Origin of the sequence: Collinsella aerofaciens (genome assembly GCF_039758815.1) — a bacterium.
Lineage (GTDB): Bacteria > Actinomycetota > Coriobacteriia > Coriobacteriales > Coriobacteriaceae > Collinsella > Collinsella aerofaciens_BP.
Genome location: NZ_JBDMSK010000014.1, coordinates 1 through 54,599 on the forward strand (window position 1 = coordinate 1; position 54,599 = coordinate 54,599).

The window sequence follows — 54,599 nt, forward strand, 5'->3', positions numbered from 1 at the left end:
CCATCGCGCCGAGAGTACTGCGGGGTCAGCCCGTGGGAGGCCAGGGCGCCGCTGACCGGTGGACGGCACCGAGCCGTCGCAACGGACTGAAGAAGGGGGAGGCCTCGCGGCCTCCCCCTTTTTTACGCTAACACTTCACAATGTAGTTGCATTTCACCTGTAACCCGATTGGGCTTATGGGTAATGAGCTTTTATTTAAAGACAATAAATCGAATAACAAGGGCAACTGCTATGGCCACAATGATCAAAAGCAGGATTGTCAGTCGATGCTGCTTGCGTCGTTTGCTTGACGAAACGAAGATTGATTTTCCCTGTTTTGGCGTTTCGAGATAACGAGTCGAATGCGTTAAGGTTTGCTTAGGTCGGGGGCCTCTTTGCTGCCGAGTTATGGGCGTTTTCGCCGGGTCGTCATTGATTGCGCTGTTTTTTGATAACGGTGCATCTTTCAGATATACGGGATCGCTCGATGCGACGCCCATATGCTTACGCCCCGTTTGGGCATCCTCGAGCGTTTGATATCGATTTCTCGTCACATACTCGGGCTCTGGATCATTAATGGGCTCTTGCGAGATGTGGGGGCGATGGAACCGTGGCGGCTGCGTGGAAGTATTTTCCCCCTGCGTCGGCATAAACATATTGTTCTGGTTTTGGTCGTCCATGATGCCCTTTAGCTCGTTACCAACAACGTGTATGCGCTCATTGTAAGCCCCTTGTTATTTGTAGCTGGGGACATACTCGTTATTTAAGCTCTGGTTCAAAGAACCTTAACCTTCCAAAAACCTGAGTCTTACGCACTTAGATATGCTTATAGTACTGGACTCAAAAAACTTTATAGTCGATGTATATATGAGCACCGGGTGGGCATATATAAGAGCGTCAAAAGAAGTCCCAGTCACCTAGAAGATGGCTCGGCAGTCCTATAAAGGAGTGGTAAACATGGCAAGCATGGTTCCTTATCGTTCGGTTTTTGGCGTTCGTCCCTCTGCAAGCTCGCTGTTCGATCTGTTTGATGATATGAGCGACCTAGCGAACAACTCGATTGCCTCTAAGGCGTTCCCCGTTGACGTTGAGGATAAGGGCGATGGCTATGAGGTCAAGGCTTATCTGACCGGCGTCGCCAAGGACGATATCGATGTCGAGCTTAACGAGGGCCGTCTGTCCATTAGCGTGAATGTCGAGGAAGACGAGGAGAACGAGGGCAAGAACTTCCTGCAGAAGGAGTTCAGCTCGTACAGCGCGACGCGTGGCGTGTATCTTAAGGACGCTTCGAGCGAGGGCCTCTCGGCTAAGTACGCTGACGGCATCCTGACCGTTACGGTTCCCAAGATCGTCGAGAAGAAGAACGTTACGAAGATCTCCATCGACTAACTTCGTTGGTGTTCTGCACTATTAAAAGACAACAAAAGGGGCTGGGAAGCGATTCCCGGCCCCTTTTGTTTTATTGAGCGGTCTATACAATGGTTGTCGGTTGATACTGGCTTGCGGGGCGTATCGAGAGATTTCGCGATCCTTGGAGAAGGGTGGCGGAGCTGCCGACCTCGTCATCCAGGGTTGCGGCTAGAGCTTTGGCATAGCTTTTGACGGTAAGACTCGGGCGATTGTTATCTTGGCTGATATGCATGGCAATGAGCTGTTCGGTGCGATCGGTAGCAAGCTCGCGTGCGGCTTCGGCGGCCTGATCGTTGGACAGATGCCCTTTTGTAGATAGGATGCGCTCCTGAAGAAAGCGGGGATATTCTCCCTCGCGCAGCATGGTCACATCGTGGTTGCTTTCGAGCGCGAGGACTCGACAATCTTTGAGGGTGTTCATGGCCTGGCTCGATAGCTCTCCGGTGTCGGTGGCAAAGCCGATGGAATCATCGAGGGCGTCGAATCGATAGCCGACTGGATTTATGACATCGTGTGATGTTGAGTAGGTTTGCACCTGGATGCCGGCAATGGATAGGGTGTCACCGGGATCGAATTCCTCGACAGGCAGATGCGAAAGATTTTCTTTGCTCGAAAGTGTGCCCCTGCTGGCAAAGAGGGGGCCGTGCCAGTGCTTGCACCAGACATCGAGGCCCTTGATGTGATCGGTATGCTCATGAGTAATGAGAAGAGCCGAGACGTTGTCTGCCGAGAGTCCCAGTTCTGTCATGCGCTTTAATGTCTCGCGGCGAGAAAGACCGTCGTCAATCATGATGAGCCCCCGGGGGCCTTCGATGAGCGCGCAGTTGCCTTTTGAGCCGCTGCCAAGGATATGAAGGTGCAGACGAGACATAAGATTCCAAAGGATACAATGGGTGCGAACGAATAGAGGAGGAAGCAAATGCCAACGGTATCTCAGCATTATGGACACCATGCTGCATCGTGGGCTGATGATAAAGCTCTGGCAACGCGGCAGACGGCTGCCCCCGTGGTGCTCATGGTATCAGGTGGTGCGGACTCGACGGCTTTGCTCCTTATGGCGTGCACATCAAAGTTGGATATTCAGGATGGGCGTGGTGTAGCTCCCATCGCGCGCGAGCGACTGCACGTGCTGCATGTGAACCATCATTTGCGCGGTGAGGCATCCGATGGCGACGAGGCCTTTGTGCGCGGCCTATGCGCACAATATGGCTTGCCGCTGTGTGTTGAGCATGCCTATTTTGATGATGAATCGGGCAATATCGAGGCGGCTGCCCGCGAGGTGCGCTATGCCGCGGCGCGGAGGTATGTCCGCGAGCTCTGCGCCCAGACGGGGGCACCGCGAACGGCGGCTCGTATCTGCACCGCGCACACGTCTTCGGATCGCGCGGAAACGTTTTTGATGAACGCGATTAAGGGTTCGGGGCCCGCTGGTCTATCGAGCATTCCTCGCCGGAGGAATATCGTGGTGCGTCCCTTGCTCGACCTGACTCATGATGAGCTCGTGGGCTATCTGCAGGTGCATGGTCAGCCGTGGCGAGAGGACGAGAGCAACGAGGACGTGTCGTACTTGCGTAACTACGTGCGCCATCGAGTGATACCGGTGGTGGCGCAGCGCAACGCGAACGTCTGTAAGACGATTGGCGCCGCTTGTGAAATTCTGGGCGACGAAGACGCCTTTCTTTCCCAGCTTTCCGCACAGGCGTTTCGAAGCTGCCTGCGCAAGGAGGCGGCGGGAGCACTGGTCCTTGACGCTCGCCGACTGGCCGCGGCCGAGGTGGTGATTGCCCGGCGCATGGTGCGACTGGCAATTAAGCGTATCGACCCAGACGCTCGCCCGGAGATGCGGCATGTGGAGCGCGTGCTTGCCTGTGTTGCCGAAGGCTCGGGTTCGGTCACGCTGCCGGCGGGAATCGATGCGCGCGTGGAGTTTGGCATGCTGTCATTCAAGGCCCCGGCGGCGCGCGAGGGGTTAGTTGCCGATTGGGTCACCATTCCCGGTCGATTGCCGCTGGGGGCGGGCCGCATCCTGGTGGCAGAGCCGATAGCCGTCGAGCCGGGGTGTGATATTGTGCGCCGTGCCCGCGAACTTGCGGGTGCCGGAGGGGTGGTCGCTATGGTGGATGCAGCGACGCTGGGCTTTGCCGATCGCGATAGCAAACGGATGCTCGCCGGCTCGCGCGGGGAGATTCCCGCCGAGGCGCGTTTGGCGCGTCTGTGGGTAGACGGTCCCGCGCCGGGGGATGTGATGTGTCCGTTGGGCATGAGTGGGCGAAGTAAGAAGGTGTCCGACCTGCTCAACGAGGCTCGTATTCCCGTCTCTGAGCGCGCAGGCGTTCCCGTGGTGAGAACGGCTCCGGGAGGTGCCGTGGTATGGGTCGCAGGCGTTCGCACGGACGAGCGTTTTAAATGCACGGCCGCAACGCGCGTGGCGTATCTGCTTCGTGTGGTCGATGCGGAATAGCGTCCCACGCCAGCTATTCTGTGCGACGTTGACGGTATTCCCGCGCTGATGGCGTACGGGCTGGAAAATATACCCCGTGCGCTGCTAGAATGTGAAGTTCGCGTCCATACGGCGGTGTGTGGGCGATAAGCACAAGAAAGGGTTGTCATGGCTTCTCAACATCCGGATATCGAGAAGGTTCTGTTTACGCAGGAGGATATCGACGGTATCGTCTCTCGCCTAGGCGAGCAGATTACTCGCGACTACGCGGGTAAGGATCTGGTGCTGATTGCGGTCCTGCGCGGCGCCGTGGTCTTTATGGGCGACCTGATGCGCAAGATCGAGCTGCCGACCAACATCGATTTCATGGCTGTTTCGAGCTATGGCGACGGTGTGAAGTCCTCGGGTATCGTGCGTATCATTAAGGACCTGGATATCGACATCCGCGGTCGCGACGTGCTGATCGTCGAGGACATTCTGGACTCGGGCCTGACGCTCAAGTATCTGATGAAGAACCTCGAGAGCCGCAAGCCCGCTTCTCTGGAGGTCGCCGCCTTCCTGTGGAAGGACGTTGAGGACCGTACCTCGGCCATCACGCCCAAGTATGTTGGAACCCATTGCCCCGATGCCTTTGTGGTGGGCTACGGCCTCGATTATGCCGAGCGCTATCGTAACCTTCCGTATCTGGGCATTTTGAAACCGGAGGTTTATTCGTAAGATGCCCGACGACCGTAACGATAACAATTCCCAGACTCCCCGGGAGCCTAAGATCCCGGGGGTGCCCGGAGGCAAGAAGCCCACGCGTACGGGCTGGCTGTATTTTATTTTGGCTTGCGCGCTTCTGGGCTACGCCTTCTTTAACATGGGCTCCGGCTTTGCCAATTCCAGCAATACCGTAAAGCTCGCAACGAGCGAGATGGTCAACGCCATTAAGCAGGATCGCGTCGAAGATTTGACCTATACGGTTCAAGACGGAAGCGTGACGGGTCATTACTGGAAGACGAAGAAGGACAAGGGCGATACGAGCGAGCTCAAGGGCTTCTCCTCGACCTATGTCGGCTCCGATTCGCTTGCCGAGCTTATGGCGGAGCACCCCGATACCAAGTACATCGTCAACACCAATGACCCCGATTTTTGGGGCGACTTGGCGATGAGCGTGCTTCCGACGATCGCCCTGATCGCTATCATGTTCTACTTTATGCGCCAGATGATGGGCGCCAACAACAGGAACATGCAGTTTGGCAAGACCAACGCCAAGACCAACGAGGCCACGCGCCCCAAGGTCAAGTTTGAAGATGTTGCCGGCGTGGACGAGGCAGTCGAGGAGCTCGAGGAGATCCGTGACTTTTTGAGCGATCCGGATCGCTATCGCAAACTGGGCGCCAAGATCCCGCGTGGCGTGTTGCTGGTGGGCCCTCCGGGCACCGGTAAAACGCTGCTGGCCAAGGCCGTTGCCGGCGAGGCGGGCGTGCCGTTCTTTAGCATCTCGGGTTCCGACTTTGTCGAGATGTTCGTGGGTGTCGGCGCCAGCCGCGTGCGTGACCTCTTTAAGGAGGCCAAGTCCCAGGCCCCGTCGATTATCTTCATCGATGAGATCGATGCTGTGGGACGCCAGCGCGGAGCTGGCTTGGGCGGAGGTCACGACGAGCGCGAGCAGACGCTCAACCAGCTGCTGGTCGAGATGGACGGTTTTGAGGAGAGCGAGTCGGTCATCCTGATCGCTGCAACCAACCGTCCTGACATCCTGGATCCGGCGTTGCTGCGCCCCGGTCGTTTTGACCGTCAGGTTACGGTTGACCGTCCGGATGTGAAGGGCCGCGAGCAGATCTTGCGCGTGCATGCCGAGAACAAGCCGATGGACGAGGACGTGAAGTTTGAGAAGCTCGCCCAGATGACCGTTGGCTTCACCGGCGCCGATCTGGCAAATCTGCTCAACGAGTCTGCGCTGCTGGCTGCCCGCCGCCATCGTTCCGTGATCTCGATGGACGAGGTCGAGGAATCGATGGAACGCGTGATTGCCGGTCCGCAGCGCAAGGGTCGCGTGATGACCGAGGCCGAGCGCACCACGATTGCCTACCACGAGAGCGGTCACGCCCTGGTGGGTCACATCCTGGAGCATTCCGATCCGGTTCACAAGATCTCGATCGTCAGCCGCGGCCAGGCGCTGGGCTACACGCTGCAGCTTCCGCAGGAGGACCACTTCCTCAAGACCAAGAACGAGATGCTCGACGAGCTTGCCGTGTTCTTGGGCGGTCGTGTTGCTGAGGAACTCATGTGCGACGACATCACGTCGGGCGCGAGCAATGATCTGGAGCGCGCGACCAAGATGGCGCGCGAGATGGTCACGCGCCTGGGCATGAGCGAGGAGCTTGGAACGCAGGTGTTTGGCGAAGCGCAGCATCAGGTATTCCTGGGCCGCGACTACGCCGATCATCAGGATTACTCCGAGGAGACGGCGCGCCGCATCGACATCGAGGTTCAGCGCATCATGCGTGAGGCCCATCGTCGTGCGGTCGAGATCCTAGATGCCCGTCGCGACCAGCTTGACCTGATGGCCAAGGTGCTGCTTGAGCGCGAGACCGTCGAGGGCGACGCCGTGAACGCCCTGCTCGACAACGAGTGGGATGCCTACCTTGAGCGCGAGGGCGATATCCTGGCGGCCAAGGAGGAGCGCAATGCCAAGGCGGCCGGCATGCCGACCAAGAAGCGCGCGCCTCGTATGAGCGAGGAGGAGCTGGCGGCTGATGCCGCAGCCTTTGCGCAGGCGGCCATGCAGGAGGATGCCGAAGCCGCATCCGATGATGCCGGCGATGACTGTGCCGTCGATGCCGGTGCCGACACCGACGCCGACAAATAGTCTTTGTGGTGAAAGCCTCTGCGGGGAAACCTGTGGAGGCTTTTTTGTTGATTGGGGACAGACTAAAATGAGTGTTTTCACGCATTTAAGTCTGTCCCCAATCAACATTGCTGCGGCACTTTGCCCGACTAAAGCGTACAATACCGCCTATGCGAAAGGGGAACAGATGATCAACGAAACCATGTATGCTCGCGGTGCGGAAAGCTCCATCATCCGCGAAATTTTTAGCTATGGCCTTGAGCGCAAGGCGCAAATCGGCGCGGAAAACGTGTTCGATTTCTCGCTGGGCAACCCGAGCGTTCCGGCGCCCGCTGCCGTGGCGGAGTCCATCAAAAAGGCCCTTGAATTGCCGAGCGAGCAGTTGCACGGATACACGCCCGCGCCGGGCCTGCCGCAGTGCCGTACCGCCGTGGCTGAGTCGCTCAACCGCCGCTTTGGTACGAGTTATGAGGGCAAGGATGTCTTTATGACCGTGGGCGCGGCGGCTTCGCTCACCTGCACGCTCAATGCCGTTACGAACCCGGGTGACGAGGTCATTGTTATCGCCCCGTACTTCCCGGAGTATCGCGTGTGGATTGAGAAGGCCGGCTGTACGTGTGTCGAGGCGCTCGCCGATGAAGATACGTTGCAGCTGAGCGTGGATAACGTGCTCAAGGCGATTACCGATAAGACGGCTGCCGTTATTATCGACTCACCCAACAACCCGACCGGTGCCGTGTATACGCGCGATACCTTGACGCGACTGGCCAATGTTCTGCGCGAGGCCAACGCTCGGCGCGATCCCGAGAATCCGATTATGCTCATCTCGGATGAGCCGTATCGCGAGATTGTCTATGGCGCCGAGGTGCCTTGGGTGCCTTCGATCTACGAGCACACCATCGTGTGCTACTCGTATTCCAAGTCGCTTTCGCTGCCGGGCGAGCGCGTGGGGTGGATCCTGGTTCCCAATACGAACCCTCAGGCAGCTCGTCTAATGCCCGCCGTTGCCGGTGCCGCCCGTACGCTGGGCTTCGTGTGCGCGCCGGCGCTCTTCCAGCGCGTAATTATCGACTGCATCGATGAGCCGAGTGACGTTGAGGCCTATGCACGCAACCGCACCGCGCTTACCGATGCACTAGCGGAGTACGGCTACACCTATGTTGAGCCGGATGGTGCATTCTACCTGTGGGTGAAGGCGCTGGAGCCCGATGCGAACGCTTTCTGCGAGCGCGCGAAGAAGTATGAGCTGCTCGCGGTGCCCTCGGACAGTTTTGGCATGCCGGGCTGGTTCCGCTTGGGCTACTGTGTGAGCTACGAGACTATCGTTAACTCACTGCCCGCCTGGAAGCAGCTGGCCGACGAGTATCGTCAAAAGTAAAGCGCTCTGCTTACAATGTTTTACGTGAAACGGGGTTTGGTTTTAAGCCAGACCCCGTTGTCTATGCCGTTGTGTGATTGGGATGAAGCAGTTTTACGACTGCCGAAAGCTATGCGTACAATGAATATACGCGACGGCCATACTGGACAAGGAGACCTGATGCCCTACCTTCTTTCTTGTGATATTCATACTCATACGTTGTTCTCCGCGCATGCGTACTCAACCATTGAGGAGAATGTGTACTGGGCGGCGGAACGTGGCCTGCAGGTGCTCGGATCTGCCGACCATCTGAGCTCGATGGTTACGGCTTGCCCCAACGACCTGCGCAGTTTCCAGTTCTTTATTAACCAGGATATCTGGCCGCGCATTTGGAGCGGCGTGCTGGTGCTTCGCGGCGCCGAGGTCGATATCGTTTCGCTGGACGGAAGCTTGTTTGGCGAGGACATTCCCGTTTCGTTCGATATTGCCGGCGATTCGTACAGTCACCAGCATTCGCTGTTCGATTTGGTGACGCGTAATTTGGATTATTTGGTGGCAAGCGTGCATAATCCGCAGTTTGCCGAGGGCGCGACGCTGGCTCAAACGACTCAGATGTACATCAATGCCCTGGAGCACCCCAAGGTGTTCATGCTTGGGCATACGGGTCGTTCGGGCGTGCCGTTCGATATCGATGAGGTGCTGCTGGCGGCCAAAGCCAAGCACAAGATCATTGAGATCAACAACCATAGTCTTGAGCACGGTGCCGACACTGAGCATTGGGCCGTATGCCGCAAGATTGCCGAGCGCTGCGCCGAGCTGGGCGTGGGTATTGGTGTGTCGACCGATGCCCACATTGGTATGGCCATTGGCAAGCTCGAGCACGCCCGCAAGTTGCTCGACGAGATTCACTTCCCGCTGGACCTGATCGTGACGCGCGACCGCGAGACGCTGCTGCGCGAGATGGCGGCAGCCGGCGTTTGCGACCTGCGCAAGGGGATGTAACGAGACTCATATGTCCAACGAAAGGGGGCGGTCCAGACGGGCCGTCCCCTTTCCTGTCCCTAAAATCTACCGGGGTGGATTAGCGGCGCTCGAGGACCGCGACGGTCTCGGTGTGGTCGGTATGAGGGAACATGTCGACCGGCGTGATCTTGAGCAGGCGATAGCCACCGTCGAGGAGCTGGTGCAGGTCGCGCTCTTGGGTGGCGGGATTGCAGCTGATATAGGTGATGCGGCGCGGCTTAAGTACGCAGGCCGCCTCAAGAAACTCGGGCGTGGAGCCGGCGCGCGGCGGGTCGATGGAAAGGACGTCGACGCGCTCGTTGTTATCGACGGCATCTAGGATGTAGTCGGTGGCGTCGTCGGCCATAAACCAAGCGCTGCGGGTGAGGCCGTTGAGCTCGGCATTGCGACGTGCGTCGGCAATGCCCGCTGGGTTGCGCTCCACGCCGAGCAGCATAATGCCGACGCCTCTGTCCTGGGCATCCTTCGCGGCGCATAGACCGATGGTGCCGCTGCCGCAGTAAGCGTCCATAAGAATGTCACCCTGCTGCAGGTCCATGCCGTCAATCGCGAGCTGATAGAGCAGCTCGGTCTGCTGCGGATTGGTCTGATAGAACGCGGTAGGGGAGATATCGAATTCGCAACCGAGCAGTTGGTCGCGCATACACTCGGCGCCACAGACGATACGAGTCTCCTCACCCAAGATGGCGTTACCGGGACGGCCGTTGATATTTTGGGCAACGGTGACGATATGCGGATCGAGCGCCGCGACGGCTTCAAAGAACTCCCGTGCATGCGGTAAGTCACGTTGGGCAGTCACGAGCGTAACCATAACCTGGTCGGTACGCCAACCGCAGCGGACGATGGCATAGCGAAGCAAACCAAGATGCTTGTCCTCATTAAAGGCGGGAATATGCAGCCGCTCAGCTTCGCGTGCGATGCCGTTGAGAATCTGACGGGCACCCGGCGCCTCGACAGGACATTCGGGCACGGCAACGATTCTGTGCGTGCCGCGCTCAAAGAAACCGCAACGGACAGTGCCCTCCCTACCGGGAGCAAAGGGAGTGGCAGCCTTATGGCGAAAGCCACGCGGCGCAGGATATTTACCCGGGTCGCCCAGGGTGACGCCCATACCGCGAATAGGATCAACGGCAATACCCTCGCGCTCACAGAGCTCAGCAAACAGCTCCTCCATAGCAGCCTGCTTGGCCGCCAACTGCTTCTTATAAGGACGATTGAGAGCCGTGCACCCACCGCAAGATTTCATGATCGAACAGGGAGACTTGGGGTCCACAGCCTTACGTGCAGACGAAACCGGATCATTATGCGGGCGCTTGGAGTGAGCCTGGGACGCCTTATCCCCGCTCCGACGAGAGCCGGGACGCTTGGCCTTAGCCTTGCCCTTGACCGACTTACCCTTCGAATCCTGAGACGACTTTGAATTCTTGGAAGATTTCTCCTCCTTCAACCCCTCAGCCGCCTCCACCAAAGCACGACGAGCCCTACGCTCCGCACGAGATTCTGCCATGAATTAACCCCACTAATTTATAAATTGAAATCTGAAAGCATTGTACCGTGCCAAGCTAGCAGACGATATACAAGCGTCCACTTCACGTCAGTGATAAGTCCAATGACGTTTGCCCGGCGTGGGCGGGGAGCGGCGCGTAATTAAGTTTATCGCGAGTTCCGCACGCAAAGGAAAGCACTTAATGTGCTTTCCGTCTTGCGCAGGACTGTAGAGCAGGAAACTTAATTACGCGCCGCTCCCCGCCCACGCCGGGCAAGCTCTCCCTTGTACTCCATCTCACTAAAGTGTATGATTCTGAACGTTATATGACTCACTTTAGCTAACTAAAGTGCCATCAAGGGGGATACCATGAATGCCGATATGTCTCGTCGTCAGTTTGTTGGTCTAGCCGGTTCGCTTGCCACGGTGCTTGGCCTCGTCCTGGTAGGCTGCGGCGGTGGTGCCGATAAGGGCTCTGCTGCCGGATCTACCGCAGCCAAGGACGTGAAGGGCGCTGCGGAGTCCAAGAAGCTCATCGTGGGCTTTGACAAGTCCTATCCTCCGTATGGCTTTGTAGGCGACGATGGCGAGTACACCGGCTTTGACCTCGACCTTGCCAAGGCCGTTGCCGACAAGCAGGGCTGGGACGTTGAGTATGAGGCTATCGACTGGGATGCCAAGGACACGCTGCTCAACTCGGGTGCCATCAACTGCATCTGGAACGGCTTTACCATGGAGGGCCGCGAGGACGACTACACGTTCTCCGAGCCTTATATGCTTAACGAGCAGGTGCTCGTGGTCAAGAAGGACGCGGGTATCAAGAGCTGGGACGATCTTGCCGGCAAGACCGTGATTACGCAGACTGATTCCGCTGCACAGGATGTGCTCGAGGGCGACCAGAAGGATCTGGCCGCGACGTTTGCCACGCTCGATACCATCGGTGAGTACAACACGGCATTTATGCAGCTCGAGAGTGGTGCAGTCGATGCCGTTGCCTGTGACCTCTCGATCGCTCAGTATCAGCTTGCCGCCAAGCCCGATGCCTACACGCAGCTCGACAAGCCGCTGTCCAGCGAGCACTACGCCGTTGGCTTTAAGAAGGGCGACACCAAGTCCGCCGATGCCGTGACTGAGTCGCTCAAGGCGCTCTACGAGGACGGCACGGTTAAGGACCTGTGCGACAAGTATTCAAGCTATGGTCTATCTTTCGATAATTGGGTTTTGAAATAGCCACAGCACCCAACCTTGCGGCTCCAACCCTCCTCGCGTACCAAAGTACGCTTCGTCGGGCTTGTCGCTCGCAATCTTGGGCACTGTGCCTATTTCAATTAACGCCCGCTGTTCTGTTGCTGTGAAAGAGAGGGTAGGTTGTCTATCCAAGTCATGATGCAGATGCTTGGCCAGGGATTCTTGGTCAGCTTGCAGCTGTTTGTGCTGACGCTGCTGGGGTCGATTCCGCTGGGAATTCCCGTGGCGTTTATGCGCATGAGCAAAATTGCGCCGCTCCGCTGGATTGCGCGCATCTACATTTCGGTCATGCGCGGTACGCCGCTCATGCTGCAGATGTTTGCCATCTACTTTGCCCCGTACTACGTGTTCGGCATTTCGCTCACGCCCGATTCCAAATGGACGGCGTGCGTCGTGGCGTTCATCATCAACTACGCCGGTTATTTTGCTGAGATCTATCGCTCGGGCTTGCAGTCCATTCCGCGCGGTCAATACGAGGCTGCCGAGGTACTTGGCTACTCGCGCATGCAGACGTTTCTGTATATCGTGATGCTGCAGGTCGCCAAGCGTATCTTGCCGGCGATGGGCAACGAGATCATCACGCTGGTCAAGGACACGTCGCTGGCGTTCGCCATCGGCGTGGGCGAGATGTTCTCGACGGCCAAGGCGCTGGTCGCCTCGCAGGTGAGCATGGTGCCGTTTGCAATCGCGGCGCTGATTTACTGGGTCTTTAGCTTTGTGGTCGAGATGCTGCTGGGCGCTGCCGAAAAGAAGCTGGACTATTACCATGACTAACTCAGTGATGAAAATCGAAAGCGCACGCAAGGCGTTTGGCGGCAATGAGGTGCTCAAGGATATCTCGCTCGAGGTCAAGCGTGGCGAGGTCGTGGCGATTATCGGGCCTTCGGGCGGCGGTAAGTCCACGCTGCTGCGCTGCGCCACGCTGCTCGAGACGCTCGACGGTGGATCGCTCTCGTTTGGCGACCTTGCCGTCGCGAAGGATGCGGGTTCGGGCGCGGTGTACACAAAGGGCGATGTGCCTAAACAGGCGCGCTCGCGGTTTGGTCTGGTGTTTCAGAACTACAATCTGTTCCCGCACTATACCGTGATGAAAAACATCACCGATGCGCCGATCCGCGTGCTTAAGCGTCCGCGCGAGCAGGCGGAGGCCCGCGCTCACGAGCTGATTGCGCAAATGGGGCTGACGGGCAACGAGAACAAGGTGCCCTGCGAGCTTTCGGGCGGTCAGCAGCAGCGCGTGAGTATTGCCCGCGCCCTGGCGCTCGACCCGGAAATCTTGTTCTTTGATGAGCCGACCTCGGCACTCGATCCCGAGCTGACGGCCGAGGTGCTGCGCGTCATCAAGGATCTGGCCGCACAGAATATGACGATGGTGATCGTGACCCATGCGATGCAGTTTGCACGCGACGTTGCCGACCGCGTGGTCTTTATGGATGGCGGGCGCATTGTCGAGGAGGGTCCGGCCGAGCAGGTTATCGACCATCCGCGCGAGCAGCGTACCCGTGAGTTCTTGAGCCGTATCGAGGGATAGGCTCAGCTATTTACTCAACTGCTTATTAAGGTGAAACCGCCGCAGGTCTTATGGTCTGCGGCGGTTTTTTGCATCCGTGGGGTTCAATAATCGCCTCGCAAGCTCGCCCTCTCCTCTCGCCGCCCGTATTCATACGTGTGCCGAAAGGTGTGCATGGACGGTCGCCCGTGAGGGTAGGGTGGTGGCATAGGACATTTGGAGGGTGAGTCGGCTCGGCTGCCGACCGTGCTGCTCCCGGGACGGCATCGACCGCGAACTCTCCCCGTTGGCGTCGCGCATCGCGCGCGACCCTGCAAGGAGGTCATCATGGGTGCTCCCAAGACCGGCAACGTAAGGAACGTGGTGCTCGTAGGCCAAGGCGGGGTGGGCAAGACTTCACTCGCCGAGGCCATGCTCCACCTTTCCGGTAAGACCGCCCGCCTGGGCGGCCACGACGGCACCAAGCCCACGCTCGACTATGACCCCGAAGAGGTCAAGCGTGCATTTTCCATCTCGACGACCATCGCGCCGATCGATTGGAAGGGCGCCCGCATCAACGTGCTCGATGCCCCGTGCTACCCCGATTTTATCGGCGACGCCTTTGCCGCGATGAGCGTCTGCGAGACGGCTCTGTTTGTGGTCGACGCCGAGGCCGGCCCGCAGCCGACGACGGTTAAGCTTTGGTACGCCGCCGAGGACCTGCGCCTGGCGCGCGCGGTGTTCGTAAACCGCCTGTCGCGTCCGGAGGCCAGCTTTACGACCACGATGGGCCTGCTGCAGGAGCGTTTTGGTACGCGTTTGGGTGCCGTGACCCTCCCCTGGGGCGAGGGCGAGGACTTTGACGGCATTATCGACCTGGTGCGTATGAAGGCGCGCCACTGCAACGGCGCCGAGGCAGTTGAGTCGGAGATTCCCGAGGAGTATCGTGCCCAGGCCGAGGAAGCCCACGACCATCTGTGCGAGCTGGTGGCCGAGGCCGACGATGAGCTGATGATGAAGTATTTGGAAGGCGAAGAGACGCTGACGCAGGAGGAGCTTGAGGGCTTGTTGTCCAAGGCGATCGCCGAGCGCATCTTTGTGCCGGTCTTTGCGGGCGATTGCATTAAGGAGCAGGGCGTCAACTCGCTGATGGACGACATCGCCACGTACTTCCCGGCGCCGACGGACTACGGCGAGATGCCGCTCATCGACGGTGATTCGCTCAAGATCTCGAGCGACGATGACCGTCCGGTGGCATTTGTGTTTAAGACGCTGGCCGATCCGCAGCAGGGTCGCATCAGCTTTATCAAGGTGCTGACGGGCACGCTTGAGCCGGGCCTTGAGCTGATCAATGCGCGCACGCGTAAGGGCGAGCGTCTGGCTCACCTGTATGTGATATGCGGCCGTGACATGACCGAGGTCGGCCACGCTTATGCCGGCGATATCATCGTGGCTCCCAAGCTGGCGGCCGAGACGGGCGATACGCTCTCTATTACCGGCAAGGTCGAGGCTGCGGCGTTTAAGTTCCCCAACTCGCAGTACCGCATCGCCATCGAGGCCGAGAACCGCGGCGATGAAGAGAAACTCTACACGTTTATCGAGAAGGCCTGCAAGGCCGATCCGACTATGAGCATCGACCGCGACGAGGAGACCGGCCAGACCATCATTTCGGCGGTGGGCGAGGCACAGGTTTCGGTGCTGCTCAATCGCCTTGAGGACCGCACCAAGGTTGTGGCAAAGAGCGTTCCGATCCGTATTCCGTATCGCGAGACCATCCGCCGCACGGCAAGCGCTCAGGGTCGCCACAAGAAGCAGACCGGCGGCGCCGGTCAGTACGGCGACTGCTGGCTGCGCGTGGAGCCGCTCATTGGGCCCGACGGCACGAGCGACGGCTATGAGTTTGTGGACGAGGTCGTGGGTGGCCGCATCCCGCGCTCGCTCATCCCCGCCGTGGACAAGGGCGTCCAGGAAACCATGAAGGACGGCATTATCGCCGGCTATCCGCTCACGGGCATTCGCGTCGCGGTGTATGACGGCTCGTATCATAGCGTCGACTCCAACGAGATGGCGTTTCGCGCGGCGGCTCGCATCGGCCTGCGAAAGGCATGCGCCGATGCCGACCCGGTGGTGCTGGAGCCCATCGAGGAAATCACGGTGACTATCCCCGAGAGTTACGCCGGCGCCGTGATGGGCGACATCTCGGCATCGCGCGGTCGCGTGACGGGCATGGAGACCGATGAGCGCGGCGACACCGTGGTCATTGCCCAGGCGCCGCTGGCAGAGCTGACGGATTATTCGACGCGCCTGCGCTCTATCACGCGCGGCACGGGTGACTTTACCATGAAGCCTGCTGGCTACGAGCAGGTTCCCTATGACGTTCAGGCCAAACTGGTCGAGCGCTATGAGGAGGGCCGCGCCAAGTAACGTGTGGTTTTGCCTGCAATGTAGGTGCTGACGAAAAGGCCGCCCTGGGTAACCGGGGCGGCCTTATTTGATCCGTATGCGACGGAAGGATTGCGGATCATTTTTTGGGTTACGGGCAGCGCAGTCGGCACTAGTCTCCGGATGCCTGGTTGCGGCCGGTGGCGTAGTCGATTTGCACGTGCGGCTGCAGGTTGTAGCAGTACACGTGGAAGCACAGGGTCTTGCCGTGGTCCTCGATCGATTGCGCCTCAAGGCGTACGCCACGACAGACGAGTTCCTCTTCGTTGTACATGGGCGTGACGCGGTAGAGCACATGGTTGCCCGTGTCGCGGATGTAGTTAAGAACCTGCTCTTCAAACGGCAGCATGCCCGTTTCGTTGAGATAACGCGTGCCGGTGAGGAGATTCTTGCGATTGGCGTTTTCGCCGCAGAGCGACCAGGCGATGAGGTGGCAGCGGTTGTAGAGGCTTTGGCCTGGAATAAAGTCGTAGCGCTGCTGCTGCCAACCGGCAGGATGGATACGCGAGATATCGCCGCGCTTTCCCTGTCCGAGCGACTCGGGGCCTACGCAAGCGAGCGCCTTGCGAGTGCGGCCCAGGCTGTCGAGCTTGGAGAATTTCTTAAAGCAGCCCTCTTCGGTGGCACGCTCATACTCGTCAAGCGTGAACGACGGCGTGCCGAGCGGGTGCGTGCTGTCGGCGCGAAGGGCAACGTAGGGATTGCTGGCGTAGTCGGGAATGCTGCTGAGATAAACACCGCGGGCGCGGTTGAGGTCGGGGTTTTCTACCTCGTCGATGGGGACGGTGGAGCTGTCCTCGGCAACGTTGTCGTTGGTGTTGGTCGCGGTGGATTCGGGGCCATCGCCGGAGTCTTGGCTATTTTGAGAGTCCGAGGAGCTCGCTGTTCCCGATTCGAGCCGGGCAACCAGGTTTGCCTCGTCGTCGGTGCGGCTGGGACTCTCGTTTTGTTTTTCGGCCAGAGCCGCCGCTTGCTCATCGCTTTGCGGCGACAGCAGCTTGGGAGCTCCGTCGAGCGATCCCGTAAACAACGCAAACCCCAGCACCACGGCGGTGCCGATGGAAAGTGCTTGCTTGTAGGCGGACTTGCGCGACATTGCGGCTCCTGGCTAGATGGTTGGGAATCTACCAGTCTAGCAGGAGCCGGCAGGGGCCGTTCTATCGAACAAATACTCAAGATTTGGGATAGACGTTACTGATTCATTTATCCCGCGGTCTAGATCGAGGTGGAGTCGAGCCAGTTGAGCTTGCACTCGAGAATGCGCTGCTCGCCGGGTTCGCTGCTACCGTCAAGTAGGGCGAGCAGCATTTCGGCTGCTTCGCGACCTTCCTGGTCGACGGGCTCGATGATGGTAGAAACGGTCGGCGTGGTGAGGTTGGTCCAGTCTTCGCAGTTGAGTCCCAAAAGGCCGATTTGCTGTGGGAGCAGATGGACCATGGGCTGAAGCGCCTTGTAGACGCGCGGAAGTGCCCATTGGTTTTGCACGAAGATGAGCGTGCGCTTGGCGGGGTTGAACTTGTATTTAAAGTATTCGGTGAGCTCGTTGATTGACGGCTTGTTGTGATCGATGGGGATGGCTTTGTAGAGCTGTCCATTCGCGGCTAGCGCCTCGGCATATCCCTGGAAACGCTCCATGCGGGTGCGCATTTCGGTCATGTTGGCGGCGATGGAAAAGAAATCTTCGTAGCCGGCATCGAGAAGCGCCTGCGTGGCGTTGTACACGCCGTCGTAGAGGTTGGTTTTAATCCAGCTGGTGCCCGGGCTATAGATGGCAGCGTCGAAGAAGACGACCGGCTTGCCGGCGCGCCTAATGCGGTCGTGGACGGCTTTGAAATTTGCCGTGGGTTGGATGATAAAGCCATCGACGCCCAGCGAGAGCATCTTGTCGACGTACATGAGCTCGGTCTCGGGGTTAAAGTTGCTCGTGCAAACGACCGTCTGGTAGCCCGCGGGGAGCATGACCTGCTCCATGCCATTGAGAACGAGCCCCGCCCATTTGTTGGTGTTATCCAAAATGATGATGGCGATGACGTGGGTTTGTTTGCCGGTGAGCGTTTGCGCCTGGGCATTGGGAACGTATCCGAGTTCCTTAATGACGCGCGCGATTTTGTTCTGCGTCTTTTCGCTAAGTTTTTCTCGTTTGTCGTTGAGGTAATACGAGACGCTTGCCGTCGAGGTTCCCGCCTCTCGAGCGACGTCTGCGATCGTAACGCGCTGTTTTGCCACAGCGACTCCTTCCGACAGATGAGCATTTTCCAACATGATGACTTTGAGTCTTGGTGAGGGATACGCTTTGGTGAGCGACCCTTTCCTTTCATATGAGTATGCAACAAATGCGGTATACGGGTGGGGTCGAAATTTGTGACCGGCATGCGCATCTGCCGTCTACCGAGAAAATCAAATACTTCTTGACTTTTGAAATCGAAGGCAAAATCGCAGGATTCATTTTTGGTTAAACGCGTAACTAAATCGCATAACCAACGCTCTGACCTGCGCGTTTACCGAAATAAGCTGGCATTAAGAAAAACGAGCACCTATATTGGTCTTGTCGAAAAGACAGCAAGTCCAAACGGCAGGGGATGCTCCGGAGGCCTCCGCAAACGGTGTCTTGCGCACGCAACTCTATGAAAAGAGGGAAGCAATGAAGATCGTAGGCGTTGCCGCCTGTACCGTGGGTATCGCCCACACGTATATGGCCCAGAAGGCGATTCAGGATGAATGCGCCGCCCGTGGCATCGAGTGCAAGGTCGAGGCTCAGGGTGGCCTGGGTATCGAGAACGAGCTGACGCAGGAAGACGTGGATTCTGCCGACCTGGTCCTGGAGTCCGTCGACGTGGGTGTTGAGAACGAGGACCGTTTTGAGCAGAAGATGGCCGAGGGCAAGTTCCTCAAGGTCGGTACTTCCGATGTGATCGCCGATCCGGTCAAGATCATCGACCAGGCTGTTGAGATTATCAAGGCGACGGGTGGCGCCGTTGACGCGCCCAAGGCCGAGGCCAAGGCAGAGAAGAAGGCCGTCTCCGCTGCCCCGCAGGCCCCGACACCGGCGTCCAAGCAGTCTATCTTTGCCGATCCTGGCAAGACGCTGCTCAATGCATTCAATACCGGCGTTTCCTATTTTATCCCCATTGTCGTTATCGGTGGCGTGTTCCTCGCCTTCTCGTTGGCATCCGGTACCGCCGGCGCCAACGGCATGGAGGTTACGAACCCGCTGATGGTGAGTCTTAACACCATCGGCATGGCCGGCATCTCCATGATGATCCCGGTGCTTGCGGCATACATCGCCTACTCGATGGCTGGCAAGCCCGCGCTCGCCCCCGGTTTTGTCCTGGGCTACCTGGTCAACAACGCCGTCGTTACCCCGAGTTGCAACAGCGTCTCGACCGGTTTCTTGGGCGCCATGATCATGGCGGTCATCTGCGGCTACTTTGTCCGCTGGATGAAAACCTGGAAGGTCAACAACACCATCCAGACCATCATGCCCATCCTGATCATCCCGATTCTGACCTCGCTCGTCCTGGGCATGGCCTACATCTACATCCTGGCCACGCCGCTTGGCTTTGTGATGGATTGGCTCACCAGCGTGCTCGGTAGCCTGCAGGGCGGCTCCGCGGTTGTCCTGGGCCTGGTCATTGGCGTTATGACCGCCTTCGATATGGGTGGCCCCATCAACAAGACCGCTTCGACCTTTACTATGGCCATCATGGCCTCCGGCATCTACGGCCCCAACGGTATGTTCCGCGTCGCCGTCGCCATTCCCCCGATTGCCTGCGGCCTTGCTGCGCTCATCGCCAAGAATAAGTTCGATGACGCCGATCGCCAGATGGGTATCTCCGCACTGTTCATGGGCTGCATCGGTATTACCGAGGGCGCTATCCCCTTCGCGGTCAAGGACCTCGGTCACACCCTTCCCAGCATTTGCATCGGCTCTGCCGTGGGTGCGGCGCTTGCCGCCTTCCAGGGCATCGACTGCTACGTCCCGCACGGTGGCTTTATCGTCGCCCTTGCCACCAACAACGTCGCGCTGTTCTGCCTGGACATCGTGATTGGCTCCGTGGTCGCTGCTGCAATCCTGATTGCCATGAAGCCCACGCTCGATAAGCAGGCCAAGTAAACCTTTAAGGACTCCGGTTGTGCGGAGGGATGGATTTGACTCCGCACAACCGCCCCTACACAACAAAATCCATCCGTACTGATAGGGCCCGCATCTGGGTCCCAGGGAACTTTTGTCAAAAATCCTCTGGAGAAGGAGAACAAAATGTCCAACCTCACCATCCGCCAGGCCGTTCAGGGCATGCTCAAGCTGCAGGATAGCGGCGATCACGCAACCATGGTCGGCATTGGCCCCATGAGCCCCAACCTGATTCAGGCCGTGTTCGAGCTTGCCAAGGACGAGGATTTCCCGCCCATGTTTATCGCCAGCCGCAACCAGGTCGATATGGACGAGATGGGCGCCGGCTACGTTAACGGTTGGGACCAGACGCGCTTTGCCGCCGACATCAAGAAGGTTGCCGACGAGGTGGGTTACACCGGTCCGTACTACCTGTGCCGCGATCACGGCGGTCCGTGGCAGCGCGACGAGGAGCGTAACGCCCACCTGCCCGAGGACGAGGCCATGGAGCTCGCCCGCAAGTCCTTCGTCGCCGACATGGAGGCAGGCTTTGACCTGCTGATGGTCGACCCCACCAAGGACCCCTATCAGATCGGCAAGGTTATTCCGCTCGACGTGGTGCTTCGCCGCACGATCGATCTTATCGACTACCTTGAGCAGTACCGTCGCGAGCATAACCTGCCCGAGGTCGCCTATGAGGTCGGTACCGAGGAGACCAATGGCGGCTTGACCTCTACCGATAAGTACGAGGAGTTCATTTCTCAGCTGCAGCCCGAGCTCGAGAAGCGCGGCTGCCCCATGCCCACCTTTATCGTCGGCCAGACCGGTACGCTTACCCGTTGGACCGAGCAGGTCGGCCATTACAACTTTAAGAACGCCCGCGAGCTCGCCGACATGGCAAAGCGCTACGGCGTGGGCCTGAAGGAGCACAACGCCGACTATCTGGATGACGCAACGCTGCTCGAGCACATCCCGGCTCACGTGACGGCCTCCAATGTCGCCCCTCAGTACGGCACCGAGGAGACCCGCGCCTACCTCAAGCTCTGCGCTACTGAGCAGATTCTGGTCGACAACGGCCTGTGCGACGATCCCTCCGACTTGTATCACACGCTGCTGGTCAAGGCTATCAAGACCGAGCGCTGGCGCAAGTGGATGACCGGCGACGACGTTAACCTGCAGGTTGATGACATCCTGGCTGACGACGAGCTCAGCCTGAAGATTCTGGATGTCTCCGGCCACTACGCCTTCAACGATCCCGAGGTCAAGGAGCAGGTCGAGAAGCTTTACCGCAACCTCGCCGCTCAGGACATCGACGGCAAGCGCTTTGTGATCGAGCACATCAAGCGCCCGATCAAGCAGTACGTCGTCGGTCTTAACCTCAAGGGCGTCACGAGCCGCATCGAGGCCGCTCTTGCCGAGTAAGTAGCTTTTCCTACGCGACGCCGGGCCTGGGGCATGTCCCAGCTGCAGGCCCGGCACATGGGACAAAGGGGCAGTCCCTTTGTCCCATACTTTTGAGTTTTAGCTTCCTTTGAAGGGGTTCACCATGAAGTTCTTTATCGATACCGCCAATCTGGACGAGATCGCCGAGGCCAAGAGCTGGGGCTGCCTGGCCGGTGTTACCACCAACCCGTCCCTGTACGCCAAAACCGGCGGCAAGCTTGCCGACTTTGAGCCGCATATGCTCAAGATTGCCGAGCTCTGCGAGGGCCTGCCCGTGTCCGCCGAGTCTACCGCCACCACGGCCGAGGGCATGATCGAGGAGGGCAAGCGTCTTGCCGCCCTCGCTCCCAACATCGTGGTTAAGCTTCCCGTGTGCGAGGCCGGCCTCGCCGCCTGCCGCGCCCTGGCCGACGCAGGAGTGCGCGTCAACATGACGCTTGTTTTCTCGCCGACCCAGGCCTTGATGGCCGCCAACGCCGGCGCTCGCTACATCAGCCCGTTTGTCGGCCGCTTTGACGACATCGCCGAGGACGGCATCTCGCAGCTCGACAATGTTGTGACTTGCATCAAGAACTATGACTGGACCGGCAAGAACGTCGACGACACTGTTGAGATCATCACCGCTTCGGTCCGCACGCCCAACCACGTGACCCAGGCGGCTCTTCTTGGCGCCGACATCGCGACCGTGCCCATGGCCGCTCTCAAGAAGTGCCTGCATCACCCGCTGACCGACCAGGGCCTTGCCTCGTTCGAGGCTGACTGGCAGAAGGTCGTCGCTCAGGCTTAACGAGTGGATTGCCCCGGCATCGCGTCATCCGGTGCCGGGGTTGTTCTCAAGAGAGGAATTCGTATGACCAACCAGGAGCTGGCGAAGGTCGCCAATGAGGTCAGGAAGGGTGTCGTGACTGCGGTTCACGCGGCCAAGTCGGGACATCCGGGTGGATCGCTCGGTGCTGCCGACATCATGACGTATCTGTACTTTGAGGAAATGAATATCGATCCTGCCGACCCTCACAAGGCCGATCGCGATCGCTTTGTGCTCTCCAAGGGTCACGCGGCGCCGGGCCTGTATTCGGTGTTGGCAAATCGCGGCTATTTTCCCGTCGAAGAGCTCGAGACGCTCCGCCATATTGGCAGCCGACTGCAGGGCCATCCCAACATGAACGACACCCCGGGCATCGATATGTCCACCGGCTCGCTCGGTCAGGGCATCTCTGCTGCAGTTGGAATGGCGCTTGCCGCTAAGCACTGGGGCGACAGCTACCGCGTCTACACGTTGCTGGGCGACGGTGAGTGCGAGGAAGGCCAGGTGTGGGAGGCGGCCATGTTTGCCGGCAACCATGCGCTCGACAATCTTGTTGCCGTCGTCGACCACAACGGCTTGCAGATTGACGGCACGATCGATGAAGTCAACTCGGCCATGCCGCTCGCCGACAAGTTCCGCGCCTTTAAGTGGCATGTGATCGAGCTAGCCGACGGTAACGACATGGCGCAGATTGCCGCCGCCTTTGCCGAGGCTCGCAAAGTGAGTGCCTCGCCTGTGGCCATTATCGCCGAGACGGTGAAGGGCAAGGGCGTTTCCTTTATGGAAAACCAGGTGGGCTGGCACGGCAAGGCACCCAACGATGAACAGTTTGAGCAGGCCATGGCCGAGCTCGCAGCAGCAGGGGAGGAGCTCTAATGGCAGACGTCAAAAAAGTCGCCACGCGCGTTAGCTATGGCGAGGCACTTGTCGAGCTGGGCAATGAGCGCGATGACTTTGTGGTCCTCGACGCCGACCTGGCCGCCGCCACGCAGACCGGCAAGTTTAAGGCTGCGCACCCTGAGCGCTTCTACGACGCCGGCATTGCCGAGAGCAACTTGATGGGGCTTGCCGCCGGCATTGCGACCACGGGCCACGTCGCCTTTGCGAGCACCTTTGCCATGTTCGCCGCCGGCCGCGCGTACGAGCAAGTGCGTAATTCCATCGGATATCCGCACCTCAACGTCAAAATCGGCGCCACACATGCGGGTATCTCGGTCGGTGAAGATGGCGCCACGCATCAGTGCTGCGAGGACATCGCGCTCATGCGCACGATCCCGGGTATGACGGTAATCGTTCCCGCCGATGACATCGAGGCTCGCGCTTGCGTGCGCGCTGCCTATGAGTTTGAGGGGCCAGTCTATATGCGCTTCGGCCGCCTGGCAACACCGGTCATCAACGACCACGAGGACTATGAGTTCAAGATTGGTCGCGGCGTAGTCGTGCGCGAGGGGTCCGATGTGACTATCGTCGCATGCGGCCTCATGGTCGCCGAGGCGCTTGAGGCTGCCGAGGCGCTCGCTGCCGATGGCATCGATGCCGAGGTCATCAACATGCACACGATCAAGCCGCTCGATGAGCGCCTGGTGGTTGCCAGCGCCAAGAAGACTGGTCGCGTGGTCACCGCCGAGGAGCATTCGATTATCGGTGGTCTTGGCGAGGCCGTGGCCTCGGTGCTCGCGGAGCAGCGTCCGGTGCCGATGCGACGCGTCGGCGTGCGCGATGTGTATGGTGAGTCCGGCCCTGCGGTCGATTTGCTGCACAAGTACGGTTTGGACGCCGACGGCATCGAAGCTGCGGTCAGGTCTGTGTTGTAAGGAAGGTTTCCATGGGATTTGTATCTGCCAACCAAGTGACGATCGGGTATACCGCCGCCTCGCGCGAGGACGCCCTGCATTATTTGTCCGAGCAGGCAATCGAGCTCGGCTTTGCCGATGACGCATCTGCCGTAGAAGCTGCCTTTATTGCTCGCGAGAACGAGGCCGAGACCGGCCTTGTCGCCGGTTTTGCCGTTCCGCATGCCAAAAGCGACGCGATCCATACGCCGGGCGTTGCCGTGCTTAAACTAGCCGAGCCCGTTGAATGGCCGAGCTTCGATGGGGTGCCCGTCGATGTTGCGCTCGCGCTGTACGTGCCCGCCGGCGAGGCTGGAACCACGCATCTGCGCCTGCTCTCCAAAGCTGCCGTGATGCTGATGGACGCAGGTTTCCGTGACAAAGTGCGTGCGAGCACCGATCCCGTTGAGATTGCGGAGCTCATCAATAGCGGACTCGAAGACTAGAACAGTCATCCCGTTCAATCAATTGATCCTTCTCCAAGGAAAAGGGCCGTGACGCCATATAGGTGTCGCGGCCCTGTTTGCGTTTCCCCAGATAAAACCTGCCAAAATAAACCTGTCCCCTTTTGGAAGGCAGTAATTTATGTGGTTCAGGTTGAGCCCGTGCAGCGCCGAGCAGTTACGCCGTTTGTAAAACGGCGTAACCTAAAGATTCATGTTGCCGTGGATGTAGGGGGTGACCTCGGGGGAGATGTGGCCGCAGCCCAGCTCGCGCAGTGCGGACTCGATGGCGGCGGGCAGCGGGGTCTTGCCCTCGGCATCGACGGCGCTGCCGCCGAGAGCGGAAATCTTGGCGACATCTGCGGGGGCGGCCTCGATATGCATGCAGCCACCGACCAAGCGCGCGCGAACCTGCGCCAAGTCAAGATCGTGCAGGTAATCCTCGCAGGCGCGGATTAAATCGACCTTCTCACGCGTAAGCTCCTCGCCCGTGGGGACACGTGTGGCAAGACAGGCTCCCGCCGGCAGGTTCCAAACGGGATAGCCCCATGCGCGCAGCAGCTCGCGCTCTTCGTCCTTGGTAAAGCCGGCCTCCATAAGAGGGGAGCGTACGCCGAGCTCTTCTGCCGCGCGCATGCCGGGGCGGTAGTCGCTGCGATCGCTTGCATTGCTGCCATCGATGACGGTGGGAAAGCCGAGCGACTTGGCGTGGTTGACGATAGCGGTAAAGCCGGCGTGCTTACAGTGGTAGCAGCGATTGGCATCGTTGCAGGTTACTTGGGGGAGCTGCAACTGATCGACCGAAAGATTGAGCACAGGGAGCTTAAAATGCGGCTCCTCATTGGTTTGCCCGTCAACGGACCGCTCAAACGAAGCCTGTTCAGGCGTGCCGATGAGCGGTGTGGTGAGGTGAACGAGAAGCGTGCTGGCAGGCATGATGCGGGCGCAGACCGCGGCTAAAAAGCTGCTGTCGACGCCGCCGGAAAAGCCGATGGCGACGCGTCCATATGCCAAAAGCAGCTGTTCGAGCGCTGCGAGTTTGTCCTGAAGCTCCTTTGCAGGTGCGGTGGTGTCTGAAAGCATGAAACGTTCCTTACCAATATGTGCTCGGTCGAAAACTATAATCCTATCGGGCTGCTTGTCATAAGACTTCTATCTATGTAACGAAGGCACAATATGCTATATACGTTATATACAAATTTGTAAAGTGCGGTAGAGTGTCAGTAACGCAATCCGGTGAGGGGATCGATATGATCAAGGCTGTAATTTTTGACATGGACGGAACGCTGGTCGATACCGAGCGTTTGGGCATTAAGGCATGGAAGGCGGGCGCCGCCGAGCTGGGGGTCGCGATTGATGAAGCGCTGATCCATCAGTTTATCGGTCGCACACTGCCCGATGTTATGGACATCCTCGATAAGCATTACGGCAGCCATGAAACCACCGAGGCGGTCTATGCCCGCCACAAGGAGATTCGCGACGAGATGGTCAAGACCGAACTGGAGCTTAAGGCCGGCGCCGCCGAGTGCATAGACGAGCTGCTGGCTGCGGGCTATCACGTGGGCCTTGCGACGTCGTCGCGCCTCGCTACGGCCGAACGCAACCTTAAGATGGTCGGCCTCTTTGACAAGTTTGAGACGGTGACCTGTGGCGAGGACGTCGTGCACGGCAAGCCCGACCCTGAGATGTATCTGCTCGCCTGCGAGCGCGCGGGCTTTGCCCCCGAGGAGTGCGCCGTGGTCGAGGATTCGCGCAACGGCTGCGTCTCGGGTATCACGGCCGGCTGCCATGTCTTTGCCGTCCCCGATATCGTGCCGCTGCCGCAGGATGTGGTGGATGGCTGCGAGGCCGTGCTCGACACGTTGTTCGATCTGGCGGCGGCGGTCAAGGCCGTACACTAGACAATTGCGGTGTTGAAGCGCGCGATTGGCCGTCTTTGCATTTAAGCAAAAGAGGTTCGGCAATGGTCGGGCCTCTTTTGCTTAGGCGGAGTTTTTGCATACTGGCCGACGTGCTATAGATACGCGCCGAGGTTGATGGCCGTGGCGTCGGTCTGGGTGCTTGCCTGGGTGCTGGCGCGCTCCAGTAGGAACGGACGTACCAGTTCTTGGCGGTTGATATCCTCGGCGGCGGTGACTGCGGTGACGGTGCGTGCTGCAGAGCCGACGTGGATATGCTTGGTCTTTGTCGGGACCTTGTTCTCGATTTGCTCCATGAGCAGTTGGACACCCTTGCGGCCAATCTCGTAGCCCGGGGGCGCTACCGTTGTGAGCGGGACCGATCCGCTCCAAGCGAGCGGGTTGCCGTCGCATCCGGCCACGCGAACCTGCTCGGGGACGGAGATGCCTTTGTCGACCAATGCCGAGATAACGCCCGAGGCCAACACGTCGGTCAGGCCGACGACAAAATCGGGGCGTTCGTCGGCAGGGCGCCCGGCAATCTGAGCACCAATACTGTAGCCGTCGGCTGCGGTATTCCACTCTCCGGCGTCAATGACTTCAATTTTGATATCGGGATGCAGGGCGAGGGCCTTGTGAATGCCAAGTACGCGCAGGGTGAGCTGCATGAATGCCGCTCTGCCCACAACGGTGATGTGGCGTGCGCCGCGGGCGATGGCGAGCTCGGCGATAATGCGCCCCTGCGCTTCGTTGTCGGCCGCTACGTAGTAGCCGGGCGCGGAGCAATGGATGTCCAGGTGGACAATCGGCACGGGCATCTTGGTCATAGCGGGGTGCCAGTCGGGGGATGCCATGGGCTGAACCATGACGCCGGACATCTGGGTGCCCATAAAGTAGCGCAGGTAATGGTCCTGGAGAATATCGTCGTTATCGGCATTGGCGATGAGCAGGTCGTAACCGTGCTTGCGGGCCTCGTTATGGGCGCCGCTGGCAATTTGGAGCGAAAAACCGTGGTCGAGACGGGGGAGCACCAAGCCAAAGGACTTGGTGGCGCCGCCCGCGAGCTGACGAGCGCTTTGGTTGGGCAGGTAGCCAAGGCGATTGATGGTCTCGTTAATGAGCTTGAGGGTCTCGGGGCGCAGCTTTTCGGGATGGTTGAGCGCGTTGGAAACCGTGCCCAACGAAACCCCGGCCTCGTGCGCGACGTCGCTGATTTTTACCTTTGCCATAGCGGCCCCTTTGATGCGTTTCAAGTACAAGCCAGATTGTAGCATCGCCCGCCCCCGGGGTGTCAAAGCCCACCATGTTGAAAACCACCACAAAGGTGCCTGTCCCCCTTTGTGGTGGTTTGGGGTGTGGCTGTTGCCGTAAAAACGGCAATCCTTCTGGTCAGCGGGCGTGATGCGTGAGGATACACTGGCCCCACTCAAATGACACTGCGAAAATGGGGAGGGCATATGGCCGCCGCAAAGGACTACCAGAGCTATCTTAAGAACAAGTGCATCGTCGGTTACGGCATCGTCAACGGCATCGTTAACGCGCTCATCTTTATGGGCATGCACGCGGGGGACGCCGATATTACCTTTGCCGCCGGTAAGGTTGTCGAGGAGATTGCGCTGACAGGCGCCCTGCTTGGTCTCATTTTGACCTGGTGCGTGGTGCCGCTGACCAAGATGGATTTCAACAAGGGCGTTTACCCGGGCAATTCCGAAGGCTATGGTTGGCTGGCCAAGCTGCCCAAAAAGTCGATTCCCCTGTCGATCGTCGTTGGCATCATTGCCCTTGTAGTTGCCACGCCCCTTGCATGGCTTTGCACTTTTGTGCTCCCGCTGCCGCTTTCGCGCACGGGCATGATGATCTTTAAGGGCGTTATGTGCGCTGTTGCCGGCTGTGTGAGCGGCTACGTCGTCATCGGTGCCACCACCGCGGGCGTCGACGCTGGGGAAGTCGCCGCGACTGCCTAGGATTTTCCAACAATCAAACTTTCTCTTCAAAACGGTCGGCCCGAGCAAAGGGGTCGGCCGTTTTGCTTTTCACGAGAAAAAGCAGATGCCCTTTAGGCCCGCCGTCAGAATTGCCGTATCTACGGCAATGGCTCTGATGCCGTCCGTATTGCGCTCCAGCCTATATTTGCCTCGACAAGACGCGCGGGCTCAAAGGGGTTCAATGCCCGCGTGAAACGGAAAAGAAAGGAACCAACGCATGGCTAAAGCTAAAGCTGTGGCAGAGGAGAAGGGTGCCGAGAAGTTCATGCTTCTCCCCGTTCTCGTTCTGATCCTGGCCCAGATGGGCACTTCGGGCGATAACGGCGCCCTTTCGCTCGCCGCAACCGCCCTGACGCAGGACCTCGGCGCCACCACCGCCGACATCCAGCTCGCCAACATGGTCTACTCCCTCATGGCCGGCGCCTTTATGATCGCCGGTGGCATGATGGGTACCATCATCGGCTGGAAGAAGAACTTCCGCATGGGCGCCCTGCTGTGCGCCGCCGGCGAGGTCGTCCTTGCCGTTTCCCCCAACATGACCGTCTTCATTTGGGGCGGCCGTACCCTCGTGGGCTTCGGCGCGTCGTTCATGATTCCCTCGGTTCTGGGCCTCGTTCCCAAGATCTATCACGGTAAGAACCGCGTGCTTGCCTTTGGCTGCATAGGCGCCGCCTCCGGCCTTTCCGCCCTGCTGCCGCTGCTGCTTTCGATCGTGCTCATGGCCGCCGGCATGCGCGTGACGTTCTTCGTCCTCGCCGCCTACTTTGTACTCGTGTTCCTGCTGTCCTTCAAGCTGCCCGAGATCGAGCAGTCCGATGAGAAGCTCAAGTTCGATGGCGTCGGCGTTGCCCTTGCCGCAACCGGCCTGTTCCTGTTCCTGGTCGGCGTGTCCCGCATCTCCGCTTGGGGCCTCGTCGAGCCCTTCCCGGCATGCCCCTTCACCATCGCCGGTATCTCCCCCTGCCTGCCCATGGCTGTCCTGGGCGTGATCATCCTCATCGTTATGATCAACGTCGAGAAGAAGGTCGAGGAGAAGAACGGCTTTGCCCTGCTGCCCCAGTCCTTCCTTAAGACCCCGCAGGTCCTCGCCGGTCTCGCCGCCTCCGCCATCACGTTCTTCTTCATGGGTGTTCAGTCCATTCTGATGGCCCCCTACCTGCAGCTCGTTGCTGGCTGGTCTCCGGCTATCGTTGGTGTGCTCTCCATCGTCGTTGGCGTTCCGACCTTCGTCTTCTCCATCGGTATCCCCAAGTTCATGCCGAAGGCTAACCCGCGTCGCGTCATCCAGGTCGGCTACCTCACCCTTGCCGCCGCCCTGATCATCATGGCGTTCTCCGTTACGCTCGACGCTGCTTCCATGCCGGGCATTCTCATTGGCTGCGTTGTTGCCGGCTCGGGCGCCGGTATCGTTTCCGCCCAGGCCAACAACGTTGTCGCCCTTGCCGTGAACGAGCGCGACGCTTCCCAGTCCGGCGGCATTCAGACCACCATGCGTAACGTTGGCCAGGCCATCGGCATTGCCCTGCTGGGTGCCGTGCTGCTCTTTGGTATCACCAACTCCGTGAAGGATGCAGCCGCTAACGATTCCCGCATTTCCGAGTCCACCGTCGCCGCTATTTCCGAGCGCAATATCGACCTCGTCTCCGATGAGAACTTCCGCGCTTCTATTGAGGACATCGATATGAGCGATGAGGAGCGCGACGCCCTGGTCGAGATCAATGCCCAGTCCCGCTTCAACTCCACGCGTTTCGCTTACTACGTGGGCGCTGCCATCATCGTGCTTGGCCTGGCCACCACCCCTGCTATCAAGAAGTTCTCCAAAGAGGAGGAGTAGGTCATGAAGAAGCTGTACTTTAACGGCGACTTTGTTCCCATGACCGGCGAGGGCGATACTTTTGAGGCCCTGCTGGTTGCAGACGACGGCACCATCGCGTTTACCGGCTCGCTCGAGGAGGCTCGCGCTCAGGCAGAGGATGCCGAGGAGATTGATCTCAACGGCGCCTGCCTTATGCCCGGTCTGATTGACCCCCACAGCCACATCTCTGGCTGCACGCAGTACATCGTGGCTGCCGACCTTAACGGCGCGGCGGATTTCGATGAGATCGTCGAGCGTCTGGCTGCCTTTGCCGAGCAGCGCGGCATTGGCGAGGACGGCGTGATCATGGGTGTTTCCTACGACCAGAATTCCCTGGCCGAGCATGAGCACCCTAACCGTCACGTGCTCGACCGCGTGAGCGAGACCATTCCGGTTATCGCCGTCCACGCTTCGAGCCACATGGTTGTTGCCAACACCAAGCTGCTGGAGCTTGCCGGCATTACCGCCGAGACTCCCGATCCCGAGGGCGCTCGCTACGGCCGCGAGGCCGACGGCACGCCGGACGGTTACTGCGAGGAGCCAGGCGCTATGTGGCCGGTCTTTGCCGTGATTCAGCCGCGTCAGAAGATGGACATGGACGTCATGATCGGCGAGATGCAGGACATCTACCTGGAAAACGGCATCACCACCTGCCAGGAGGGTGCTACCACCGCCGACTTCGCAGCGCTGTTCTGCGGCCTTGCGAACAAGGGCCTGCTCAAGATGGACGTCGTGAGCTATCCCATGTACGGCGAGGATGTCGACAAAATCTTGGCCGACCACGAGCCTTTTGTCTCGCAGGACTACACCGGTCACTTCCGTATCGGCGGCCTCAAGATGTTCTTTGACGGTTCTCCCCAGGGTCGTACGGCGTGGATGACCGAGCCCTACACTCCCGGCGATGAGGGCGAGGGTTACTGCGGTTATGGCACCATGACCGACAAGGCCGCGTATGACTTTATGCGCAAGGCCATCGACGGCAATCATCAGCTGCTCGCCCATACCAACGGCGATGCGGCTGCCGACCAGTACCTGCGCGTGTACAAGCGCGCGCTGGAGGATTCGCCTAATCCCGATAAAGCGAGCCTGCACCCGGTCATGATCCACTGCCAGACTGCCCGCCGCGATCAGTACGAGCAGATGGCCGAGATCAACATGATCCCGTCGATTTTCGCCAGCCATATCTGGTACTGGGCCGACGTGCATCTTAAGAACTTCGGTCCCGTGCGCGGCGGTCGCGTGTCTGCCTGCCATGACGCTCTGGAGTGCGGCCTGCCGTTTACCTTCCACACCGACACGCCGGTGCTGCGCCCCAATTTCTTTGAGGCTGTGTGGTGCGCCGCCAAGCGCGTCACCAAGGGCGGCGCTCAGCTGGACGAGAATCAGAAGATCAGCGTGTACGAGGGTCTGAAGGCCATCACGGTCAACGGCGCTTTCCAGTATGGCGAGCTCGACCGTAAGGGCACGCTCGAGGCCGGCAAGCTGGCCGACTTCTGCATTGTCGAGAAGAACCCGCTCAAGATCGAGCTCGACGAGGTGCGCAACCTGCGCGTTCTCGAGACGGTCAAAGAGGGCGAGACTGTCTGGACGCGCAAATAGCTTTGTCATGGCATAGGCCATAGACGCTAAAAAGAACCCGTGGCTGCAGGGGCGGCCACGGGTTCTTTGCGCTTAAGCGTATTTGAAGGCTTGCATGGGCACGCGCGATGGGCGCCCACGCCGTCTACCGTTTGAGACCGGCCTCGAATGCGAGCTTGCGGAAGCGCTGTGTGGCCGGAGTGAGGACGCGCTCATCGCTTGGGGCGACGCAGAGCACCAGGATGTGTTGCAGGCGGTCGCCGGTAAAGCCGACTCGTGTTTCCACGCGGTAATGCACGGCCCCGGTTTGAGCGACATCTTGGGAACATACGGTCAGCAAGAGCCAAGGTCCGTGCGTGAACGACAGCATCTCGAAGGTGTTCGAGAAGCCGGAGAGCGTGCCACGCCAGAGGCCGTCTTCGACAAGTGCAGCGTGAAGGGTGCGCGTGAGCATGCGCGCGTGCGAGATATCGAGCTCGCGCTCGGGAAGACCGCCGGCAAGCGGGGCGTCGTCGAGTGCGTGGGGGCATCCAAGCTTCATGAGCAGCAGCTCGATGCGGCTGCGATCGGCGTCATCGATGGCATTGCTCAGCACGCAGAGTGGAAGCGTCGTCTTGATGGGGTCGAATGAGACCAGGAAGTCGAGGCTGCTGTGCTTGGGGTCTGATTCAATCTCGGCGACTTCTGTTTCGGTCAGCACACGCGCGACCCGCATGCAGGGAATGAGCCGCTCAAGTCGATCGCGCGCATAGAAGACCTGCTCAATGCCGCAGTTGACCACGAGTCCGACACGCCATTGATCGTGCGAGGACAGGCCGTCCATATACGAGAGCAATAGCATCGCCAGGCGCGTCACGTCGGTCTGGTATAGATTCAGCCCAGATAGGCCGGGCGCGTCGCGCAGCACCTCGGACAGGCGCATAAACGAGGCCATGTTTTCGTATCGCACCGTCCAGGTGTTTTCCTGGGGCAGTGAGATGGCGCGTTCATAGCGCATGTGAGTTTGTCCGGCTTCGATGAGCGCGGCGCAGGGCTTTTCAAGATGAAGCGGCGGTCGCGTGCCAAAGCGTTCGCCGAGAGCGCAGAATAACTCCTCGGTGAGGCGCGCCGCCTCGGGTGTGGGCTGATATGTGCGCTGGAACTCGGGCGTCCAGCGGCGCGTGGAGACCGTAAAGAGGTCGCGGATGATGCCGCGCTCGTTGGCGGAGACCTCGATGCCAAAGTGCTGCTCAATGCGGTTGGCGACGTCGTCGTACACAACGGGAATCGCCGAGGTGTAACCACCGACCTCTTTGCCCTTAAGAATGCGCAGGACCATAATCTGCAGGTAGACGGCAAGCTGGTGGCGGGCGTTGTCGGTATAGAGCGTTCGGCTTTCGCGCTCGACGTATGCGATGAGGTCGTTGAAGAATTGCTCGTTGCCGCCAAAGAGCTGCGGCTCAATGCGGCGCTTCATGGCGGTCGACGCGAGCTCAAACAGATAATAGACGACGAAGAATCGGATGTACTCCTCGGGACCCTCGACCGTAATGCGGCGCCCGCGTACGATTTGGGCTCCAAACGGCGTCATGAGCTCGTTCCATGTGCGCAGGTCGTCTTGGGCCTGCTGTTTGTTGGTGAGGATGGCCCGCGCAAGCGATTCGGTGGTGTATTGGTGCCGGTAGTCGCAGGTGAGCAGCAACATGCCGCGATAGAAGCGGTCAAGACCGGCGTCCATGGAAAGCGAACGTTCCTTGATGATGTCCGATATCTGACCGCGCTGCGTGCTGTCGCCATCGATGCGGATGCCGTTGCCGCGCTTGGAGACAATTGCCGCTTGGATGCCCATTTCGTCGAGGAAGGCGTTAGCGGCCCGCATGTCGTTGCGGATGGTGCGCTCCGAGCAAGCAAGGGCATCGGAGATATCGACTGTCGGGGTGTAGCCCGCCTGGCCGAGCAGGATTTTAAGCAGCTTTGCTTGTCGCTGATTGATGCTCATGGGGCTCCCTAGGGTCGCGAGAAAGTTCGATTTGCCGTATATCTGGAAAAGAGCGTGGCACCTGTCATGATACGCATTTTTTATGATGAGTAGGGGAATGGTTGGTTTTAAATCCTTGCCGCATATACGGAATGAAAAAAGCGGATGGTGATGTGCATGAATCGCGCGGTTTCGAACTCGGGGATGGAGCCTGCGGCGACTTCTCGTTTGGCGCGACTGGCACCGCTGATCGTGCTGGCATGCGCTCAGGTGGGTACCTCGGCAGACAACGGTGCGTTTTCGGTTGCCATGGCCGAGATGATGCGCGTGTTTGGATGTCCGCTCTCGGACGTGCAGATGGCGAGCACGGTCTATTCGCTTATGGCGGGCACCTTTATGCTTGCGAGCGGTTTGCTCGGCATGGTTATCGGGTGGTGCCGCAACTTCCGTGCCGGATTGGTGCTTGCTGTGGTGGGAGAGCTGCTGTGCGCGTTTTCACCGAGCATTGAGCTGCTTATTTGGGGTGGCCGACTGATGGTCGGGCTGGGCGCAAGCCTCATTATCCCTTCGGTACTGGGCATGGTGTCCATGCTGTACGAAGGCGAGGAGCGCAAGCAGGCATATGGCGTGATTGCCGCATCGGCGGCGCTTGCGACGATTATTCCTATCGCGCTGGGCATTCTGGTCGATATCGCAGGTTTTCGCGTGACCTTCGGCGTGCTCGCCGCCTATTTTGTCGCACTGCTCGTTGCGAGCGCAAAGCTGCCGACGGGTGGCGGGCTGCACGCGGGCAAGTTTGACGCGCCGGGTGCGGTTATTGCCTCTCTGGGATTGTTCGCCGTTATGTGCGGTCTTTCGCGCATCTCGACCTGGGGCGTATTTGCTCCCTTACCGCAGGCTCCCTTCACGATCGCCGGTATTTCTCCCGCTTTGCCTATTGTCGGCGTCGGCCTGCTATTGCTGGTGATGCTGATTCCGGTCGAGCACTGGATGGAGCGCACCCACGGCATAGCGATTTTGCCGTCGAGCTTTGTGCGCAATCCCACCGTTCGCGCCGGCGTCATCGCCATTGCTCTGCCGTTTTTCTACATGGGCGCTCAGGGTCTGGTCGGCACTTCGTACTATCAGCTTGTAATTGGCCTTGGCGGCATGCAAACAGCGCTTTTGGGCATCATCTCGGGTGTGCCCATGCTGGTGCTCGCAATGTTTGTGCCGCGCAAGTTTCCGCAGCTTAAGCCTTGGTCTGTGGTGCGTACGGGCTATGTCTTTATGGCGGCGGCCTGTGTGAGCATGGCGTTTGGCGTGCGCGCGTCCGAGCTGACGCCCATTATGGTGGTCGGTACGCTCTTTGGTGGCGTGGGCGTTGGCCTGGTGAACTCACAGGCTAACAACATTGTCGCTTCCGCCGTGCCGCCGAGTGACGCCCAGCAATCGGGCGGCATCCAGGGTGCGGCGCGTAACCTGGGCCTCGCGTTGGGCTCTGCCGCCATGGGTTCGGTCCTGCTTATCGCCGTCAACACCGGTCTCGATGCGCGTATTGATGCGAGTAATGTGGTCGACACGCAGAGCAAGGCGGCGCTCGAAGAGGTTGTTTATACCTACGAGAGTGATGCCGCGTTTACGGCGCGCCTGGAATCGATGGGCGTTGCACCCGAGGCGCAGGGAGAGCTCTTGGCGGACAATGCCGAGGTTCGCGCAAAGTCGGCGGCCACGGCCTTCTACGTGGTGGCAGGACTTGCCGTCGTAGCGCTCGCAACGACCTTCCCCAAGCAAACCTCATAGACAAACGCCGCCGCCCAAACCGCCACGAAGGGGATAGTCCCCTTCGTGGCGGTTTTGCTGTTCCGGCCTTCAATTGTCTCGATCTGTAACATCTGGACGGCAAAACCGGCTCTACCTGTTACAGATCGAGACGAAACGCCGAGGTCGGACGGAAAATCTCGATCTGTAACAGCAAGCCCGCTTTTGGTGTCCTAGTTGTTACAGATTGAGATAAATCGCCGGGACAGGCCGCCGCCCCGGCCAAAACCACCACGAAGGTGCCTGTCCCCATTGTGGTGGTTTGGACCGGCTGGATGTGTGTGCATCGGGTGGTATCTAAGTTGAGATACCACTTCTGGTATATCAGCTTGTGCTTGCGTGAGTACAATACTCGAACGTTATACGTCTCAGCGCCTCCCGTGCGTGGACGTCTTGCAGTCACGCGAACGAAGGGATTTATCCTATGTGCGGAATCGTCGGCTACACCGGCTCTGATATTGCAAAGAACATCCTGGTCACGGGCCTCAAGCGTATGGAGTATCGCGGCTATGACTCCTCGGGTGTCGCGCTCGAGGTGGGCGAGGGCGCCGCGGCACACCTCGATGTCATCCGCCGCGTGGGCAAGGTCGCGGGCTTGGAGAGCGAGCTTTCCAACATCGACAGCGACGCTACCTGCGGTATCGGCCACACCCGTTGGGCCACCCACGGCAAGCCCTCCGTCGTTAACGCTCACCCCCACACCAGCTGTGACGGTCGTATCGCCATCGTCCACAACGGCATCATCGAGAACTTCGCCGAGCTGCGCGAAGAGCTGGAGGGCCGCGGCCACCACTTTAAGAGCGAGACCGATACCGAGGTCTTCGCGCATCTGATCGAAGAGGCTTATGCCGAGACGCACGACCTGATGGCCTCCGTGCGCGAGGCGTGCACCCACGTGGTCGGTGCCTATGGTCTGGCCGCCGTGTGCGCTGACGAGCCCGGCGTGATCGCCGTGGCCCGCAAGGATTCCCCGATCGTGGTCGGCGCGGGCGAGACCGGCGCCTATGTTGCCTCCGATGTCATCGCGCTCATCGACGCCACCCGCGATGTCGTGGTGCTCGAGGACGGTCAGTTTGCCAAGCTTACGCCCGCAGGCGTCGAGTACACCGACGAGGCCGGCAACGTTATCGAGCCCAAGGTCACCCACATCGACTGGGACCTGGACATGGCAGAAAAGGGCGGTTATCCCGACTTTATGCTCAAGGAAATCCACGAGCAGCCGCGCGTCGTGCGCGACACGCTGGTTGGTCGTATGACGCCGGCCGGCGAGCTCGACATCGACGAGCTGGGCCTTTCGCTCGAGGAACTCAACGACATCGACCGCGTCTACGTGATCGCTTGCGGAACCAGCTATCACGCTGGCCTCATTGCCAAGAATCTCATTGAGGGCTGGGCTCGCATCCCCACCGAGGTGGAGGCGGCCAGCGAGTTCCGTTATCGCAACCCCATCATCACGCCGACGACACTTGTCGTTGCCGTGTCCCAGTCGGGCGAGACGGCCGATACCCTTGCCGCCATTCGCGACGCGCGCATCAAGGGTGCCAAGGTCTTCGGCATCACCAACGTGGTGGGCAGCCCCGTGGCACGTGAGAGCGACGGCGTTATCTACACCAAGGCCAACAAGGAGATCGCAGTCGCCTCGACCAAGAGCTTCATCGGTCAGGTCGTGAGCCTCACGCTTTTGGCCTTGCTGCTGGCGCAGGTGAAGTACCGTCTGACCACCAAACAGACGCGCATGCTGTTCCGCGAGCTTTCCGATACGGCCGAGCAGATCCAGTGGATTCTGGATACGCAGACCGAGGCCGTGCACGAGGCCGCGCTTGTGTGCAAGGACGCGCAGTCTGCACTGTTCGTGGGTCGCGGCATGGGTGCCGCCATCTCCTACGAGGGTGCGCTCAAGCTCAAGGAGGTCAGCTACCTGCATGCCGAGGCATATGCCGCCGGCGAGATGAAGCACGGCCCCATCGCGCTGATCGATCCGGGCTTCCCCGTCATCGCGGTGGCAACCAAGAGTGCCACCTACGACAAGACCGTGTCGAACCTTATGGAGTGCAAGGCGCGCGGTGCCAAGGTCATCGTCGTTGCCACCGAGGGCGACGAGGAGATCAACAAGATTGCCGACTGCATCATCCGCGTGCCGGCAGTCCGCGACGTGTTCAGCCCCATCACGGCGAGTGTCCCGCTGCAGCTGCTCGCCCGCGAGGTCGCCATCCTGCGCGGCTGCGACGTCGACCAGCCCCGAAACCTCGCTAAGAGTGTGACCGTGGAGTAGTTGGTTCCGCCGTTCTAACAACTAAGGCCCGGCTCCGCGTCAGACGGAGCCGGGCCTTTTTGTGCGGAAAAACCACCACAAAGGTGCCTGTCCCCTTTGTGGTGGTTTTGGCAGGTTAGCGGAGCTTGCTGGTCTCGAAGTACTTGGGATATTGGTCCAGGACCTCGGTCTGGTTGCGGAACATCATATGCAGGTGCTTGCTGACCAAAAAGCTCGCCTCGATGGGGGCGCGGCCGGCGATGGCGCGGCGGATTTGCTTGTGCTCGTTAACAATCTCCTGATTGTCGAGCGTCTGCGTGGCGGCGCGCAGCCAGCGGAAGCGCTCCAGGTCGGCATTGGTCTCTTCGAGCCACGACCATACGGTGCTGCGGCACGCGATGCTAAAGATCATGCGGTGCATGAGGTTGTCGCTTAAAAAGAAGCCGATGCGATCCTCCTCGGCCATGGTCTTTTCCTGCAGCGCGATGGCTCGGTCGAGCTGCTCGATGCCTGCCGAGGTGGCACGGGCGCAGCACTCCACAATCACCTGCTTTTCCAGGTGCTCGCGAATGTAGCAGGCGCTCTCGGCAAGAGTGAGGTTGATGGGCGAGACGTAGGTACCGCTCTGGGGCACGGTGCGCACCAGGCCTTCCTGCGCCAAACGAACCAAAGCCTCGCGCACAGGGGTGCGCCCCATATCTAGGTCGTCGCAAAGTTGCTTGACGCCCAGCTTTTCGCCCGGCTTGTAATCCAGGTAGACGATTTTGCGTCGAATGGTGTGGTAGGACTGGTCCTGTAGGCTCGTTTCCTGCTCGCCGACGTGCATCGATTCTTCCATAGCGCCTCACAACTGTTCTATCAAACTCATATGTCAGTTGTTAATTATGCCGCGAGTCAGCTCTCCGCGGTGGGTAATTCGGCTGTTGCCTGAGAACTATTGCGGCATCTTAGTCTGTGTTTGCGCAAGGCTGCGCTCAATGTTGCCGTATCATAAGCCGTCGCAAACGTGAAATAGAAAGAAGGAGTCCCATATGCAACTGGCAAATATCGTACGCGAGCGCTGGAAAGGCGTCTTGTTCTGCCTAATCATCGCCATTCCCGCGACGTTGCTCGGCAAACAAATTGAGGTGGTCGGCGGTCCGGTATTTGCCATCCTCTTTGGCATGGTCCTGGCGCTCGTCTTTCCCAAGAATCGTCGCGAACAGCTCGCCGCTGGCGTCACCTATACGTCCAAAAAAGTCTTGCAGTACGCGGTTATCCTGCTTGGCTTTGGCATGAACCTCTCCCAGATTCTGTCCAAGGGCGCCCAGTCGCTGCCGATTATCGTGGCGACAATCTCGACCTCGCTTGTCATCGCCTTTGTGCTCTGCCACGTTATGAACGTGCCGGGTAAGATCGCGACGCTTGTGGGCGTGGGTTCGTCGATTTGCGGCGGTTCTGCCATCGCCGCGACCGCACCTGTCATCGATGCCGACGATCGCGAGATTGCCCAGGCTATTTCGGTCATCTTCCTGTTTAACGTTATCGCGGCGCTCGTGTTTCCGACGCTCGGCGGCATGCTCGGGCTGACCAATGAGGGCTTTGGCCTGTTTGCCGGTACCGCCATCAACGACACCTCGTCGGTAACGGCTGCGGCGAGCGCCTGGGACAGCATGCATCCCGGCGCCAATGTGCTCGAGAGCGCCACGGTGGTCAAGCTCACCAGGACGCTGGCCATTATTCCCATCACGTTGGTCCTCGCATGCTGGCAGATGCATCTGGCCCGCAAGGCCGGCGGCGACGCTAAGAGCACGTTCTCGCTTAAACGCGCGTTTCCCATGTTCGTGCTGTTCTTTGTGCTGGCGAGCGTGATCACCACGGTGCTTCAGCTTCCCGCGTCCTTTACGGCGCCCATCAAGGAGCTGTCGAAGTTCTTTATCGTGATGGCCATGGCGGCTATTGGTTTTAATACCGATATCGTCGAGCTGGTCAAAAAGGGCGGCAAGCCCATCGCGCTGGGCTTTTGCTGCTGGATTGGCATTGCGTGCATGAGTTTGGGAATGCAACACGTACTGGGAATCTGGTAGAGAAGTAGCTTGTTTGCGTGCTGCGTGCTGCGTGCTGGTGAGCGCAAGCCTGCGGTGGAGCGATAGGAGCTCTTGCGGGTATGGCTTGTCCGCAGGTTTATAAGTCCCGAAGAGCTCTTATCGCCCCGCCAGGATGGCGATGCGGGGCAACACCTATACTCGCAGGACGGCGCTTTCTGCCCTATAGTGTTTGGTGAGCAATATCGTTCAATTTTGAAACACTCGGTCGTGCGACCGTCGGCGGTTGCACGTCGCTGCGGACAGGGGCAAATAATGGATAGCGATGCCAAGCTGAACATCTTGACCGAGGCCCTGGCTGCTGCCGGGGCCTCGGCATTGGCAATCGATGCGCGTGGGGACGTCGCGATCTCGACCATGAATGACGCGGCGCACGAGCGGGATGTGGCGGCTTTTGTCGCTGAGCGCCTCGACCGTATAGGAGACGGCGCGCGTCTGGTTATGGGGCGTGCGGGTGCGCGCCTGAGCCTGACCGTTCGCCCCACCGACAAAGAGGGCGGGGGCCTTTGGGTCGTCGTGGTCCGCGAGGTGCGCGGTGCCGCGGCGCATGCGGGTATCGAGTGGCTCAACGCCGACGAAGTTGAGGCCCGCTACGAATCGAGCGCGTACGGCATCGTTGAGGGGGCGGCCTCGGTGGCTGCGCCGGTTGCAGAGAGTTACGCGCGCGGTGTGCCCCTTATGCTCGAGGGCGAGCTGGGAGCGGGTCAGGTCGAGATCGCCAGGCGCCTCTATCTGGACGGTCCTTTTGCCGGTCAGCCCTTTGTTTCCGTTGCGCTCGATGAGCTCACCGAGCGCGGTTGGCGCCATGTGCTCAAAAGCGCCGAATCGCCGTTGTTCCAAACGGGGCTGACCCTTTGCATTGAGGGCTGGAACGCGGTTGGCCCCCAGCGCCTCCGCGAGCTGGTCTCCACGATGACCGACACCGCGTTGGCGACGCGCTGCCATGTGGTGCTGACAGCGAATGACATGCCGGGCGGCGGCGAAAGTGATCAAGCCGCGTTTGTGACCGAGCGCTTCGCCTGCGCGGTGAGCGTGGCGCCGGCAATCGCCGAGCAGGGAGCCGCGTCGACGAAGGTTGCGCGCTATTTGGAATATCTCGCTGACGCATTTGGGACGTCAGCGCCCACGCTGTCTGCCGCGGCGGCGAAGACGCTCGATGCTTACCGCTGGCCGCGCAATTATCTGCAGCTCCGCGAGGTCTCGGAACGACTGTATATATTGGTGGGGGCGGGCACGGTGGACCGCACTGTGGCGGAGGAAGTGCTCGCCCAAGAGGACGTGATTAAGACCGCAACCTTTGGCGCCCCGACACTCGAAAGTGACCTGTATATCCTGCGACCGCTGGCCGATACCGAGCGAGATATCGCGCATTTGGTTGTAGATCATCTCCACGGCAACCGAACCCGTGCGGCGGAGGTGCTGGGCATAAGCCGTACAACGCTGTGGCGCTTGCTGAAGGACGACGACCGTTGAGCGAGGCGCCCGTGACCGCGCGCGACGCGTGTGCTACAGTCCAAAGCGTTATTGTTTCGATTTGGTTACGGCGTGCGAGGGCAAATGGCTGAGACTTCAAAACCGAGCCGCAGAAGGCGGAGCGCCGCGCCGGTTAACCGGCGCACGACATCGGTGACGTGGGGCAAACACGCCTCGGGGTTTGATGGCTCGTTCAAACGCACTAAATATGGCTATCCATCGGCAAGCGCTCGCTTGGCCATGCAGGCCGAGTCGTCGCTGTGGGGCCGCAAGCGCGTGGTGGGCTCAAAGCTCAAGCACGACGGCACGCTCGGTTACATCAGCCGCGGGGCGGCTTGCCGCAGCGGGCTCAATCCGGCTGGTTGGCATCGTTATGTTCCGATCGCGGTCGTCGTTGCAGTGATCGTCATCGCACTCGCTGCGCTTGGCTACGCCGGCGGTGGCGCCAACTTGGACGCAGTGTTTAAATCGCCCGAGCTCGCGCATGCAGGCACAGAAGTTATCGAGGGCGCTCAGACCCAGACGGGCGTCGCGCCCCAGCGCGGTATTGTTGCGGCGGCCTCCACCATCGCCGATGCACAAAAGGACGAAGACAAGCAAGGCGACGACGCCGAAACGACCCAGACAAGCGAAGCGACGACAACTCAAATATCAACATAGCTTGCCGGCAGAAGGGGACGTTCCTTTTCTGCCGGCAGTTTGGGACACTCCTGCGCTACTTGACGTACACCACGTTGTCGCGGCGGGGTTTGGGCTCGGGTAGCGTGTCCTCGGCATAGCCCAGAATGCAGTGGCCGACGCCGCGCAGGCTGCCGTCGGCGGGCAGGCCCCAGCTGGCCAGCAGCTCCAGGCCCTCGGGCGAGTCAAAGACCTCATGCGCGCGGTGAATCCAGCACGAATCGACACCCAGTGCATAGGCGGCGTTGAGCAAGTTGCCCATGGCGAGCGAGCCGTCTTCCAGATGTGTGGGCACGCTGCGGTCAACCAACACCACAACAACGGTCTTGGCGCCATAGAAGGGGTCGCCGTTGCTGCCCATGACCTGGGCGTTGAGCTGTGAGAGACACTCGACGGTCGCGGGGTCGGTGACGGCGACAAACGTCACCGGCTGGCGGCCCATGCCGCTCGGTGCATATTGGCCGGCTTCGATAATACGTGCAAGCTTTTCGGCCTCGACGGGACGATCGCTGTAGTTGCGGCAGCTGCGGCGGTGAATGAGTGCTTCGATAGTCTCCATGGTGTCTCCTTGCGGTGGCGTTGCAGATGCCCCGTTCATACCCGCCGGGCTTAAACGATAGACGGTCAATTGCCCGGCCAAAAGGATAGATTCCAATTGGGAAAGTAGGTTTGCATAAAAGTACCTTCAGAATGTGACAAACAAATGGGATGGTTAAACGTTTTATCCCGTCTACCCTGCGGTTTTTTACCACTTGCCTAAATGACGAACGCATAACCTCTGATAAAGGTTTTACTAAAGGAGCACCAACGTTTATCAATGCGCCGTGGTGGCGCCGGGCCAGGAGGTAACATCATGTTCCAGGCTGGAGATGTCGTCGAGACCGATTTCGAAGGATTTCTGAAGCTGCTGCGTTCCAAGACGCGCGCTTTCGTGTCGATCAACGATCACGAGTACTACATCACGCACACCGATGGCTATTGGCGTGTTCAGGATTGCGAGGCCCTCAACGACAAGGGCCACTTTACTGACTGCTCCGAGCTGGTCAACACGGTCTGCGAGGTCGTCGAGCTGCCGTGGATTGCCGGCAAAAGCCTGCATGACAGCTTCTCGGGTGCTACGGTCTATGAGGCCGTCGCCGCTTAACAGCCAACACTCGATATTCTCTCGCAACCGCCGGCGCCGCCCCCGCGCCGGCGGTCTTTTTTGTCGATATGCTTATGTAGAGCCGACCATAAACAACGAGCTTGTTGACGATAGTCAAAACTCGGACTAATGTAGAGATATATAATTGGTCAAAAATCGGACAATCGAATGGTGGGATAGATGAATAGTGCGGTTACGCTGGTCGACTTCGATCGGTTGCTCAATGGACTCGACCATATCTATTCGGAGTTCTCGCGCGCCTGCGGCCTTTCGGACTGCGCCTATTGGATGCTCGTCGACACCAGCACGGCGGGCGGCAGTATTGCCGTAAGCCGTCTGACAAGCGAATGGTTCTACAGCAAGCAGACCATCAACTCGGCAATTAAAACCTTGACGGCGCGGGGCTTCGCAACGTTGGAGTTTGCCGAAGGCAGTCGTAAGAACAAGGTTGTGAGCCTGACCGGAGAGGGCAGGCGATTTGCCGAGCGTTATGCGCTGCCGGCACTCAAGGCCGAACAGCGAGCCTTTGGCGCGCTTGAGCCATGTGAGCAGCGCGAGATTATGCGCTTGATCGGCAAATTCTCTCAGGTGCTCGGCGATGAGTGCGATGCCTTTAAGCAGCATATCGCTGCCGAGAGCCAAGCCGAGAATCAAGGTGAGGGGGAGTCGTGCGACTGTTAATGAGGTTTCTAAAGCCATATCGAGGGCTTGTCGCAGTGACGCTGCTGGTGCTGCTGGTGGATAACGTCGGTACGCTGTTGGTTCCCACGATGCTGGCGAACATGGTCAACACCGGTATTACCACGGGCGATGTCGACTACATTTTACGCAACGGCCTATACATGTTTATCGCGACCAGCATGGCTAGCGGCGGCACGGTGCTGGGCTGCTATCTTTCGGCGCGCCTGGCCGCCAACGTGGCTTGCGATATCCGCAATGCCGTGTACGACAAATCGCTCGAGCTCGCGGCCAGCGATTTTGAGCGCTTTGGCACCGGATCGATGATCACGCGCTCGCTCAACGACATCAACGTGATTCAGCAGGCGATTCTGCAGACGATTCAGCTGGTGCTGCCCGTGCCGTTTTTGGCTGTGGCGGGCATCATATTCGCCTGGTTTATCGATCCCGCCATGGGCACGCTTCTGGGCGTAGTCGTTGCGATTGTGCTGGTGGCGGCGGTCTTTACGGTTGCCAACGCGGCTCCGATCTTTATGCGCCTACAGGGCTTTATCGACCGCATGAACGTGGTGCTGCGCGAGAATATTGTGGGCGTGCGCGTCATCCGTGCGTTTAACAAGGAGCGCCACGAGGAACGGCGTCTGGACGAGGTGTTTAGCGAATACGCCGCCAACGCCATCAAAGTCAACCACCTGTTTGTGGGCCTCGACAGCTCAAGCTTCTTTTTGATGAACATCGCCGAGGTGGCGGTGCTGTGGGTGGGCGGCAACCGCGTGGGCGTCCACGCCATGCAAATCGGTAGCATCTCGGCCGTGCTGGAGTACGCGATCCTGATCCTGTTCTTTGTGATGACGGCGCAGATGGTGATTCTGACGCTTCCACGCGCCGCCGCATGCCTGAACCGTGCGCAGCAGGTGTTGGAGATTGAGCCGAGCATCGTGGACGGCAAGCGCACGCTGGACACGTGCGCGGCGGAGTCTGTTGACGGTGCCGACGCGGTGGCCGTGTTCGACCACATGTCGTTCCGTTTTGACGATGCCGACGAGGATACCCTGTGCGACCTGAGCTTTGCCTGTCGCCGTGGCCAGACCACGGCGATTGTAGGCTCGACGGGTTCGGGCAAGTCGACGGTGGCCAAGCTCTTGCTTCGCTTCCACGATGCCACGAAGGGCGCCATTCGCCTGAATGGCATCGATCTGCGCGACCTTTCGCAAGACGACATCCGCGGGCGTATCGCCTATGTGCCGCAGAAGGCATGGCTGTTCTCGGGTACGGTGGCGAGCAACCTGCGCTTTGGCAACGAAGACGCGACTGAGGCTGACATGCTCCATGCGCTGGAGGTTGCCCAGAGCACCTTTGTGCTCGACCAGCCCCAGGGGCTCGATACGCCGGTGGCCCAGGGCGGCACGAACTTCTCGGGTGGTCAGCGCCAGCGCCTGGCGATTGCCCGCGCACTCATGAAGCATGCCGATCTATATATCTTCGACGACAGTTTTTCGGCCCTGGACTTTAAGACCGATGCGGCACTGCGCCATGCGCTGCAGGACGAGACGTGCGATGCCGCGGTGCTCATCATCGCCCAGCGCATCTCGACTATTTTGCATGCCGATCAGATCGTGGTGCTCAAAGACGGCGAGATCGTGGGCCTAGGCACGCACGACGAGCTCATGGAAACCTGCGAGGTGTACCGCGCAATCGCGGAATCGCAGATGAAGGGAGGTGAGTAGCATGACCGAGGAGCTCAAGAAGCAGGCCATCGCCGAGGATGCCGCGGTTGCAGAGACAGTTGAGGAGACGGGCGCCGCGCCCGGCCTGGACGAAGCCGCCAAGGCGGCGGAGCGCGAGGCTCGCCGCCAGGCACTCTACGAGGAAAACGAGCGCGCCGAGGACGAGCGCGCCCGCGCCGAGGCGGAGCGTATGCGCGACGTTGACGACGAGGATGAGGACGAGACGCCCCGCGACACCTGGGCGACGGTGCGCCGCCTGTGGAGCGAGGCCGCCGGCGACCATTGGCGCTTCTATATCGTGTTCGCGAGCATCGTGTTCTATGTCATCTTTAACACCGCGGCGCCGGCTTACAGCGCCCGCGTGATCGATGAGCTGTGGGGGCACATGAAGCTGGCATTTGCCAACAACACTACCTTCAGCATTACCTGGGAGAACTGCGGCAGGACCATCTTCATCTACTTTATGATCTGGACTGCCGCCGCCTCGTTCTACGCACTCCAGAGCTTTTTGATGTCGAGCGTTGCCGAGCGCCTCAACCTGCGCCTGCGCAACCGCATCGCACAAAAGCTCAACCGTCTGCCGCTTGCCTACTTTGACGCGCATCGTCCCGGCGAGGTCGTCAGCCGTGCGACCAACGACTTGGACAAGATGTCCGAGAGCATGCAGCGCGGCTTGCTGCAGCTTCTGGTGTCGATCGGTACCGTGGTGGGCGCCGTGAGCGTGATGTTTGTGTTTAGCGTGCCGCTCACGCTTGTCTTTTTGTTCTTTACGGCGCTTTCGCTGCTGGTGACGAAGGTCGTTTCGCGCCGCACGCACGATGTGACGGGCGAGCGCCAGGAGTGGGTGTCCAAGATTACGAGCGCGGTCGAGGAAGGATACTCGGGCCGTCTGGTAATCCGTGCGTTTAACCGCGAGCGCCAGAGCTCTGCCGAGGTACACGAGGCTTCGAAGGAGCTGGCGCGCGTGAGCACCAAGGCCGACTTTATGATTAACGCCGTCGGTCCCGCGGTGCGCTTTATCGGCCGCTTGGCGCAAATCGTGATTGCGCTGGTGGGCTGCAGCATGCTGGTTGCCGGGCATATGACCGTCGGCGTGTTCCAGGCGTTCTTCCAGTTTATCTATGAGGCGTCCGAGCCCATGACGCAGCTGTCGTTTACCTTTAACTCGCTGCAGAGCGCGCTGGCGAGCGCCGAGCGCGTGTTCGACCTGCTCGATGAGCCCGAGATGGAGGCCGATCCGCTGCCGGACGAGGCCGCCAAGCTGCCGGGCCGCGTGGAGGGCCGCGTCTCCTTTGAGCACGTGCGCTTTGGCTATGCGCCCGATAAGCCGCTCATGCGCGACGTGTCGTTTACCGCCGAGCCGGGCCAGAAGATTGCCGTGGTGGGAACCACGGGCGCAGGCAAGACGACGCTCATCAACCTGCTCATGCGCTTTTACGAGATCGACGGCGGCCGCATTACGCTTGACGGTGTGGATACGCGCCTCATGGACCGCGGTGAGCTACGGCAGCAGTTTGGCATGGTGCTGCAGGACGCCTGGCTATTCGATGGCACGATTGCCGAAAACATCGCCTACGGCTGCCCCGAGGCAACGCGCGAGGAGATCGTGGCCGCCGCTCGTGCCGCGCAGGTCGACTTTTTCGTGCGCACTATGCCGCAGGGCTACGACACGCGTGTGGCTAACGATGCCGAGAGCATTAGTCAGGGCCAACGCCAGCTGCTGACCATTGCGCGCGTGCTGCTCAACAACCCGGCGATTCTCATCCTGGACGAGGCGACCTCAAGCGTGGATACGCGCACCGAGCTTGCCATCGGCCGTGCCATGGACGCGCTTATGCGCGGGCGCACGAGCTTTGTGATCGCGCATCGCCTGTCGACGATCGTGGACGCCGACCTGATCTTGGTCATGGACCACGGCAACATTATCGAGCAGGGCACGCATAAGGAGCTGCTCGCAGCCGAGGGCGCTTATGCCGACCTCTATCTGAGCCAGTTCGCATAATGTGACAAAGGGACAGTCCCACATGTCGCATCAACGCAAAGGCGCGCCGGGGATGAATTCCCTGGCGCGCCTTCTTGCGTTGATACCGATGTCGTTTTGTGCCGCTTGCGTTCCTAGCGCTCGTCCACGAGCTTGGCGACGAGGGCTTTGAGCTCGGCCACCTCTCGCTCGAGTTCCTTGACGCGGCGAGCGTTCTCGGTGATGCCCTGGCGGTTGAGCGCGGACTGCTCGGCGGCGTCATCGGGCATGTACTCGCGATGCTGCTTGGCGTCGAAACTCTCCTCGAACACGCGGCAGCCGTTGCGCTTGATGATGCGTCCCGGCACGCCCACGACGGTGCAGTTGTCGGGCACGTCCTTAACGACGACCGAGTTGCCGCCGATTTTGACGTTGTTGCCGATGCGGATGTTGCCGAGCACCTTGGCGCCCGTGCCCACGGTGACGTTGTTGCCTAGGGTGGGGTGGCGCTTGCCGGTCTCGTTGCCGGTACCGCCGAGCGTGACGCCCTGGTAGAGCACGCAGTTGTCACCCACAATGGTGGTCTCGCCGATGACGACGCCCATGGCGTGGTCGATAAAGAAATGCTTGCCGATCTGTGCGGCGGGATGAATCTCGACGCCGGTGATGTGACGGGTGATTTGCGAGAGCACGCGGGCGAGCGAGCGATGACCGTGCTCCCAGAGCCAGTGCTCGGGCACGTGGTTCCACTTGGCGTGCAGGCCAGGATAGGAAAGGAAGATGACCAGACCGTTTTGCGCGGCGGGGTCCTGCGCTTGGACGGTCTTGATGTCCTCGCGAATGGTATTGATAAAGCTCACCGGCCGCCCTCCCTTAGCGCCATGGCAATGCGATTCAATAAAGTATAGCGATTCGCTAGGGATTAGGAAGGACAATCTTGGCGGCATTGCGCGACAGGTGTCAGTTATGCAAACTTGCTGGTAATGGAGTCATGCTTTTGTGGGGTTGCGCACGAGGGGACGCCGCAACCGTATACTGGTCAACTTGGACGTATCCGCGCCCACAACTGAGAGGTTTTACTTCATGGGTTTCATTAATTTTATCGCCGAGCTGCTCAAAGACCCGCGCACCGCGATTGCCAGCTGGATCGCCGCCGGCCCGCTTATGGCCTACGGCTGCGTGTTCCTGATCATCTTTATCGAGACGGGCGTGGTGTTCTTCCCGTTCCTTCCCGGTGATTCGCTGCTGTTTGCTTCGGGCTTCTTTGCCCACAACGGTGGCTTTAACATCGTGGCTTTGCTGGCCGTCGCATGGGCTGCTGCCATCTTGGGCGATCAGTGCAACTTTATGATCGGTCACTTCTTTGGCCGCAAGATCATCGCTTCGGGTAAGGTCAAGGCCATGACGCCCGAGCGCATTAAAAAGTCCGAGGACTTCTTGGACAAGTGGGGCCACCTGGCCATTTTCCTCGGCCGCTTCTTCCCGTTTATCCGCACCTTTGTGCCCTTTATCGCCGGCATGGGCGGCATGCACTGGCGCAACTTTGTCATCTTTAACGTGCTGGGTGGCATTACCTGGTCAACGCTCTTTACGCTGCTGGGCTACTTCTTTGGCGGCATTCCCTTTGTGCAGGAGCACTTTGAGCTGCTGATTATCGGCATCGTTACCGTGTCGATCATCCCGACCGTGGTCGGTCTGGTCAAGGCTAAGCTGGGTAAATAGAACGCGTAGCTCGAGCCAGCGCGCAAACCGTGCAGTTGAGGCCCGTCGCCGTTTACGGTGGCGGGCCTCTTCAGCTTCGGTCAAATGAAATTACTTTAGTTAGTTAAAGAAAAACGTTTTATCCGACGCGCGTGCGGAGTACAATCTCGTGCATGCGAATCGACGTGCCATCGGTTTTGATGCTGTTCGCGTGTCCCGTCCGGCTCTACGCTCCGGGCGTGCGACGTTGCGACGCGGTCGGCCTCGGTCCTTGCGTGCGGGTTCGCGAGTTTGCAACTGTGTATGTAAGGAGCGACATATGACTGTCGAGAAGAAGGATATCGATTGGGGTAGCCTCGGCTTTGGCTACATGAAGACCGATTACAGCTACGAGGCCCATTGGAAGGACGGCGAGTGGGACGAGGGCGGCCTGACCACCGACCACACCCTGCATGTCTCCGAGTGCGGCGGCATCTTCCATTACTGCCAGGAAGTCTTTGAGGGCCTGAAGGCTTACACCGCCGAGGACGGCAGCATCGTCTGCTTCCGTCCCGACATGAACGCCGAGCGCATGTACAACTCTGCGCAGCGCCTCGAGATGCCCCCGTTCCCCAAGGACAAGTTCGTTGAGGCCGTCAAGCAGGTCGTTTCTGCCAACGCCGCCTGGGTTCCGCCCTTCGGCTCTGGCGCGACCCTGTACGTGCGTCCGTTTATGATCGGCTCCGGTGACGTGATCGGCGTGGCTCCCGCTCCTGAGTACACGTTCCGTATTCTCGTGACCCCGGTCGGTCCGTACTTTAAGGGTGGCCTCAAGCCCGTCAAGCTGCGCGTTTCCGAGTACGACCGTGCCGCACCGCACGGCACCGGCAACATCAAGGCCGGCCTGAACTACGCCATGTCCCTTAAGCCCACGATGGAGGCCCATCACGAGGGCTATGCCGAGAACCTGTATCTCGACTCCGAGTCCCGCACCTATGTCGAGGAGACCGGTGGCGCCAACGTCCTGTTCGTGAAAGAGGATGGCACGCTCGTCGTTCCGCAGTCGCACACCGACTCCATCCTGCCCTCCATCACCCGTCGTTCGCTCGTTCAGGTCGCTCAGGACCTGGGCATGACCGTTGACCAACGTCCCGTCGAGTGGGCCGAGGTCAAGGCCGGTACCTTTGTCGAGTGCGGTCTGTGCGGCACCGCTGCCGTCATCTCCCCGGTGGGCGAGATTGACAACAAGGTCTATGGCGCCGACGAGACCGTGACCTTCCCGGCTGGCTACACCGAGATCGGCCCCGTGATGAAGAAGCTCCGCGAGACCCTGACGGGCATCCAGTCCGGTGCTGTCGAGGACAAGCACAACTGGGTTTACACCGTCGCGTAATTAGCCTTTCCTGTCCGGGCAGAGAGTAAGCTCCCTCCCGGCGCGTCCTCGGACATGCAAGAAGCCCTCGCTGCGCACTTCGTGCGGCGAGGGCTTCTTGCGTCCTGCGGAGTGCGCCGGGAGGGAGCTTGCTCTCCGCCCTGCGGGCTCGGCGTTGCCACAACGGGCAATAATTAATCTGAATAAACATGGCGCGCGGCCTTTTAAGCCGCGCTTGTGTTTTGCTTCGCGCCATGTGGGGGCGGTGGCGACGTGCATTTTTGCGAGTATTCTGCAATCGAAGGCCCCTGCATACCGACCTCGGGCAAAAAATCGGGATTTCTCGATGTTTTCTACGGATGATGGGCGGGGTTATGGGCTGACAGCGTTTGATTTGCAGGGATATTCGCGGTCTTTGGCATTTATCGTGGCGCCCGAAGCTCTTGGTTATGTTGAATACTCCTAAAAATGCACGGCGCTTAGAGGGGGACCTTCGCGAAAAAAGAAACCGCCCCGTCGAAGTATGCATTCGACGGGGCGGTTTATGCATTTGGCCGATTAAGGATGCGCTGTCAAACTACTAGAACTTGACGGTCGGGGCCTGGCGGGCTGCTTCGGCGGCCTCGAAGCCCTGGCGCTCCTTAAACTGAAAGATGCCGGCAAAGATGACAGCCGGGAACGTCTGAATGGCGTTGTTGTAGCTGAGCACGCAATCGTTGTAGCTCTGGCGTGCGTAGCCAATCTTGTTCTCGGTATCCTCGAGCGATGCCTGCAGCTGCGTAAAGTTGGTGTTTGCCTTAAGATCGGGATAGGCCTCGGCTACGGCGAAGAGCTGGCGCAGCGCACCGGTCAGCACGTTGTCGGCTTCCATCTTGGCCTCGGGCGTGGTGGCCTTGACGGCGGTGTTACGCGCGCTGATCACGGCGGAGAGCGTCTCCTGCTCGTGCTTGGCGTAGCCCTTGACGGTCTCGACCAGGTTGGGGATCAGGTCGTTGCGGCGCTGCAGCTGCGTATCGATGTTCTGCCAGGCGTTATCGATACGGTTGCGCTTGGTGACCATGTTGTTGTAGATGCCGGCGATGGCGCAGACAATCACAATGACAACAACGATGCCGATGATGACGGGAAGCATGATGTCTCCGTTTCGAATGGCCGCGGCGGCATGCGCCAGCTGCCGTTGGTATAACGCTACTAGTATACCCGCAACGTTTTGCCGTGCCGAACTTTCCGGTAAGCGTTGTGTTTTCGGCGGGGCCGGCACCGGGGCAAAGCGCGCGAGGTACAGGTGTAAGATATGCGACAGATTGACGAGTGTTGTCTTTGCCCTGAGGATGGCGATACCAGTGGACCTTCGCATTAAGAAAACCTACCGCTCCCTGTTCGATGCCTTTACCGAGCTTTTGGAAGAGCATCGTTTTGAGGACCTGACGGTTGCCATGCTGTGCGACCGTGCTATGATTCGCCGCACGACGTTCTACAAGCACTTTCGCGACAAGAACGATTACTTTGCCTTTTATATCGATGAGCTCATGTCGGGCTTGCCGCAAAAACAGCCCGATGAGGCCGGCGCGGTGTCTGCCGAGGACGTGCACGCGCTTCGGCACGCGATTTTGGACGATGCCATGGATTTGATTCTTGCGCACGAGCAGCTCATGGATAACATTTTGGCAAGCAGCATGTCGGGCATGTTGACCAATGTTATTTGCGACCGCATTGCCCGCTCCATCCGCGAGCGTGTGATGAACGTGCTTGCCGAGGATGCCCTGGCCCCCGTGTCACTCGAGACGACGTCTGAGTTTGTCGCCGGCGGTATTATTCGACTTTTCACGATATGGTGGGAATCGGGCCACGATCTTGAGCGTCGACCTGAGATAGCCGACGTGGTCGATGCACTGTTTGAGCGGACCATGACACCGGTGCATCACTAAAAGTGGCGGAGAGAGGGGGATTCGAACCCCCGGAACGCTCTCGCGCTCAACGGTTTTCAAGACCGCCGCATTCAACCGCTCTGCCATCTCTCCGTGAGTCGTAATGATAGCATCGTTTTGAATTTGCAACAGGGAAGGCGAACGATGACGATCACCGAAATCGACGAGAAGTTCATGCGCGAGGCGCTGGCGGAGGCGCGAGCCGCCGCGGCGGTGGGCGAGGTGCCCATCGGAGCCGTAGTGGTGCGCGACGGTGAGATCGTCGCGCGGGCGCATAATCGTCGCGAGCTCGACCAGGACCCTTCGGCTCATGCCGAGTTTGCGGCCGTGTGCGCCGCTGCCCAGGCGCTTGGCCGCTGGCGCCTTTTCGACTGTACGGTTTATGTGACGTTGGAACCCTGCTGCATGTGCGCGGGCCTTATGGTCAACGCGCGCGTGGGGCGCTGCGTGTATGGCGCGAGTGATGCCAAGGCGGGCGCGCTGGGTTCGCTGTATGACCTGAATGCCGATTCGCGCCTGAATCATCGGTTTAACGTGACGGCTGGGGTCCTGGCGGATGAGTGTCGTGAGGTGTTGAGCGACTATTTTAGTGGGCTGCGTGGCGCCGATGGTGCTGGCTGCGGTTGTGGGGCCGATCTTGAGGCGCACGCCGCTCATGCCGAGGCACTCGCGTGTGCCGAAGATATTGCCGTTGAGGCGGCCGACTTTGGCCCCGTGCAGCGGCGGCCCCGCCGTGTGCTGCTGGCGATCGACTCCTTTAAGGGCAGCGTTTCGAGCGCGCAGGCGGAGGCGGCGGTTGCCGAGGGCATGCGCCGTGTGTGGTCCGATGCCCAGGTGGCTACGTTGCCGCTGGCAGATGGCGGTGAGGGAACGCTCGATGCCGTTGCCGCCTGCGGTGGCGAGCTTGTGACCTGCGAGGTTGCAGGCCCCTTGGGCGACCGCGCGTCTGCCCGGATGCTGGTGGACGGCGAGCGCGAGTCCGCGGTCATCGAGATGGCCGAGGCGGCGGGTATTGGGTACTCGCCCTGTACAGAATCGGCGGCGCTTGCGGCTTCGACCTATGGCGTGGGCGAGCTCATGCTTCGCGCGGTTCGCACGGGCGCAAAGACTATCTATATTGGTTTGGGCGGCAGTGCCACCAACGATGGTGGCGCCGGCATGCTGCAGGCGCTGGGCGCGCGTGTGGTCGATGATCAGGGATGCGATGTCGCCCCCGGTCTTGCCGGCCTTGAGCAGGTGGCGAGCGTTGATCTGGCGCCCGCGCTGCAGGCTTTGGATGATGCTCGTATCGTTGTGCTTTCCGATGTCGAGAATCCGCTCGTGGGGCGTCGAGGCGCACTGGCGGTGTTCGGCGGGCAGAAGGGCCTGCCGGTGGATGATGTCGAGGTGCTGCGCAGATACGACGGCTGGATGGTCGGCTACGGTCGCTTGCTCGATGCGGCGATTGCCAGAGCTCGAGCCCAGGGGTTGTTGCGCACACCCGAGGGTGCTCGGACATTTGGCTCGGTGCTCGGAGTGCCCGGTGCCGGTGCCGCAGGCGGCCTGGGTGCCGCGCTGCTGGCGCTCGGGGCGGAGCTGCGTTCGGGCGTGGAGACGGTGTTCGATCTCGTGGGGTTTGACGAGCGCGTGCGCGATGTCGACCTGGTCATAACGGGCGAGGGCAATATGGATGAGCAGTCCGCCGCCGGTAAGGCGCCGGTGGGTGTGGCCCGTCGTGCGAAGCGATATGGCAAGCCGGTGATTGCTGTCGTGGGCGGTCGCGCTGATAACCTGGATGCGGTGTATGGGCAAGGCATCGACCTTGTACTGCCGATTTGCCGCAAACCCATGGGCCTGGAACAGGCACTCGATCCGCAAGAAGCCACAACCAACCTCATCTGCGCCGGCGAAGCGGCCGCTCGATCCTACGACCTTGGCCGTATCTAAAACCCATCCCCTCGATAAGTCGCGGTGAAATACGGAGCGTTTTTGCCTTTAAGGGGCCAATTCAGTCCGTATTCCACCGCAACTTCGAGAATGGCCATTCGAGGTTGACCGCCTTGTGCCTTGGGTCGGACCGTTTGCCACGAAATGCGGCCATCTACTACGTTAAACCGGCCACCTTCGACCATCCCGGAATTTGCAAAAACAAAACCGACGCTCCTATAAGTTGTCAAGAGGCAGTTTGCGGGAGCGCTCTCTCCAATTCGCACAGGAGCTCGTAATAC

At 59.8% G+C, this 54,599-nt stretch carries 45 protein-coding genes and 1 tRNA gene; 33 read left to right on the forward strand and 13 right to left on the reverse strand.

Annotation, left to right across the window (positions count from 1 at the left end; all coding sequences use genetic code 11):
• Positions 1–191: 191 nt before the first annotated feature.
• Complete coding sequence (locus ABHT90_RS06970; RefSeq protein ID WP_346982035.1) at positions 192–659, reverse strand: hypothetical protein; 468 nt, start codon at positions 657–659, stop codon at positions 192–194.
• Positions 660–936: 277 nt separating this feature from the next.
• Here ABHT90_RS06970 and ABHT90_RS06975 point away from each other — a divergent pair, with 277 nt between their 5' ends.
• On the forward strand, positions 937–1,368 hold the full coding sequence (locus ABHT90_RS06975) for an Hsp20/alpha crystallin family protein (RefSeq protein ID WP_156063448.1): 432 nt from the start codon (positions 937–939) through the stop codon (positions 1,366–1,368).
• Between the two features lie 82 nt (positions 1,369–1,450).
• Here the strand turns inward: ABHT90_RS06975 and ABHT90_RS06980 are convergent, their stop codons facing one another.
• Complete coding sequence (locus ABHT90_RS06980; protein ID WP_346982036.1) at positions 1,451–2,260, reverse strand: MBL fold metallo-hydrolase; 810 nt, start codon at positions 2,258–2,260, stop codon at positions 1,451–1,453.
• A 48-nt stretch (positions 2,261–2,308) separates the two neighbouring features.
• Between ABHT90_RS06980 and tilS the strand changes: the two genes are divergently transcribed.
• The 5 genes from tilS to ABHT90_RS07005 all read left to right on the forward strand — a co-directional run bounded on the left by tilS (position 2,309) and on the right by ABHT90_RS07005 (position 9,024).
• On the forward strand, positions 2,309–3,850 hold the full coding sequence (gene tilS, locus ABHT90_RS06985; protein ID WP_346982037.1) for a tRNA lysidine(34) synthetase TilS: 1,542 nt from the start codon (positions 2,309–2,311) through the stop codon (positions 3,848–3,850).
• A gap of 147 nt (positions 3,851–3,997) precedes the next feature.
• Positions 3,998–4,546: a hypoxanthine phosphoribosyltransferase gene (hpt, locus tag ABHT90_RS06990; RefSeq protein WP_117774133.1), complete on the forward strand. Its 549-nt coding sequence runs from the start codon at positions 3,998–4,000 to the stop codon at positions 4,544–4,546.
• 1 nt (position 4,547) lies between these two features.
• The gene (gene ftsH / locus ABHT90_RS06995) at positions 4,548–6,686 is read left to right on the forward strand and encodes an ATP-dependent zinc metalloprotease FtsH (protein WP_346982038.1); all 2,139 of its coding nucleotides are present in this window, start codon (positions 4,548–4,550) and stop codon (positions 6,684–6,686) included.
• A 166-nt stretch (positions 6,687–6,852) separates the two neighbouring features.
• Complete coding sequence (locus tag ABHT90_RS07000; RefSeq protein ID WP_346982039.1) at positions 6,853–8,043, forward strand: pyridoxal phosphate-dependent aminotransferase; 1,191 nt, start codon at positions 6,853–6,855, stop codon at positions 8,041–8,043.
• Positions 8,044–8,202: 159 nt separating this feature from the next.
• Positions 8,203–9,024: a phosphatase gene (locus ABHT90_RS07005; RefSeq protein ID WP_346982040.1), complete on the forward strand. Its 822-nt coding sequence runs from the start codon at positions 8,203–8,205 to the stop codon at positions 9,022–9,024.
• A 79-nt stretch (positions 9,025–9,103) separates the two neighbouring features.
• Here ABHT90_RS07005 and rlmD read toward each other — a convergent pair whose 3' ends face one another.
• Entirely contained in the window at positions 9,104–10,552 is a 1,449-nt protein-coding gene (gene rlmD, locus ABHT90_RS07010; RefSeq protein WP_346982041.1) for a 23S rRNA (uracil(1939)-C(5))-methyltransferase RlmD, read from the reverse strand.
• A gap of 348 nt (positions 10,553–10,900) precedes the next feature.
• On the opposite strand from rlmD, the gene ABHT90_RS07015 reads away from it, so the two are divergent.
• The 4 genes from ABHT90_RS07015 (at position 10,901) to ABHT90_RS07030 (ending at position 15,692) form a co-directional block, all read left to right on the forward strand.
• A complete protein-coding gene (locus ABHT90_RS07015) occupies positions 10,901–11,761 on the forward strand; it encodes a transporter substrate-binding domain-containing protein (RefSeq protein ID WP_346982042.1) in 861 nt (286 codons plus the stop codon).
• Positions 11,762–11,899: 138 nt separating this feature from the next.
• Entirely contained in the window at positions 11,900–12,553 is a 654-nt protein-coding gene (locus ABHT90_RS07020) for an amino acid ABC transporter permease (protein ID WP_430393371.1), read from the forward strand.
• Positions 12,546–13,310, forward strand: coding sequence for an amino acid ABC transporter ATP-binding protein (locus tag ABHT90_RS07025; RefSeq protein ID WP_346982043.1), 765 nt, complete (start codon positions 12,546–12,548; stop codon positions 13,308–13,310). Before ABHT90_RS07020 ends, ABHT90_RS07025 begins: the two co-directional genes overlap by 8 nt.
• 306 nt (positions 13,311–13,616) lie before the next feature.
• A complete protein-coding gene (locus tag ABHT90_RS07030) occupies positions 13,617–15,692 on the forward strand; it encodes an elongation factor G (RefSeq protein ID WP_346982044.1) in 2,076 nt (691 codons plus the stop codon).
• A 130-nt stretch (positions 15,693–15,822) separates the two neighbouring features.
• Here ABHT90_RS07030 and ABHT90_RS07035 read toward each other — a convergent pair whose 3' ends face one another.
• Both ABHT90_RS07035 and ABHT90_RS07040 read right to left on the reverse strand, forming a co-directional pair.
• A complete protein-coding gene (locus tag ABHT90_RS07035) occupies positions 15,823–16,806 on the reverse strand; it encodes a DNA/RNA non-specific endonuclease (RefSeq protein WP_346982045.1) in 984 nt (327 codons plus the stop codon).
• 119 nt (positions 16,807–16,925) lie between these two features.
• Positions 16,926–17,936, reverse strand: coding sequence for a LacI family DNA-binding transcriptional regulator (locus ABHT90_RS07040; protein ID WP_346982046.1), 1,011 nt, complete (start codon positions 17,934–17,936; stop codon positions 16,926–16,928).
• 415 nt (positions 17,937–18,351) lie between these two features.
• Between ABHT90_RS07040 and ABHT90_RS07045 the strand changes: the two genes are divergently transcribed.
• From ABHT90_RS07045 to ABHT90_RS07070, 6 genes are all read left to right on the forward strand, one after another.
• Positions 18,352–19,824 carry a PTS fructose transporter subunit IIC gene (locus ABHT90_RS07045; protein ID WP_346982047.1) on the forward strand — a complete coding sequence of 491 codons (1,473 nt, stop codon included), beginning with the start codon at positions 18,352–18,354 and terminating at the stop codon, positions 19,822–19,824.
• A 144-nt stretch (positions 19,825–19,968) separates the two neighbouring features.
• Positions 19,969–21,243 (forward strand): class II D-tagatose-bisphosphate aldolase non-catalytic subunit, encoded by a 1,275-nt coding sequence (locus tag ABHT90_RS07050; protein WP_138375049.1) that lies wholly within the window; start codon positions 19,969–19,971, stop codon positions 21,241–21,243.
• Between the two features lie 124 nt (positions 21,244–21,367).
• Positions 21,368–22,051, forward strand: a complete 684-nt coding sequence (fsa, locus tag ABHT90_RS07055; protein WP_006235616.1) for a fructose-6-phosphate aldolase — start codon at positions 21,368–21,370, stop codon at positions 22,049–22,051.
• Between the two features lie 63 nt (positions 22,052–22,114).
• Positions 22,115–22,945: a transketolase gene (locus tag ABHT90_RS07060; RefSeq protein WP_346982048.1), complete on the forward strand. Its 831-nt coding sequence runs from the start codon at positions 22,115–22,117 to the stop codon at positions 22,943–22,945.
• Positions 22,945–23,883 carry a transketolase family protein gene (locus ABHT90_RS07065; protein ID WP_346982049.1) on the forward strand — a complete coding sequence of 313 codons (939 nt, stop codon included), beginning with the start codon at positions 22,945–22,947 and terminating at the stop codon, positions 23,881–23,883. The genes ABHT90_RS07060 and ABHT90_RS07065 overlap by 1 nt, the downstream gene beginning before the upstream one ends.
• An 11-nt stretch (positions 23,884–23,894) precedes the next feature.
• Positions 23,895–24,347, forward strand: a complete 453-nt coding sequence (locus ABHT90_RS07070) for a PTS sugar transporter subunit IIA (RefSeq protein WP_195503788.1) — start codon at positions 23,895–23,897, stop codon at positions 24,345–24,347.
• Between the two features lie 201 nt (positions 24,348–24,548).
• On the opposite strand, the gene larE is transcribed toward ABHT90_RS07070, so the two are convergent.
• Positions 24,549–25,427, reverse strand: coding sequence for an ATP-dependent sacrificial sulfur transferase LarE (gene larE, locus ABHT90_RS07075; RefSeq protein ID WP_346982050.1), 879 nt, complete (start codon positions 25,425–25,427; stop codon positions 24,549–24,551).
• Positions 25,428–25,594: 167 nt separating this feature from the next.
• Here larE and ABHT90_RS07080 point away from each other — a divergent pair, with 167 nt between their 5' ends.
• The gene (locus ABHT90_RS07080; protein ID WP_346982051.1) at positions 25,595–26,245 is read left to right on the forward strand and encodes an HAD family hydrolase; all 651 of its coding nucleotides are present in this window, start codon (positions 25,595–25,597) and stop codon (positions 26,243–26,245) included.
• A 113-nt stretch (positions 26,246–26,358) separates the two neighbouring features.
• Here ABHT90_RS07080 and ABHT90_RS07085 read toward each other — a convergent pair whose 3' ends face one another.
• Complete coding sequence (locus ABHT90_RS07085) at positions 26,359–27,471, reverse strand: LacI family DNA-binding transcriptional regulator (protein ID WP_346982052.1); 1,113 nt, start codon at positions 27,469–27,471, stop codon at positions 26,359–26,361.
• A gap of 228 nt (positions 27,472–27,699) precedes the next feature.
• Between ABHT90_RS07085 and ABHT90_RS07090 the strand changes: the two genes are divergently transcribed.
• The 3 genes from ABHT90_RS07090 to ABHT90_RS07100 all read left to right on the forward strand — a co-directional run bounded on the left by ABHT90_RS07090 (position 27,700) and on the right by ABHT90_RS07100 (position 31,681).
• Positions 27,700–28,206: a hypothetical protein gene (locus ABHT90_RS07090; protein WP_238057786.1), complete on the forward strand. Its 507-nt coding sequence runs from the start codon at positions 27,700–27,702 to the stop codon at positions 28,204–28,206.
• Positions 28,207–28,444: 238 nt separating this feature from the next.
• Positions 28,445–30,061, forward strand: coding sequence for an MFS transporter (locus tag ABHT90_RS07095; RefSeq protein WP_346982054.1), 1,617 nt, complete (start codon positions 28,445–28,447; stop codon positions 30,059–30,061).
• Between the two features lie 3 nt (positions 30,062–30,064).
• Positions 30,065–31,681 carry an amidohydrolase gene (locus ABHT90_RS07100; RefSeq protein WP_238057788.1) on the forward strand — a complete coding sequence of 539 codons (1,617 nt, stop codon included), beginning with the start codon at positions 30,065–30,067 and terminating at the stop codon, positions 31,679–31,681.
• 124 nt (positions 31,682–31,805) lie between these two features.
• On the opposite strand, the gene ABHT90_RS07105 is transcribed toward ABHT90_RS07100, so the two are convergent.
• Positions 31,806–33,638, reverse strand: coding sequence for a BglG family transcription antiterminator (locus ABHT90_RS07105; protein ID WP_346982055.1), 1,833 nt, complete (start codon positions 33,636–33,638; stop codon positions 31,806–31,808).
• A gap of 156 nt (positions 33,639–33,794) precedes the next feature.
• Between ABHT90_RS07105 and ABHT90_RS07110 the strand changes: the two genes are divergently transcribed.
• Together ABHT90_RS07110 and glmS are read left to right on the forward strand one after the other, a co-directional pair.
• Entirely contained in the window at positions 33,795–35,399 is a 1,605-nt protein-coding gene (locus ABHT90_RS07110) for an MFS transporter (protein WP_238057790.1), read from the forward strand.
• 442 nt (positions 35,400–35,841) lie between these two features.
• Complete coding sequence (gene glmS / locus ABHT90_RS07115) at positions 35,842–37,689, forward strand: glutamine--fructose-6-phosphate transaminase (isomerizing) (RefSeq protein ID WP_346982056.1); 1,848 nt, start codon at positions 35,842–35,844, stop codon at positions 37,687–37,689.
• Positions 37,690–37,804: 115 nt separating this feature from the next.
• Here glmS and ABHT90_RS07120 read toward each other — a convergent pair whose 3' ends face one another.
• Positions 37,805–38,506: a GntR family transcriptional regulator gene (locus tag ABHT90_RS07120; RefSeq protein ID WP_346982057.1), complete on the reverse strand. Its 702-nt coding sequence runs from the start codon at positions 38,504–38,506 to the stop codon at positions 37,805–37,807.
• Between the two features lie 193 nt (positions 38,507–38,699).
• Here ABHT90_RS07120 and ABHT90_RS07125 point away from each other — a divergent pair, with 193 nt between their 5' ends.
• The 3 genes from ABHT90_RS07125 to ABHT90_RS07135 all read left to right on the forward strand — a co-directional run bounded on the left by ABHT90_RS07125 (position 38,700) and on the right by ABHT90_RS07135 (position 41,885).
• On the forward strand, positions 38,700–39,734 hold the full coding sequence (locus ABHT90_RS07125) for a YeiH family protein (RefSeq protein ID WP_346982058.1): 1,035 nt from the start codon (positions 38,700–38,702) through the stop codon (positions 39,732–39,734).
• Between the two features lie 273 nt (positions 39,735–40,007).
• Positions 40,008–41,225, forward strand: coding sequence for a helix-turn-helix domain-containing protein (locus ABHT90_RS07130; RefSeq protein WP_346982059.1), 1,218 nt, complete (start codon positions 40,008–40,010; stop codon positions 41,223–41,225).
• An 84-nt stretch (positions 41,226–41,309) separates the two neighbouring features.
• Positions 41,310–41,885, forward strand: coding sequence for a hypothetical protein (locus ABHT90_RS07135; RefSeq protein WP_346982060.1), 576 nt, complete (start codon positions 41,310–41,312; stop codon positions 41,883–41,885).
• Between the two features lie 55 nt (positions 41,886–41,940).
• Here ABHT90_RS07135 and ABHT90_RS07140 read toward each other — a convergent pair whose 3' ends face one another.
• On the reverse strand, positions 41,941–42,462 hold the full coding sequence (locus tag ABHT90_RS07140) for a nitroreductase family protein (RefSeq protein WP_346982061.1): 522 nt from the start codon (positions 42,460–42,462) through the stop codon (positions 41,941–41,943).
• A 294-nt stretch (positions 42,463–42,756) separates the two neighbouring features.
• On the opposite strand from ABHT90_RS07140, the gene ABHT90_RS07145 reads away from it, so the two are divergent.
• From ABHT90_RS07145 to ABHT90_RS07160, 4 genes are all read left to right on the forward strand, one after another.
• A complete protein-coding gene (locus tag ABHT90_RS07145; RefSeq protein ID WP_006235631.1) occupies positions 42,757–43,047 on the forward strand; it encodes a hypothetical protein in 291 nt (96 codons plus the stop codon).
• Between the two features lie 180 nt (positions 43,048–43,227).
• Positions 43,228–43,728 carry a MarR family winged helix-turn-helix transcriptional regulator gene (locus ABHT90_RS07150; RefSeq protein WP_346982062.1) on the forward strand — a complete coding sequence of 167 codons (501 nt, stop codon included), beginning with the start codon at positions 43,228–43,230 and terminating at the stop codon, positions 43,726–43,728.
• Positions 43,728–45,452, forward strand: a complete 1,725-nt coding sequence (locus ABHT90_RS07155) for an ABC transporter ATP-binding protein (RefSeq protein ID WP_346982063.1) — start codon at positions 43,728–43,730, stop codon at positions 45,450–45,452. Before ABHT90_RS07150 ends, ABHT90_RS07155 begins: the two co-directional genes overlap by 1 nt.
• Position 45,453: 1 nt before the next feature.
• On the forward strand, positions 45,454–47,454 hold the full coding sequence (locus ABHT90_RS07160; protein WP_346982064.1) for an ABC transporter ATP-binding protein: 2,001 nt from the start codon (positions 45,454–45,456) through the stop codon (positions 47,452–47,454).
• 113 nt (positions 47,455–47,567) lie between these two features.
• Here the strand turns inward: ABHT90_RS07160 and cysE are convergent, their stop codons facing one another.
• Positions 47,568–48,272 carry a serine O-acetyltransferase gene (gene cysE, locus ABHT90_RS07165; protein WP_035138740.1) on the reverse strand — a complete coding sequence of 235 codons (705 nt, stop codon included), beginning with the start codon at positions 48,270–48,272 and terminating at the stop codon, positions 47,568–47,570.
• Between the two features lie 223 nt (positions 48,273–48,495).
• Between cysE and ABHT90_RS07170 the strand changes: the two genes are divergently transcribed.
• Together ABHT90_RS07170 and ABHT90_RS07175 are read left to right on the forward strand one after the other, a co-directional pair.
• Positions 48,496–49,134 (forward strand): VTT domain-containing protein, encoded by a 639-nt coding sequence (locus ABHT90_RS07170; RefSeq protein WP_346982065.1) that lies wholly within the window; start codon positions 48,496–48,498, stop codon positions 49,132–49,134.
• A gap of 298 nt (positions 49,135–49,432) precedes the next feature.
• Positions 49,433–50,485, forward strand: coding sequence for a branched-chain amino acid aminotransferase (locus tag ABHT90_RS07175; RefSeq protein ID WP_346982066.1), 1,053 nt, complete (start codon positions 49,433–49,435; stop codon positions 50,483–50,485).
• A 559-nt stretch (positions 50,486–51,044) separates the two neighbouring features.
• Here the strand turns inward: ABHT90_RS07175 and ABHT90_RS07180 are convergent.
• Entirely contained in the window at positions 51,045–51,596 is a 552-nt protein-coding gene (locus ABHT90_RS07180; RefSeq protein WP_346982067.1) for a LemA family protein, read from the reverse strand.
• A gap of 211 nt (positions 51,597–51,807) precedes the next feature.
• Between ABHT90_RS07180 and ABHT90_RS07185 the strand changes: the two genes are divergently transcribed.
• Positions 51,808–52,392 carry a TetR/AcrR family transcriptional regulator gene (locus ABHT90_RS07185; RefSeq protein ID WP_346982068.1) on the forward strand — a complete coding sequence of 195 codons (585 nt, stop codon included), beginning with the start codon at positions 51,808–51,810 and terminating at the stop codon, positions 52,390–52,392.
• 3 nt (positions 52,393–52,395) lie between these two features.
• Here ABHT90_RS07185 and ABHT90_RS07190 read toward each other — a convergent pair.
• Positions 52,396–52,485: transfer RNA gene (locus tag ABHT90_RS07190), tRNA-Ser, on the reverse strand.
• 51 nt (positions 52,486–52,536) lie between these two features.
• Between ABHT90_RS07190 and tadA the strand changes: the two genes are divergently transcribed.
• The gene (gene tadA / locus ABHT90_RS07195; protein ID WP_346982069.1) at positions 52,537–54,318 is read left to right on the forward strand and encodes a tRNA adenosine(34) deaminase TadA; all 1,782 of its coding nucleotides are present in this window, start codon (positions 52,537–52,539) and stop codon (positions 54,316–54,318) included.
• The last annotated feature ends 281 nt before the right edge of the window (positions 54,319–54,599 follow it).

Bases quoted from the DNA above. Each gene is read 5' to 3' on its own strand.
- ABHT90_RS06970 (WP_346982035.1), bottom strand. From the start codon at position 659: ATGGACGACCAAAACCAGAACAATATGTTTATGCCGACGCAGGGGGAA.
- ABHT90_RS06975 (WP_156063448.1), top strand. From the start codon at position 937: ATGGCAAGCATGGTTCCTTATCGTTCGGTTTTTGGCGTTCGTCCCTCT.
- ABHT90_RS06980 (WP_346982036.1), bottom strand. From the start codon at position 2,260: ATGTCTCGTCTGCACCTTCATATCCTTGGCAGCGGCTCAAAAGGCAAC.
- tilS (WP_346982037.1), top strand. From the start codon at position 2,309: ATGCCAACGGTATCTCAGCATTATGGACACCATGCTGCATCGTGGGCT.
- hpt (WP_117774133.1), top strand. From the start codon at position 3,998: ATGGCTTCTCAACATCCGGATATCGAGAAGGTTCTGTTTACGCAGGAG.
- ftsH (WP_346982038.1), top strand. From the start codon at position 4,548: ATGCCCGACGACCGTAACGATAACAATTCCCAGACTCCCCGGGAGCCT.
- ABHT90_RS07000 (WP_346982039.1), top strand. From the start codon at position 6,853: ATGATCAACGAAACCATGTATGCTCGCGGTGCGGAAAGCTCCATCATC.
- ABHT90_RS07005 (WP_346982040.1), top strand. From the start codon at position 8,203: ATGCCCTACCTTCTTTCTTGTGATATTCATACTCATACGTTGTTCTCC.
- rlmD (WP_346982041.1), bottom strand. From the start codon at position 10,552: ATGGCAGAATCTCGTGCGGAGCGTAGGGCTCGTCGTGCTTTGGTGGAG.
- ABHT90_RS07015 (WP_346982042.1), top strand. From the start codon at position 10,901: ATGAATGCCGATATGTCTCGTCGTCAGTTTGTTGGTCTAGCCGGTTCG.
- ABHT90_RS07025 (WP_346982043.1), top strand. From the start codon at position 12,546: ATGACTAACTCAGTGATGAAAATCGAAAGCGCACGCAAGGCGTTTGGC.
- ABHT90_RS07030 (WP_346982044.1), top strand. From the start codon at position 13,617: ATGGGTGCTCCCAAGACCGGCAACGTAAGGAACGTGGTGCTCGTAGGC.
- ABHT90_RS07035 (WP_346982045.1), bottom strand. From the start codon at position 16,806: ATGTCGCGCAAGTCCGCCTACAAGCAAGCACTTTCCATCGGCACCGCC.
- ABHT90_RS07045 (WP_346982047.1), top strand. From the start codon at position 18,352: ATGAAGATCGTAGGCGTTGCCGCCTGTACCGTGGGTATCGCCCACACG.
- ABHT90_RS07050 (WP_138375049.1), top strand. From the start codon at position 19,969: ATGTCCAACCTCACCATCCGCCAGGCCGTTCAGGGCATGCTCAAGCTG.
- fsa (WP_006235616.1), top strand. From the start codon at position 21,368: ATGAAGTTCTTTATCGATACCGCCAATCTGGACGAGATCGCCGAGGCC.
- ABHT90_RS07060 (WP_346982048.1), top strand. From the start codon at position 22,115: ATGACCAACCAGGAGCTGGCGAAGGTCGCCAATGAGGTCAGGAAGGGT.
- ABHT90_RS07065 (WP_346982049.1), top strand. From the start codon at position 22,945: ATGGCAGACGTCAAAAAAGTCGCCACGCGCGTTAGCTATGGCGAGGCA.
- ABHT90_RS07070 (WP_195503788.1), top strand. From the start codon at position 23,895: ATGGGATTTGTATCTGCCAACCAAGTGACGATCGGGTATACCGCCGCC.
- larE (WP_346982050.1), bottom strand. From the start codon at position 25,427: ATGCTTTCAGACACCACCGCACCTGCAAAGGAGCTTCAGGACAAACTC.
- ABHT90_RS07080 (WP_346982051.1), top strand. From the start codon at position 25,595: ATGATCAAGGCTGTAATTTTTGACATGGACGGAACGCTGGTCGATACC.
- ABHT90_RS07085 (WP_346982052.1), bottom strand. From the start codon at position 27,471: ATGGCAAAGGTAAAAATCAGCGACGTCGCGCACGAGGCCGGGGTTTCG.
- ABHT90_RS07090 (WP_238057786.1), top strand. From the start codon at position 27,700: ATGGCCGCCGCAAAGGACTACCAGAGCTATCTTAAGAACAAGTGCATC.
- ABHT90_RS07095 (WP_346982054.1), top strand. From the start codon at position 28,445: ATGGCTAAAGCTAAAGCTGTGGCAGAGGAGAAGGGTGCCGAGAAGTTC.
- ABHT90_RS07100 (WP_238057788.1), top strand. From the start codon at position 30,065: ATGAAGAAGCTGTACTTTAACGGCGACTTTGTTCCCATGACCGGCGAG.
- ABHT90_RS07105 (WP_346982055.1), bottom strand. From the start codon at position 33,638: ATGAGCATCAATCAGCGACAAGCAAAGCTGCTTAAAATCCTGCTCGGC.
- ABHT90_RS07110 (WP_238057790.1), top strand. From the start codon at position 33,795: ATGAATCGCGCGGTTTCGAACTCGGGGATGGAGCCTGCGGCGACTTCT.
- glmS (WP_346982056.1), top strand. From the start codon at position 35,842: ATGTGCGGAATCGTCGGCTACACCGGCTCTGATATTGCAAAGAACATC.
- ABHT90_RS07120 (WP_346982057.1), bottom strand. From the start codon at position 38,506: ATGGAAGAATCGATGCACGTCGGCGAGCAGGAAACGAGCCTACAGGAC.
- ABHT90_RS07125 (WP_346982058.1), top strand. From the start codon at position 38,700: ATGCAACTGGCAAATATCGTACGCGAGCGCTGGAAAGGCGTCTTGTTC.
- ABHT90_RS07130 (WP_346982059.1), top strand. From the start codon at position 40,008: ATGGATAGCGATGCCAAGCTGAACATCTTGACCGAGGCCCTGGCTGCT.
- ABHT90_RS07135 (WP_346982060.1), top strand. From the start codon at position 41,310: ATGGCTGAGACTTCAAAACCGAGCCGCAGAAGGCGGAGCGCCGCGCCG.
- ABHT90_RS07140 (WP_346982061.1), bottom strand. From the start codon at position 42,462: ATGGAGACTATCGAAGCACTCATTCACCGCCGCAGCTGCCGCAACTAC.
- ABHT90_RS07145 (WP_006235631.1), top strand. From the start codon at position 42,757: ATGTTCCAGGCTGGAGATGTCGTCGAGACCGATTTCGAAGGATTTCTG.
- ABHT90_RS07150 (WP_346982062.1), top strand. From the start codon at position 43,228: ATGAATAGTGCGGTTACGCTGGTCGACTTCGATCGGTTGCTCAATGGA.
- ABHT90_RS07155 (WP_346982063.1), top strand. From the start codon at position 43,728: ATGAGGTTTCTAAAGCCATATCGAGGGCTTGTCGCAGTGACGCTGCTG.
- ABHT90_RS07160 (WP_346982064.1), top strand. From the start codon at position 45,454: ATGACCGAGGAGCTCAAGAAGCAGGCCATCGCCGAGGATGCCGCGGTT.
- ABHT90_RS07170 (WP_346982065.1), top strand. From the start codon at position 48,496: ATGGGTTTCATTAATTTTATCGCCGAGCTGCTCAAAGACCCGCGCACC.
- ABHT90_RS07175 (WP_346982066.1), top strand. From the start codon at position 49,433: ATGACTGTCGAGAAGAAGGATATCGATTGGGGTAGCCTCGGCTTTGGC.
- ABHT90_RS07180 (WP_346982067.1), bottom strand. From the start codon at position 51,596: ATGCTTCCCGTCATCATCGGCATCGTTGTTGTCATTGTGATTGTCTGC.
- tadA (WP_346982069.1), top strand. From the start codon at position 52,537: ATGACGATCACCGAAATCGACGAGAAGTTCATGCGCGAGGCGCTGGCG.